This is a genomic window from Paraburkholderia fungorum, from assembly GCF_046026025.1.
In the GTDB taxonomy this organism is placed as follows: domain Bacteria; phylum Pseudomonadota; class Gammaproteobacteria; order Burkholderiales; family Burkholderiaceae; genus Paraburkholderia; species Paraburkholderia fungorum_E.
In genome coordinates this window covers 1-49011 of record NZ_JAQQFL010000052.1, presented here as the reverse complement: position 1 = coordinate 49011, position 49011 = coordinate 1, and the positions used below count along the sequence as shown (strand labels likewise).

General features: G+C 61.8%; 51 protein-coding genes and 2 pseudogenes. 22 read left to right on the top strand and 31 right to left on the bottom strand.

Annotated features, from left to right (window positions below; all coding sequences use genetic code 11):
• Positions 1-527: 527 nt before the first annotated feature.
• Genes PQR67_RS36020 through sctC form a run of 16 tightly spaced genes read right to left on the bottom strand, consistent with a single transcriptional unit; the run spans position 528 to position 14147 of the window.
• Positions 528-1832 carry a FliI/YscN family ATPase gene (locus PQR67_RS36020; RefSeq protein WP_408467557.1) on the bottom strand — a complete coding sequence of 435 codons (1305 nt, stop codon included), beginning with the start codon at positions 1830-1832 and terminating at the stop codon, positions 528-530.
• A gap of 32 nt (positions 1833-1864) precedes the next feature.
• Positions 1865-3943, bottom strand: a complete 2079-nt coding sequence (locus tag PQR67_RS36015; RefSeq protein WP_408467556.1) for a flagellar biosynthesis protein FlhA — start codon at positions 3941-3943, stop codon at positions 1865-1867.
• 1 nt (position 3944) lies between these two features.
• The gene (locus tag PQR67_RS36010; protein ID WP_408467555.1) at positions 3945-4685 is read right to left on the bottom strand and encodes an EscU/YscU/HrcU family type III secretion system export apparatus switch protein; all 741 of its coding nucleotides are present in this window, start codon (positions 4683-4685) and stop codon (positions 3945-3947) included.
• Entirely contained in the window at positions 4682-5404 is a 723-nt protein-coding gene (locus PQR67_RS36005) for an EscT/YscT/HrcT family type III secretion system export apparatus protein (protein ID WP_408467554.1), read from the bottom strand. Before PQR67_RS36005 ends, PQR67_RS36010 begins: the two co-directional genes overlap by 4 nt.
• A gap of 2 nt (positions 5405-5406) precedes the next feature.
• Entirely contained in the window at positions 5407-5682 is a 276-nt protein-coding gene (gene sctS / locus PQR67_RS36000) for a type III secretion system export apparatus subunit SctS (protein ID WP_408467553.1), read from the bottom strand.
• Positions 5679-6323: a type III secretion system export apparatus subunit SctR gene (sctR, locus tag PQR67_RS35995; RefSeq protein ID WP_408467552.1), complete on the bottom strand. Its 645-nt coding sequence runs from the start codon at positions 6321-6323 to the stop codon at positions 5679-5681. Before sctR ends, sctS begins: the two co-directional genes overlap by 4 nt.
• The gene (locus PQR67_RS35990) at positions 6320-7291 is read right to left on the bottom strand and encodes a FliM/FliN family flagellar motor switch protein (RefSeq protein ID WP_408467551.1); all 972 of its coding nucleotides are present in this window, start codon (positions 7289-7291) and stop codon (positions 6320-6322) included. The genes sctR and PQR67_RS35990 overlap by 4 nt, the downstream gene beginning before the upstream one ends.
• The gene (locus PQR67_RS35985; protein ID WP_408467550.1) at positions 7288-8061 is read right to left on the bottom strand and encodes a flagellar biosynthesis protein; all 774 of its coding nucleotides are present in this window, start codon (positions 8059-8061) and stop codon (positions 7288-7290) included. The genes PQR67_RS35990 and PQR67_RS35985 overlap by 4 nt, the downstream gene beginning before the upstream one ends.
• Positions 8055-8630, bottom strand: coding sequence for a hypothetical protein (locus PQR67_RS35980; RefSeq protein WP_408467549.1), 576 nt, complete (start codon positions 8628-8630; stop codon positions 8055-8057). Before PQR67_RS35980 ends, PQR67_RS35985 begins: the two co-directional genes overlap by 7 nt.
• Positions 8627-9556 (bottom strand): type III secretion system inner membrane ring lipoprotein SctJ, encoded by a 930-nt coding sequence (gene sctJ / locus PQR67_RS35975; protein WP_408467547.1) that lies wholly within the window; start codon positions 9554-9556, stop codon positions 8627-8629. Before sctJ ends, PQR67_RS35980 begins: the two co-directional genes overlap by 4 nt.
• Complete coding sequence (locus tag PQR67_RS35970) at positions 9556-9879, bottom strand: acyl carrier protein (protein ID WP_408467546.1); 324 nt, start codon at positions 9877-9879, stop codon at positions 9556-9558. The genes sctJ and PQR67_RS35970 overlap by 1 nt, the downstream gene beginning before the upstream one ends.
• A 1-nt stretch (position 9880) precedes the next feature.
• On the bottom strand, positions 9881-10339 hold the full coding sequence (locus PQR67_RS35965; RefSeq protein WP_408467545.1) for a tetratricopeptide repeat protein: 459 nt from the start codon (positions 10337-10339) through the stop codon (positions 9881-9883).
• Between the two features lie 56 nt (positions 10340-10395).
• Positions 10396-10704 carry a hypothetical protein gene (locus PQR67_RS35960; protein WP_408467544.1) on the bottom strand — a complete coding sequence of 103 codons (309 nt, stop codon included), beginning with the start codon at positions 10702-10704 and terminating at the stop codon, positions 10396-10398.
• 36 nt (positions 10705-10740) lie between these two features.
• Complete coding sequence (locus PQR67_RS35955) at positions 10741-10998, bottom strand: hypothetical protein (protein WP_408467543.1); 258 nt, start codon at positions 10996-10998, stop codon at positions 10741-10743.
• Complete coding sequence (locus tag PQR67_RS35950) at positions 10976-12073, bottom strand: FHA domain-containing protein (RefSeq protein WP_408467542.1); 1098 nt, start codon at positions 12071-12073, stop codon at positions 10976-10978. Before PQR67_RS35950 ends, PQR67_RS35955 begins: the two co-directional genes overlap by 23 nt.
• Positions 12063-14147 (bottom strand): type III secretion system outer membrane ring subunit SctC, encoded by a 2085-nt coding sequence (sctC, locus tag PQR67_RS35945; RefSeq protein WP_408467541.1) that lies wholly within the window; start codon positions 14145-14147, stop codon positions 12063-12065. Before sctC ends, PQR67_RS35950 begins: the two co-directional genes overlap by 11 nt.
• 421 nt (positions 14148-14568) lie before the next feature.
• Between sctC and PQR67_RS35940 the strand changes: the two genes are divergently transcribed.
• The 12 genes and pseudogenes from PQR67_RS35940 (at position 14569) to PQR67_RS35885 (ending at position 23209) form a co-directional block, all read left to right on the top strand.
• Positions 14569-14889, top strand: a complete 321-nt coding sequence (locus tag PQR67_RS35940) for a ribbon-helix-helix domain-containing protein (protein WP_408467539.1) — start codon at positions 14569-14571, stop codon at positions 14887-14889.
• A 138-nt stretch (positions 14890-15027) separates the two neighbouring features.
• Positions 15028-15477, top strand: a complete 450-nt coding sequence (locus PQR67_RS35935; RefSeq protein ID WP_408467538.1) for a hypothetical protein — start codon at positions 15028-15030, stop codon at positions 15475-15477.
• Positions 15478-15578: 101 nt separating this feature from the next.
• Positions 15579-16190, top strand: a complete 612-nt coding sequence (locus PQR67_RS35930) for a hypothetical protein (protein ID WP_408467537.1) — start codon at positions 15579-15581, stop codon at positions 16188-16190.
• Between the two features lie 62 nt (positions 16191-16252).
• A pseudogene (locus tag PQR67_RS35925) lies at positions 16253-16402 on the top strand (DMT family transporter); the annotation flags it as partial.
• 280 nt (positions 16403-16682) lie between these two features.
• Positions 16683-17249, top strand: a complete 567-nt coding sequence (locus PQR67_RS35920; RefSeq protein ID WP_408467536.1) for a TIGR00645 family protein — start codon at positions 16683-16685, stop codon at positions 17247-17249.
• Between the two features lie 57 nt (positions 17250-17306).
• The gene (locus tag PQR67_RS35915; RefSeq protein WP_408467535.1) at positions 17307-18830 is read left to right on the top strand and encodes a fumarate hydratase; all 1524 of its coding nucleotides are present in this window, start codon (positions 17307-17309) and stop codon (positions 18828-18830) included.
• Positions 18831-19025: 195 nt separating this feature from the next.
• Positions 19026-19505 (top strand): bacterioferritin, encoded by a 480-nt coding sequence (gene bfr, locus PQR67_RS35910; protein ID WP_090685707.1) that lies wholly within the window; start codon positions 19026-19028, stop codon positions 19503-19505.
• Positions 19506-19685: 180 nt separating this feature from the next.
• On the top strand, positions 19686-20573 hold the full coding sequence (gene murI, locus PQR67_RS35905; RefSeq protein WP_408467534.1) for a glutamate racemase: 888 nt from the start codon (positions 19686-19688) through the stop codon (positions 20571-20573).
• 215 nt (positions 20574-20788) lie between these two features.
• Positions 20789-21025, top strand: coding sequence for a (2Fe-2S)-binding protein (locus PQR67_RS35900; protein ID WP_120346993.1), 237 nt, complete (start codon positions 20789-20791; stop codon positions 21023-21025).
• 246 nt (positions 21026-21271) lie between these two features.
• Positions 21272-22012, top strand: a complete 741-nt coding sequence (locus PQR67_RS35895) for an energy transducer TonB (RefSeq protein WP_408467533.1) — start codon at positions 21272-21274, stop codon at positions 22010-22012.
• Positions 22013-22041: 29 nt separating this feature from the next.
• A complete protein-coding gene (locus PQR67_RS35890) occupies positions 22042-22773 on the top strand; it encodes a MotA/TolQ/ExbB proton channel family protein (protein WP_408467532.1) in 732 nt (243 codons plus the stop codon).
• Positions 22774-22789: 16 nt separating this feature from the next.
• On the top strand, positions 22790-23209 hold the full coding sequence (locus tag PQR67_RS35885) for an ExbD/TolR family protein (RefSeq protein ID WP_408467531.1): 420 nt from the start codon (positions 22790-22792) through the stop codon (positions 23207-23209).
• Between the two features lie 403 nt (positions 23210-23612).
• Here PQR67_RS35885 and PQR67_RS35880 read toward each other — a convergent pair whose 3' ends face one another.
• Positions 23613-24599: a LysR family transcriptional regulator gene (locus PQR67_RS35880; RefSeq protein WP_408467530.1), complete on the bottom strand. Its 987-nt coding sequence runs from the start codon at positions 24597-24599 to the stop codon at positions 23613-23615.
• A gap of 122 nt (positions 24600-24721) precedes the next feature.
• Here PQR67_RS35880 and PQR67_RS35875 point away from each other — a divergent pair, with 122 nt between their 5' ends.
• The 4 genes from PQR67_RS35875 (at position 24722) to hemP (ending at position 27200) form a co-directional block, all read left to right on the top strand.
• On the top strand, positions 24722-25600 hold the full coding sequence (locus PQR67_RS35875; RefSeq protein WP_408467528.1) for a pirin family protein: 879 nt from the start codon (positions 24722-24724) through the stop codon (positions 25598-25600).
• Positions 25601-25784: 184 nt separating this feature from the next.
• Entirely contained in the window at positions 25785-26186 is a 402-nt protein-coding gene (locus PQR67_RS35870; protein WP_408467526.1) for an OsmC family protein, read from the top strand.
• Between the two features lie 69 nt (positions 26187-26255).
• Entirely contained in the window at positions 26256-26738 is a 483-nt protein-coding gene (locus PQR67_RS35865) for an SRPBCC family protein (protein ID WP_408467525.1), read from the top strand.
• Between the two features lie 201 nt (positions 26739-26939).
• Positions 26940-27200 carry a hemin uptake protein HemP gene (hemP, locus tag PQR67_RS35860; protein WP_408467558.1) on the top strand — a complete coding sequence of 87 codons (261 nt, stop codon included), beginning with the start codon at positions 26940-26942 and terminating at the stop codon, positions 27198-27200.
• Positions 27201-27533: 333 nt separating this feature from the next.
• Here hemP and PQR67_RS35855 read toward each other — a convergent pair whose 3' ends face one another.
• The 5 genes from PQR67_RS35855 to uvrB form a co-directional block, all read right to left on the bottom strand.
• Positions 27534-28940 (bottom strand): 4Fe-4S binding protein, encoded by a 1407-nt coding sequence (locus tag PQR67_RS35855; protein WP_408467524.1) that lies wholly within the window; start codon positions 28938-28940, stop codon positions 27534-27536.
• Complete coding sequence (locus PQR67_RS35850; protein ID WP_408467523.1) at positions 28937-29782, bottom strand: FTR1 family iron permease; 846 nt, start codon at positions 29780-29782, stop codon at positions 28937-28939. The genes PQR67_RS35855 and PQR67_RS35850 overlap by 4 nt, the downstream gene beginning before the upstream one ends.
• 84 nt (positions 29783-29866) lie before the next feature.
• Complete coding sequence (locus PQR67_RS35845; protein WP_120347003.1) at positions 29867-30199, bottom strand: cupredoxin domain-containing protein; 333 nt, start codon at positions 30197-30199, stop codon at positions 29867-29869.
• 155 nt (positions 30200-30354) lie between these two features.
• A complete protein-coding gene (locus tag PQR67_RS35840; protein ID WP_120347004.1) occupies positions 30355-30903 on the bottom strand; it encodes an iron transporter in 549 nt (182 codons plus the stop codon).
• Between the two features lie 326 nt (positions 30904-31229).
• Positions 31230-33323, bottom strand: a complete 2094-nt coding sequence (uvrB, locus tag PQR67_RS35835; protein ID WP_408467522.1) for an excinuclease ABC subunit UvrB — start codon at positions 33321-33323, stop codon at positions 31230-31232.
• A 308-nt stretch (positions 33324-33631) separates the two neighbouring features.
• Here uvrB and PQR67_RS35830 point away from each other — a divergent pair, with 308 nt between their 5' ends.
• The gene (locus tag PQR67_RS35830) at positions 33632-34831 is read left to right on the top strand and encodes an amino acid aminotransferase (RefSeq protein WP_408467521.1); all 1200 of its coding nucleotides are present in this window, start codon (positions 33632-33634) and stop codon (positions 34829-34831) included.
• 183 nt (positions 34832-35014) lie between these two features.
• Here the strand turns inward: PQR67_RS35830 and PQR67_RS35825 are convergent, their stop codons facing one another.
• Together PQR67_RS35825 and PQR67_RS35820 are read right to left on the bottom strand one after the other, a co-directional pair.
• Positions 35015-36253: a DUF3734 domain-containing protein gene (locus tag PQR67_RS35825; RefSeq protein WP_408467520.1), complete on the bottom strand. Its 1239-nt coding sequence runs from the start codon at positions 36251-36253 to the stop codon at positions 35015-35017.
• Between the two features lie 10 nt (positions 36254-36263).
• On the bottom strand, positions 36264-37061 hold the full coding sequence (locus PQR67_RS35820) for a 3-hydroxybutyrate dehydrogenase (protein WP_408467518.1): 798 nt from the start codon (positions 37059-37061) through the stop codon (positions 36264-36266).
• A gap of 222 nt (positions 37062-37283) precedes the next feature.
• On the opposite strand from PQR67_RS35820, the gene PQR67_RS35815 reads away from it, so the two are divergent.
• Positions 37284-38255 (top strand): potassium channel beta subunit family protein, encoded by a 972-nt coding sequence (locus tag PQR67_RS35815; protein ID WP_408467517.1) that lies wholly within the window; start codon positions 37284-37286, stop codon positions 38253-38255.
• 114 nt (positions 38256-38369) lie between these two features.
• On the opposite strand, the gene PQR67_RS35810 is transcribed toward PQR67_RS35815, so the two are convergent.
• Positions 38370-38504 carry a hypothetical protein gene (locus PQR67_RS35810; RefSeq protein WP_408467559.1) on the bottom strand — a complete coding sequence of 45 codons (135 nt, stop codon included), beginning with the start codon at positions 38502-38504 and terminating at the stop codon, positions 38370-38372.
• On the opposite strand from PQR67_RS35810, the gene PQR67_RS35805 reads away from it, so the two are divergent.
• Positions 38448-39293 carry a 23S rRNA (adenine(2030)-N(6))-methyltransferase RlmJ gene (locus PQR67_RS35805; protein WP_028200351.1) on the top strand — a complete coding sequence of 282 codons (846 nt, stop codon included), beginning with the start codon at positions 38448-38450 and terminating at the stop codon, positions 39291-39293. The two genes, PQR67_RS35810 and PQR67_RS35805, sit on opposite strands and share 57 nt — an antisense overlap.
• Positions 39294-39554: 261 nt before the next feature.
• Here the strand turns inward: PQR67_RS35805 and PQR67_RS35800 are convergent, their stop codons facing one another.
• From PQR67_RS35800 to cueR, 3 genes are all read right to left on the bottom strand, one after another.
• Positions 39555-39791, bottom strand: coding sequence for a hypothetical protein (locus PQR67_RS35800; RefSeq protein ID WP_408467516.1), 237 nt, complete (start codon positions 39789-39791; stop codon positions 39555-39557).
• Positions 39792-40136: 345 nt separating this feature from the next.
• A complete protein-coding gene (locus PQR67_RS35795; RefSeq protein WP_074284875.1) occupies positions 40137-40283 on the bottom strand; it encodes a DUF3563 family protein in 147 nt (48 codons plus the stop codon).
• Positions 40284-40577: 294 nt separating this feature from the next.
• Positions 40578-41000, bottom strand: a complete 423-nt coding sequence (gene cueR / locus PQR67_RS35790) for a Cu(I)-responsive transcriptional regulator (RefSeq protein WP_408467515.1) — start codon at positions 40998-41000, stop codon at positions 40578-40580.
• Positions 41001-41123: 123 nt separating this feature from the next.
• Here cueR and PQR67_RS35785 point away from each other — a divergent pair, with 123 nt between their 5' ends.
• Together PQR67_RS35785 and PQR67_RS35780 are read left to right on the top strand one after the other, a co-directional pair.
• Entirely contained in the window at positions 41124-41351 is a 228-nt protein-coding gene (locus PQR67_RS35785) for a heavy-metal-associated domain-containing protein (RefSeq protein ID WP_408467514.1), read from the top strand.
• 13 nt (positions 41352-41364) lie between these two features.
• Positions 41365-42285 carry a dTDP-4-dehydrorhamnose reductase family protein gene (locus tag PQR67_RS35780; protein WP_408467513.1) on the top strand — a complete coding sequence of 307 codons (921 nt, stop codon included), beginning with the start codon at positions 41365-41367 and terminating at the stop codon, positions 42283-42285.
• A 178-nt stretch (positions 42286-42463) separates the two neighbouring features.
• On the opposite strand, the gene PQR67_RS35775 is transcribed toward PQR67_RS35780, so the two are convergent.
• The 3 genes from PQR67_RS35775 to imuA are packed head-to-tail and all read right to left on the bottom strand — an operon-like array spanning position 42464 to position 48619.
• Positions 42464-46078: an error-prone DNA polymerase gene (locus PQR67_RS35775; RefSeq protein WP_408467512.1), complete on the bottom strand. Its 3615-nt coding sequence runs from the start codon at positions 46076-46078 to the stop codon at positions 42464-42466.
• Positions 46079-46083: 5 nt separating this feature from the next.
• Positions 46084-47880: a Y-family DNA polymerase gene (locus PQR67_RS35770; RefSeq protein WP_408467511.1), complete on the bottom strand. Its 1797-nt coding sequence runs from the start codon at positions 47878-47880 to the stop codon at positions 46084-46086.
• A complete protein-coding gene (gene imuA / locus PQR67_RS35765; protein WP_408467510.1) occupies positions 47780-48619 on the bottom strand; it encodes a translesion DNA synthesis-associated protein ImuA in 840 nt (279 codons plus the stop codon). Before imuA ends, PQR67_RS35770 begins: the two co-directional genes overlap by 101 nt.
• Before the next feature lie 195 nt (positions 48620-48814).
• On the opposite strand from imuA, the pseudogene PQR67_RS35760 reads away from it, so the two are divergent.
• A pseudogene (locus tag PQR67_RS35760) lies at positions 48815-49011 on the top strand (lipocalin-like domain-containing protein); the annotation flags it as partial.

Genomic DNA, 49011 nt, shown 5'->3' with positions numbered 1-49011 from the left:
GTGGGGGGGGGGGGGGGGGGGGGGGGGGGGGGGGGCCCCCCCCCCCCCCCCCCCCCCCCCCCACCCCCCCTACGCCGCACCCTGCTCAGCGCGACGGCGCTAGCCGTGCTCGCGACCCTCGCGCGCTACGCGTGCGAGAGCCGCCCGCCAACGCTCTCTGGCATCGTCATGCCGGACCCGCTCGACGTTCCAGTCCCGCAGTGCTTCCCCCGCATGGTGGCGTGCCAGCGCATGCGCATGCTGCGCGTCGCTGAGTTGCCGCTGCAGCAAGGGCGTCTGTATATCGTGCGCACGGAGCGTCGCATGCCACTGCCCTCCCGCCCTCTGATCGCGTCGGCAGAATGCGAGCACCTGCTGCCGCCCGGCTGCGTGCCGTTCCAGCGCGGCGACCTGCTCCGCCACCGCAGTTGCTGCCGCCCGTTCACGTCGGCGAGCCTCTGCCAGCGCGCGCAGCCTGCGGCGCACCCGCAAACCGCGCACCCTCGCGAGCAGCCGCCAAAGATCCGACTCCTGCGCCGCACTGCGCATCACACCGCGGGCGCGCCCGCGCACAACGCATGCAACAGCGTGCGCGTTTCGGCCCACGAACTGCAGCGGTCGTACGGCTGACACAGAAAGCGCTGGATGTCCGGGCGCTGGTCGATCGCCAGATCCGTCCCGGCGTCGTTACCCCGCTCGTATTCGCCGATCTGCAGCAACATCTCGACCTCCTCATACCGCGCCAGCCAGTCGCGCACACGGTTGGCGTCGGCGCGCTGCGCGGCATCCGCGACGCGATTCATCAAGCGGCTGCGGCTGCGCAGAATGTCGATCGCCGGGTAGTGCCCGGCCGCACCCAGTTTCGACGACAGCTGGATGTGCCCGTCGAGCAGCGAACGCGCCTCTTCCGCAACCGGATCGGACAGATCGGCCTCGTCGGCGAGCACGGTATAGAAGGCCGTGATGCTGCCGCGTCCCGTTACGCCGGCCGATTCGATCAGTCGCGGCAACTGCGCGAACACGCTCGGCGGGAAGCCGCCGCGCAGAGGCGGCTCCCCGACCGCCAGGCCGAGCTCGCGCAACGCCCGCGCATAGCGAGTGAGCGAATCGAACAGCAGAAGCACATTGCGACCCGTCGCTCGCAAGTCCGCCGCGACTTTGGCCGCGAGTTCAGCCGCTTTGATGCGCTCCGCAGCGGGACGGTCGGATGTCGAAGCAATCACGATCGTCGAGGCACGCCGGTGTGCAAGATGGTCGTGAATGAATTCGGCCACCTCGCGGCCCCGCTCGCCGATCAGCGCCACCACGACCGCATCGGTCGATGCGCCGTTGGCGATCATGCCCATGATCGTGCTCTTGCCCCCGCCTGCCGGCGCGAAAATGCCCGTGCGCTGGCCGACGCCGCAGGTGAGCAGGCCGTCGATCGCGCGCACGCCGGTAGCAAACGGCGTGGCGATCACCGGCCGTTCGAGCGGATTGAGCGTCGCCCCGGCATCGACGTGCCCGGCCGCGCCAGGTGCGAGCGGCTGTGGCGCAGGACCACCGTCGAGCGGGTTGCCAAGGCCGTCGACCACCCGTCCAAGCAGCCCCGCTGCATCGAACGTGCCCCATGCCGAGCCGCAGCCTTGCACCTCGGTGATGTCGGAGAGGCCCGTCAAACCGGCGAGCGGCATGACCAGTGCGCCATCGTGCGCAAAGCCGACCACTTCGCCGTATTGCGCCTCGAACGTATCCGGGCGCACCAGCCGCACCTTCTCGCCGATCCGCAATGACACCCCCACCACGCGCGCAACCACGCCGCGCGCTTCCACCACCCGGCCGCGCAGCGCCGGCGCCGAGGTCAACACCGGCACACTATTTCCGGCAGACCGCAAGATGTTCCCGGTCATGCCGCACCCAGCGTCGCGACCGCCTGGACACGGTAGACATCGAGTGGAATCTCTTCGATCGCCAGCACCGGCACACGCCAGCCGAAGTCGCCGAACACACGCGCAAGGTGCGGACGCAGTACGGCGTTCGTGACAACCAGACGGATCCCGGACAGGTCCGCCGCAAGGATCTGCTGCACGTGGGTGAGTTGTTCGGCGGACAGCACGCACTGCGGCTCGCCGTCGACGCCGCTCCTGATCTGCGCTTCGAGACCGGCCTCCCATGCCGGGTCCAGCACGGCCGCCGAGATTGTCCATGTCTCAAGATCCGCATAACCACGCGTCATTTGCCGTCCAAGCTGGATGCGCGCTTCCCGCACCATCCGGTCGATCGTGCGCTCGCCCGCCGGCACGCGCACGACCGCTTCGAGAATCGCACGCAGGTCGCGAATCGGCACGCGCTGCTGCAGCAGTTGCCGCAGCACGCTCGCAATCTGCACCGTGTTCGCGGCCTGCGCCGCCTGCGCGACCAGCTCGCGAAATTCGATCGCCAGTTGATCGAGCAGGAAGCGCGTCTCCTGCGTGCCGAGAAAGTCGGCCGCGGAACGTTCGCAGATTTCGACGAGGTGATCGCACAATGCTTCGTCGACGCTCGCCTTTTGAATTCCCGGGTCACTGATTGACGCCGCCGTCGCGGTCGGCACCCAGACCGATTTCGCCATGCGCGGCCGGTAGCCTTCGACTCCCTCGAACACAATCAGGCTCTCAGCGCCGCTTACCAGGGTGTGGGCGGCAACCAGCGTGCTGCTCGCAAACGGTACGTCCTCGATATCGACGATGTAGCGCTCTGGCTCGAGCCGTGCGTCGCGCAGCAATGCGAGACCGGGAAACGGCACACCCAGCTCGACCATCAGGCGGCGGCGTAACTGGCCGAGCTGCCGGTTCAGCGCCTCGGGTCGCAACGCATCGAAGGCCTTCAGGCCGAGCCGTAGCCGCAATGTGGCGCTGGTGCCCAGCTCGACATCGTCGAGGATGCGCGGCACGTAGTTGCCGCCGTCACGCGTCATCTCGGGCATCAGCGCGCGCTGCGAGTTCGTCGCGAGCGCGGCGTTGCGTATCAGCGTAATCGCCAGCGCAAGCAGTAGTCCGCCGGCAACCAGAAATTGAATGTGCGGAAAGCCAGGAATCGCCGCCAGCAGGAGACAGGCGACGCCGGCCATCGCCAGCGCTTTCGGATGCTGCGCCAGTTGCCGGTAAATGTCCGCGCCCAGATGCGTATCCGCGCTATCGGTCGACGCCACACGGGTCACGAGAATGCCTGCCGCCACCGACACGATCAGCGACGGAATCTGCGACACCAGACCGTCACCGACCGTGAGAATCGTATAGGTGTGCAGCGCGTCGCCGAACGGCATGCCGCGCTGCACGATGCCAACCGCCAGCCCGCCCACGATATTCACCAGTGCGACGACGAGCCCCGCCACCGCATCGCCCTTGACGAATTTCATCGCGCCGTCGAGCGAGCCGTAGAAATACGTCTCACGTTCGAGCGCCGCGCGCATCCGGCTCGCCTGGGCGGCCGTGAGCACGCCGTTGCGCATGTCGGCGTCGATGCTCATCTGGCGGCCCGGAATGCCATCCAGCGTGAAGCGCGCGGCCACTTCGGCCACCCGGTCGGCCCCCTTCGCGACCACGATGAACTGGATCGCCGCGAGCACGACGAATACCACCAGTCCGACCGCAACGTTGCCACCCACCACCAATTCGCCGAATGCGGTGATGATCTGGCCGGCGTGCGCATGCAACAGGATCATCTTGGTCGACGCGATCGCCAGCGCAAGGCGCAGCAACGTGGTGATCAGCAACAGCGACGGAAAACTCGCGAGTTCCGCGGCCTTCGAGACGTACAGCGTGGCGCTCAACATCGTCAGGCTGGCGGCAAAACTCGCGCAAATGAACAGATCGAGCACGAACGGCGGCACGGGCACGATCAGCAGCGCCAACACCGCCAGGATGCCGATGCCGACGGCGAGGTCGGCGTGACGCGCGAAAAAGGCCGAGAGATCGTAACGGCTGAGAATAGAACGGTTCGACATTTTATTGACCAAGCTCCCGATGAAGCGCGCGGCGACGGTTTTTTACGTAGGGGTCGCCTTCGTCGTCGCGGAACTCCCGTTTGATTTCGCTCTTGTCCATGCGCATTTGGCGCAGCCACAGAAAGCGCTGGATGAAATAGTCGGCGGCGGCGGGCACGATCTGCGATGCGGTCATCCAGCCCAGCAGATGCGAGTGCGAGATCGACGTATGGCCAAGGTGAACCGGCAACGAGAAGGCCCAGATGGGCGCGAGCTGCCGCAGCCATGCGGCGAGCGCCTGCGCGAAAAGAAATAGCAGGATCGCGAACTGCAGTAGCGTGAGTACCGTGTCCCACAGCAGGCGCAGGCTGAACATCTGCTTGAGCCCGTTGATGGGATTCAGACGCTTCACGTCGGGCGTTACGCGCTTCCACGCGAGCAGTCCGCGCGTCTGCACCAGTTCCGGCACCAGAACGGCAAGCACGCCGACGCCGAGCGTGGTCAGTACGACCGGCATGAACGCGCTCAGCACGGCGAGCGTCGACACAAACCGGTCGCCGAACACAAGGTTGGCGTCGAGCGTCGTCATATGCAGCATCAGCCTCGTGCACAACGCATACAGCCGCGGGGCCTCGATGAACAGATACAGCCACCAGCACAGACCACTGAACGCAACCGTCAGGTGCGTGCTCTTCGCGATGTCACCGTCCTGGCGCGCGCGGCGGATCCGCTTGGGGGTCGGAGCTTCGGTCTTGTTACTCATCGCAGATGGATCACATGATCGAAGGCGATACGCAACTGGGTGAACAGCATCGGCACGCTGAGCATCGCGGCAAACGGCAGGATCATTGCCTTGACGGCGCGCGCAGTCGTAAACGGATTAAGGCGCCTCGCGTGCCGCGACATCAACCCGAAGGCGAGATCGATCAGCAGCGCGAGACCGAGCAACGGACTGGCGAGCCGTACGCCTTCGGTCAGCGAGCCCGGCAGGTCGCGCAACGCGAGATTTCGGAACACGTCGCTCAGATCGGGGTGCAGACGGCCCGGTGGCCAGAGCACCCACGCGTCCGTGAAATAGCCGAACAGCAGCGGCAGGCCTGGCCCTGTGAAGAGCGTCAGGGCGGCAAACTGCGAAAACATCGTTTCGAATATCGCCGCTTCGTGCTGGAAGTGCGGATCATAGATCGCCGCGCTGGCGTAGCCACCCTGCTGGTCGAGTATCGCGCCCGCCGCAGCCGCCGCATGAAAAATCGTGCCGATCAGCAGGCCGAGCGCAGCACCGGTCGCCGCTTCGACGCAGATCGCCGGCAGCAGCGGCGCCGGCCAGCCGATCTGTTGAGGCAGCATGGCCAGCGCAAGCAGCATCGGTAGCCGTAGCAGGATGCCAAGCGAACCGCTCTGACCAAACGGCATCAGGAACAGCGCCACTGCGGGCCTGATCGCACAGAACGCAAAACCCTCGAGATAGCCGGTGTAGTTCATGGTCAGTGCAGGCGCCCCGCAGCGATATAGGTGAACACATGACTGAGAAAGCGCATGAGTTCGCGGCTCCCCCAGGGAGCGACAACGATCAGCACTGCACCGACACAGATAATCTTTGCTCCGTAAGGCAGGCTCTGATCCTGTATCTGCGTGACCGATTGCAACAACCCGATCAGCAAACCAATGACAGTCGCCACGGCGAGAGCGGGCAGCGACAACCAGAACACCAGCATGAGCGCATCGCTGGACAACGTGGCAAGGGACGGGACACTGTTCATTTGGCATAGCCGACGATAAGGCCGTGCATCAGCTTTGAGATACCTGACACCGACACGAAGATGAAAAGCTTCAATGGGATCGAAACCGTGCTTGGCGACAACATCATCATGCCCATGGCGGTCAGCACGTTGGCGACGACCAGATCCACCACCAGAAAGGCGATATAGAGTAGAAAACCCGCCTCGAACCCGCTCGATATTTCGCTGATCAGAAACGCGGGAATCAGCAGTTGGAAATCGGTCTCGCGGGCCTCGTGCTCGGGATCGATGCGCTTCGCGGCGCCAACGAGAAACGTCCGCTCGTCGGGCCGCGAATGCTTCAGCATGAATTCGCCGAGCGGTCCGCGCACCGCCTGCCACAGTTCGGTGGGACGCGGCATCACAACTTCGCCGTTGTCTCCGGCCGGCAGCGCGGCTTCAATCTTCACGATGGTCGGCGACATCACGAGCAGCGTCGCCGCGAGGGCGACCCCCGAAATCACCAGATTGCTCGGCGCCTGCTGCACGCCGAGCGCCGAGCGCAGCAGTGTCAGCACGATGCTGAACTTCGTGAACGAAGTCGTCATGATGACCGCGAGCGGTAGCAGACCGAGCATGAAAAACATGCTGACGGTCTGCAGCTGATCGAGTTGCGCGATCATGCCGGCAGATCCTCCTGGGTTAGCCGGGTCACGCGTACACCTAACGACCCCTCGATATCGATCAGCTCACCACGCGCAAACGGAATGCCCTGGCACAGCAGCGTGACCGTTCGCTCGCTCGCGGGCAGCCGGAATGCAACGATCGATCCCTGCCGCAGATGGGCCAGTTCAGCGACCGATAACGACAGCGTGCCGAGCATCGCGTCGAACGCAAACGTCAGGGCGTCGATAGGCAACAGCTCACTGGTCACTTCAACGGGCGGGGTTTCATCATTCAGGACATGGTCTATCAAGGTGTGCTCCTCAGTGAACTTCAACAAAATCCGGCACGCGCCCAATCGCAATGGCACGCGCAGATAACACGAATGACGGTCGAACAGCAGGGCGTCGCCCACCGCGATCTTGCGCAAACGCGGCAGCGACATTGACGGGCCAGGCATACAGATCGGCATCCGCACGTACAGGCGGCGCAGCAGCGCCTCGCTGGACAGCGGCGCCGGCATGCGCCGTTGCAGCCAGGCATCGACTGCGGGGCTGCAAAACGAGAAATGCGCAGTACGGCCGCTCGCCGCATGCGTGACGGCGATGCCGTACGCACCCGGCTGCGTGACTGCATCGAAAACGACGGTGGTGACGTCGATCGTGAAGCCGAACAGCCCTTCCAGCGCGCACAGCCAGTCGCTCAGCGCGTCAACGACGTGCATCACGGCTGTGTCACCGCGCGCGGCGATCACTGACGGCGTCAGCTCCGGCAGCAGCGCGCCGGCATCGCATGCGGCACTAAACGGCGCTTGCGCCGCCGTGCCGGACACCAGCAATGGATAGCGCGCGCGGCACGGCTCGAACTCCAGCGTGAAGCGGCGCGTGCCGACGCGTATTGCCTGTGGCCGGCCGAAGTGCCGGATCGCCAGGTTGTGGCGCTCGGCGTCGGACCTCGCGAGGGTTTCCAGATCCGGCCAGAGACTCATGCGGCCTCCCGCACGAACTGGCGTTGAACGACGCGACCCGGAATCGGTGAAATGGGCGGCGGGGGCGCCTGTGGCGTGGCCAGCACGGCCAGCGTCAGCCGCACACCACGCTCGATATGGTCGAGCGCCGTACGCCCCGACCCGTCGGCCAGGTCGTAGGTACGCAACACTTGCGCCACACCGTCCCTGATGCCGCGCTCCAACGCCCGCAGTTGCACCTTCAGGCCGCCATCGATCACGCCAGCTTCGGTTTCGATGACGCACGAATGCGCAGGCAATCCCGCATCGGCCAGAACCGTGCAAAGCGGGGTGCCGAGTTCCTGCTCGATGGTTTCGATCAGTTGCGCGGCTTCCTTGAACACCGGCCTGGCAACGCGTACAGATACAAGTCGCTGCGACTGCGACACGGCAACCGCGCGGCGCAACTGATTGGTCAACGTAGCCGACGGCGGCAGCCCGCCGACAATGTCGCTCACCGCGCTCAGCACGATCTGCGTCAACCGGTCCTGTAAGCGATTCGCCGCAAAAGCCGCCGCAGCCGCACGGCCGACGTGTTCACGCAACGCCGCGGCCTTGCCCGCTGAGTGACCGCGACGCCACGCGCGGCGTTTGAGTTCGCGCACCTGCATGGCGAGGCGAGCGCGTTCTTGTGCCGCTTCGGCGATACGCTCGGCTTCGACTGTACGAAGGCCTTTGAGCGACGCCAGCTCGAGTGCGCTCAAATGACCGTCCGATTCGATTCGCCACACGCCCATTCGACAGATCAGCATGAGTGCGCCTCCATCAAACGCCGCGCGTCCGCAACCAGTTCCCGCGCGTCTTGCACCGAGAATTCATGCACGCGATAACACGTCGCGGCCTCCGATATCAAGCGCGGCAGGCGCAGGCTCCACCAGAACGCATAGCGGGAGTCCGCCGCAGCCTGCATCACCAACGCCAGTCCGAGCGCCGTCATGTCGCGCCGGTTGGATAGCCTCGGTGGCGGCTCGACTTTCAGGTCGGCCGCGTCGGCACGCGGGTGCCGTTGAATCGCAGCGAGCAGGCGCGGCGCGACGCTGACCGCCAGCGCAAAACGAGCCCGGGCAGCGACTACGCGGCGCAACGAACGGGCGAATGCGAACGCGGCGACGATCCGGCACAAGCGCGCGCACGCCGGCCGCGGCCAGAGCGGCAGGAATGCCGGCACGTCGGCAAGCGCCACCTGAACGAGTTGCGGGTAACGGCCAAACAGAAAGGCATGGGCTGCACGCGCGGCACGCTCGTGACGAACCGGCTGCCCGGTTTCGAGCCAGCTGTGATGCGCCCAGTGGGCAGGTGCGCAGGTATAGGCGTGCTTCATGCGTCGTCTCCGGTGCGGGTCGTGGATTTCGACGGACGGATGCCGGTGTCCGCAATGTCTCCGGTGTTCGTGTCAGAGGCGTCGCGTTGTGCTTGTCGCGCAGACAGCCCGGCGTCCGCGGGCGGTAGTCCGGCATTGCGCGCGGGCGTCTTCCGTTTGAACCAGGTACGCGTTTCCGAGTGCCACAACCACATGAAGCCGGCCACCATCAGCACGAGCACGGCCAACATGGACAGCATCGCCGTGGTACGCATCGACGCTTTACCGCTGTCCTGCGCGCAGGTCGTTGCCTCGACCGCGCCCGCGCCACTGGCGACGTCGGCACCGTCTGTGCAGTTGCCCGGAAAGGTCAGCACCGGTGTCACCGGCAGCAACGTCAGCGACACGCGGGTGGGTGTCAGGCCTTCCACACTGCCCGCCACCAGTGCGCGAATCTTGTCGCGCATCAGCTCGATGTTGTAGTCGCTGCGATAGCGCATCATCACGGACGCCGAGGGCGGCATGTCTTGCGCCGGGTCCATCGGATCCTTTTGGGGCAACACGATGTGCACGCGGGCGAGCAGTACGCCGTCCATCTTCTCGAGCGTTTCGGACAGTTCCTGTGACAGGCCATACACGTAGCGGACGCGATCCTCTTCAGGGCTCGAGATCAAGCCCTGCCTGCTAAACAGGTCGCCGAGATTCGCGTGACCGCCGCGCGGCAGTGCGTACGCGCTGGCCAGCTCGGTGGCGACCACCGCGTCGGCGTCGTCGACCGAGATGTTCCAGGTCCGGTCCGCGTTGCGCTCCTTGTAGCCGTTGACTCCGTGATGGCTCAGCGCAGCAACGATGCGATTCGCCTGGTCCTCGTCCAGGCCTTCAAAAAGCGAGGTTCTGCAGCCGGCGAGGAAAAGCAGGACCGGCAGCAGGATCAGGGTGCGGCGCATCAGCTTCGTTGCGTCAGTGTCTGGATTGCGCGGCCGATCTCGTCGGCCACACGCACCGTCATCTGCACCTTCACCGCGAAGGCGCCCATGTCGGCCTGCAGACGCAGCATGTCGGACGTCGAGACACGGCCCGAGTCGAGTTGATCGAGGTGCTGCGACAGTTGCTGCGACGACTTGTCCTGCATGCCCTCTGCATGCGCCATCAGACGCTCGAATAGCGAAGCGCCGTCGCCCGAATCGTTAGCGGACAGGCCCGTGACCGGAGCCACAGGGGACAATGGACCGGCTTGCGTCGGCATGGTGGTGACGGGGGATTGCAACATATCAATGCTCGCCTAGAAGAGTCAGTCGTTCTATGGTTGAAAGAAAAGCCGCAGCGGGCGCAGCCTGCGCGGCGCGAGCAGCGCGCGCGTAAGGTGCGCATTCGGGCAGATTCAGAAATGCCGCCGCCATCGAACTCGCAGCAGGTTCGTCGGTATCCGTCACTGTCATCAGCGTGCGCGCGCCGAGCGCGTAGTGACCTTCGAAAATCTGGCACACACCGAACCAGGCGCGTGCCAGCGCGCTGTCCGGCACAACCGCGAGCGCCCGGCCGAACAGCAGCGACGCGCCGCGGTAATTCGCACGGTCGAGTTCGACAAGCCCCTGCCCGAGGTGCGGAAAAACCCGCTGCGGATACAGCAAGGCCAGCCGGCCGAACAGGTAGTGCGCCTCGTCGAAGCGGCGATGGACACGAGCGTAGTGACCGATCGAAATCAGCAGTTCCAGTGTGTCGTCCTGCATCTGCAATGGCTCCCGAAGACGCCGCGAGGGCGTCTTTCGTCCTGGTTAAAAAAACGTTACTTGGAAGAGCGCGCCGTTTCCTTCTGCGCGTCGGTCAAACCCTGGATGCACGACGTTGCCGCACTCTGGGTTGTATTGACCGAGCCCATCGCCTGCTGGACCTTCAGCATTGCGACGTTCTGCTGCTTGTCGTCGGCGACTTCGGCCTGCTTCAATTTGTTGTCGAAGTCCTTGTTCTGCTTTTCGAGAATCTTCGCCAGCACTTCGACAACCTTCTGGGCCGACACGCCCCCTGTGTCGCCGACCACCGAACTGCCGCCGCTACCGCCGCCGGAGACACTGCTGCCCCCCGAATTCGGAGACATAGTCGTATTAACCTGACTCATTTTCGATTCCTAAATTTAATCCCGAGCGTTTGTGAAGCTCGCGCTTCGTTCCACCACCTGTCGAGCCGCTCGCAAACACTCGACAAGCAGAACCAGTTCATTTTTCACGGTCGGCGCCGCTGTCACGAGCGCATCGCTAATGCGGCCGATCTCAGCAGTCAGCCGCGCCGCGATCATCTCGCGACCGGCTCCGCCGCCTTCGGCCAGTTGAGCCTCTAGCGGCAAATCGGCGCACGCGCCAAGCGCGCTCCTACTGACATTTTTTTGGGGCATGGGCAGCATCCATAAAAAATTCGTAGGTCGAACCGTCGTCGTCGCGCAAGACGTACGCCGAACAGGTCGAGAGTTGCGTAATCCGACCGATTGGCAGTCGTGCGCCTGGGAAGTAGCGCACACCCTGCGCATCCGTGAGCCAGACTGCATGACGGCCGGCGAGCAGGTTCAGGCCAAGCGCTTCGAGCGGCACACGCACGCGCTCGCCTTGCTGCACGTGGCCGGGAAAAGTGAGACCACGCAGTCCGCTGAGCTCGGCACTCGCCAGGCGGACAACGCGGGCGTAGTCCCACGAATCGGGCGATAGGAAGCCCTGGGCTGCCGGCAGCGTCGCCGTGAACGTACCGGGCTCCGCGGGGCGCACCTCGGCGCCGCGGTAGTAGCGCGCGAGAAACTCGCCGAGCTGTTCCTGCAACTGCGCTAGCACGATCACGTGCATCACCAGCGCGCGTTTCTGCGGCCACGCACTGGCGGTCAGTGCAGCCAGATCGGCGGGCGACTGCACATAGCCCTCGTAGACGAGTGCGCCGGTCTTCGGGTCGATATGCTTCGTCACCAGCCGGAATGCGTCGTTGGGACGCGTCGCGCGCGGTACGCCGGACCACTGGCCAGACGAGATCCAGGCCAGCAGCACAAAGGCAAACGGCATCCCGAAGACCACTGCTTTCGTTGCAGGCGACGCATCCGACCAGCGTTTGCCGAGATACACATGCGGCGCATGGCGCAGCAGATAGGCACGTTCGGCGTCACGCGCCAGCGCCGCGCCCGGCGAGTCGCGGCCGCAGAACTGGAAGGTGACGACACCCGCCGAAAACCGCGCGCCGCGCTCCACCGTCACGCGCCGCCCCGGCGCCAAGGGCTGGCCGAACACCGTCACCTTTGCGTGGTGGGCAACCAGCGCGAGCACCGTGCCGTGCAACTCGACGGTGACGTGCAGGGGTTCGACGCCTTCGTCTATCACCATCAGGTCGGCATCCCCGCCGCTGCCTATCCGCAGCGGCCGGTCGGCCGGCAGCACCACGCTCGCGCCGGTGTGCACGCCTTCCGTCACGACAATCCGCGCATCAGCGTTCATCGCGGCGCTCCCACGGCATCTTGCTCACCAGCGGCAAATCGGACGCGGACCAATGCGATGGCGATGGTGGCGGCGCCTGCGGCGCGGCGCTCGCAGCCGCTTGCGTCAGCGTCCGCGATACAGCGTCGGCGTTTCGCGCAACCGCGGCCGTCGCCCCGAGAGGTTTCGCGGGCTGTGTCGCAGCACCGCCCGATAGAGCGGCCGGAGCGGACAAGGCAGCCACTACGTCGGACCGCTGCGCCAGGGTCGCATCGGGACCCGGGCGAGCGGCGCCCACCGGCATCCCCGCGGCGGCCTGCGCCATGTCCGGCTCTACGTCACCCGCCAGACGTTTGAGCCGCGGCGTAATCAGGATCAGCCGTTCGAGGCGCTCATGCGAAGTCTGGGTATTGCGGAACAGCGCGCCGAGGTACGGCACGTCGCCGAGCACCGGCACCTTCGACGTCGTGCTCTCGCTACGCTCATATTGATAGCCGCCTATCAGCAGACTGTCGCCGTCGCGCACGATTGCCTGGGTGACGACCGAATGGTTGTCGACCTTCGGAATACCGTCCACCGTCACCAGCGTGTTGAAGGTGCCGTCTTCGATCTGGATGTTCAGCCGGATATTGCGGCGCGGCTCACCGCCCGATTCAACGCTCGGCGTCACCTTCAGGGTCATCCCCGTGTCGATGTTGAAGAGATCGACGGCCTGATTACCCGCCACGCGCACATAGACCGAGCTGCGCGAAGTCAGGGCCGCTTCCGTGTTGTTCAGCGTGAGCACCTGCGGGCGCGACAGCACACGCGCCTGACCGGCGTCCTCCAATGCATGGATCTGTGCAAACAGGTATTGCGCCGAGTTGCCGACCAGCGTCGCGAGATTCAGTCCGGTCAATGCGCTGGCCGGCGTCGCCAGCTTCGGAGCGCCGAACGCCAGCGGCGCGCTCGCGGTCCCGGAGGCGCCGTTGATACGCTCATTTGCGCCGCCCCATTGCACGCCGAGCGAACGTGCGGCATTCGACGATACGTCGATCACCACCGCGTCGATTTCCACCAGTTCCTGAGGCTGGTCGAGCATCGCGATGGCGCGCTCGTAATTCGGCATCATCGACACGAGGTCGCTGATGATCACCGCGTTGGTGCGCTGGTCGGCGACGATGTTGCGCCGCGCGGGGGTCACGGAGGGCTGCGCGGTGTCAGCGTCGGGCAGCGGCGGCCGCTCAACGTTGCCTGCTGACGATGCGCCGCCGAGGCCGAGGCCGAGCAGGCTTGGCAGCGGCGGCGGACCGCCGCGCGCGCTACGGTCATCGGCGCGCTGATCGGCGCGCGCATCGGTGCGTGCACGCGTTGTGCGCGGCGCGCTCGCCTGCCAGGTGTCCGTCATCAACTGGCGCAGCAGCGAAGCGACGCCAGGCACGAGCTGCTCCTGCGCCCCCACGCTGTAATGGACGTCCTGCGCCTGCGCGTAGCGCAACGGGAAAACGCGGATTGCGGTCTCGTCGAACGACGGCTCGACGGTAGTCTGCCGCTGCGCCTTGTCGATCGCCTCCGCCACCGCATCGACGAATTTCGACGGACCCGCAACCTTGACCGTGGTCGCCGAGTATCTGATCGGCAGGCGGGCGTCGTCGAGATCGAGGTTGCGAAGCAACGACGCAACCGCTTCGCGGGTCATCGGCGCAAACGGTATAACCCGGCTGCGCACGTCCGAAGCCGTCGCGACATGCATCGCCTTGCCGTCGAAGTACCAGACGAGGCCATACGCCTCTACCAGTTGGCTGAAGACGTTGCCCGGCGTGTCGTCGAAGCGGCCGTTGACCGCGCCTTTTACGTCGCGACCGATGTCGGCGCTCAAGCCCTCGACGGCGAGCACGTCACGCAACACGTCGGGCAGTGGCGCGCCGTTCACCGCATAGTGAATCGGTGCGCCGCGCCAAACGGGTGTCGCGGCGTCGGCCGTGGACATCAGCAGCGCCGGACAGGCCACGCCGAGCAACCCCGCAATGTGGAGTACGACGGCCCGGATTGCGCACGGCGGCAAGGACGGAACTCCGCCGCCCTTCTTGATGATCGAATCATTGCGACACATCATTAGCATTAAAAATCCCTGGCTGCGTTTATTGACTACGTTAGCGAGAAATTTAATGGTGTTTCAACACGCCCTGGTCGTACACATATACGACATCCCCGGAAAGCCAAACGCGCCGCCCCCTTACCGAACCGACTTTCAGGATCAGAAGTTCATCCTCTTCTCGAATTAATCAGAATGAATTTTTTTATCCCGAAAATAGGCTGGAGATACACATTGTCGCAAGTCGTATATCTGTATGACCTTCTGCGTTAGCAGAGGAAGAGGATTGACGAACCGCCAATTCGATTAATTCGATCATGACAGATAAATCATTCAACCCAAGCCGTAACTCTTCGACTTTCCCGATCTTGTTCAGGACGTTGATGGGCTTCGAGATCTTCACTGAGGCTCCGCACCTACCGATTCCTACAGACGCCTCGACATGCGGATGACACGGTATTGCAACTTCACTCCTCAGCTTGCAAAACCAAGACTGCGCTCCGTCAGAATCAACGGTTTTGCAACATGCTTGCGACTCGAGGAAATTTATTGGCGAATCATCGAAGAAATTGCGCGTCAGGAATCTCTGACAGTGGGCAAGCTGATTTCAAAATGGGCTATCGATATTGATATGACGCAAGAAACCGTCTTCAATTTCACTGGACTTATCAGAATAATTTGCGTCACTCAAATAATCGAACAAAAGCATCTGATCGATATGAAGACACTCGATCCGGACGCGCCAGCCAACGCAATTCAATAGCCTGCAAGGAGGTTCATCGGAATAGACACATCCATTTCCTTATATGTCGCGACGCGACAATCACTGAACACGACGCGCAATTACTCACGCGAAAAAAACACCTGATCAGTTTAATTTTTTAATCACAAGGATTTGATCATGACGAATGCGATCAACAACATGGGCAACAGCACGCAGCTCAACATGAGCAACATGTCCGCACCGGCGCAAAGCGGCATGCAGACCGAGACGCACTGCGCCTCGGTGCGCACGTTTTCCACCGGCGACACCGGGGATGCCGGCAATACGTCGTCCGCGGGAGCGTCACAGGATGCCCACGCCAGCCACGCTCACCACGCGGGCGCTAGCGGTGACAGCCAGGCAGCACAGGGCGCCGACTCATCGGCACAGGGGAGCGGGAGCGGCGGTGGCGACATGATGGGCGCGATGAGCCAGATCATGGACCTCATCAAAACAGCCATTTCCGCCGCGGCGCAAGTGGCTTCACCACTTATCAGCATGTTCACGTCGATGATGGGCCAAGCAGGTTCGTCGGGTTCATCGGGTTCATCGGGCTCGTCGGGCTCGTCGGGTTCGGGCGCCGCTTGACCCCACCCTGAACAGCCCGGCCGGCGCGCGGCCTCGGTCGGCCTCGGGGCGGCATCCCGTATACCGCCCCGCTTCAAATCCCGCCTTTCTTTCAGGACGCAATGATTAATTTCCTCGGGTCGGGTCCCGTCGATCGCAGGCGAATCGACGCCCTCGTACGACGCTCCAATGCAGGGTTGCACACAGCCATTATCGATTTTGTCGACGGCGGCCATCGCCATATCAGCGAGACGCTGCGCAGCGCCGTGCCGCCAGACGCAGTCGTGCAGCGTTTCCTCGACGAGTTGCAGTTAATGCAGGATTACGTGGGCACCTCGTACCGGGTGTCGCAGATCTCTCGCGACGGACTCGCCGTGCTACAACGCAGCCGGGGCTGGCATTTTTTCGACCTCGGAGCACAGTGCGCCTTTGTCCTGCCGTCCAACGCGGCCGCATGGGCAACAAACGCAGTGCAAACACAACCGCGTGACGGTGCTCGCACGCTGTTCTCGATCTTTGACGAATCGGTCCCACAGAAGAATCTGTCGACAGCCCTGCTTGCCGATCATGTCATCGTGCCACCTGGAACCCTGCTGCGCCTGACGGGTCTGCGCATCATTCGGGGGCAAGGTGCGACGGGTGCCGGCCGCCCTCGTATCATCGCGCATTTCACCCGGGCCGACTGCGCATGCGGCGCACCCTATGACCTCTACAACGGTGCCCGAGGCGCCTGACACAAGTAGCCGGTGTGTGCGACTGACCGACCGCTCCGGTAAACCAGCGGGCTGATGCGCGCTCTTTGCTACCGGTGGCCGCTGCCATCTGCGGCATCGTCTTTCTCGACGAGCGGCCCACACTCGCGCATGGCATCGCGCTCGCCTGCGTCGTCGCCGGGATTGGTCTGGCGAGCCTGAAGGTCAAGCGGATACCGCCAGTGACGTCGTGAGGCCTCAGACCGATTGCACTGGCGGCGCCACTCTCCCCGTACTGCCCGCCGCGCCGCAGCAAATCCATCTGACGCTGTACAATAGCGCGCCTGACGCGAGCTTCTCCGGCCTTCCTGGCCGCGTACCGCGCCGTCTGCGCCCTGGTTTGCGTGCCCGATCGCGCGTTTGATTCGCGCTTCGGGTCAGCGCATTTAGTCCGTGTTCCGTCACCTGCGTTTCATCTGACTCCTGCCCATGTCCGCACCGCGCCCCAACTCCGCTGGTAACACGCGCCGCCCGATGCGTCCGCTGCCCGTCATCATCTTCATGAGCCGCTGGCTGCAAGTGCCGCTTTACCTGGGCCTGATCGTCGCCCAGGCGGTCTACGTCGTCCTGTTCCTGAAAGAGGTCTGGCATCTGGTCAGCGCGTCCATGACGCTCGACGAAACCAACATCATGCTGGTGGTGCTTGGCCTGATCGACGTGGTGATGATCTCGAACCTGCTGATCATGGTGATCATCGGCGGATATGAAACCTTCGTGTCGCGCCTGGGCGTGGAGGGTCATCCGGACGAGCCGGAATGGCTCGACCATGTCAACGCCGGCGTGCTGAAAGTCAAACTGTCGATGGCGCTGATCAGCATCTCATCGATCCACCTGCTGAAGACCTTCATCAGCCCCGACCAGAATTCGACGCACACGATCATGTGGCAGGTCATCATCCATGTCGCGTTCCTTCTCTCGGCGGTCGTGATGGCGCTGGTCGACCGCCTCACCACGCATACGCATCCGAAACATTTTCAGGAGCCCGCGGGACTGCATCCGCTGGGCTCGAACGGTTCCACTCCCCTGAAGGCGCACGACTGACCGCACTGCCCTGCGTGTCTGATAACAAGCGCCATTGTCCCCACTGAGCTAGCCATCATGACCGTCATCAAACAGGAAGATCTGATTCAGAGCATTGCTGATTCGCTTCAGCACATCAGCTATTACCACCCGCTCGATTACATCCAGGCCTTGGGCCGCGCTTACGAGCTCGAAGAGAGCCCGGCCGCGAAGGATGCGATCGCGCAGATTCTCACCAACAGCCGCATGTGCGCCGAAGGTAAGCGCCCGATCTGCCAGGACACCGGCATCGTCACGGTGTTCGTGAAGGTCGGCATGGACGTGCGTTGGGATGGTGCGACGATGGGCGTCACCGAGATGATCAACGAAGGCGTTCGCCGCGGTTATCTGAACCCGGACAACGTGCTGCGCGCGTCGATCGTGAGCCCGCCGGAAGGCGCGCGCAAGAACACGAAAGACAATACGCCGGCCGTGATCCACTACGAGATCGTGCCGGGCGACAAGGTCGACGTGCAGGTTGCGGCAAAGGGCGGCGGCTCGGAAAACAAGTCGAAGTTCGCGATGCTGAACCCGTCGGACTCGATCGTCGACTGGATTCTGAAGACCGTGCCGACCATGGGCGCAGGCTGGTGCCCGCCGGGCATGCTCGGCATCGGCATCGGCGGCACCGCTGAGAAAGCGATGGTGATGGCGAAAGAATCGCTGATGGATCCGATCGACATTCAGGACGTGATCGCACGCGGCCCGCAGGACTGGATCGAAGAACTGCGCGTAGAACTGCATGAGAAGGTCAACGCGCTCGGCATCGGCGCACAAGGTCTTGGCGGTCTCGCTACCGTGCTCGACGTGAAGATCATGGCAGCACCGACGCACGCGGCGAGCAAGCCGATCGCGATCATCCCGAACTGCGCGGCAACGCGTCATGCGCACTTCACGCTGGATGGCTCGGGCGTGGCGAAGCTCGAAGCGCCGTCGCTCGACGCATGGCCGAAAGTGCAGTGGGAACCGGACACGGAAAAGAGCCAGCGCGTCGACCTGAACACGCTGACGCCGGAGCAGGTTGCAGCCTGGACGCCGGGCCAGACGTTGTTGCTGTCGGGCAAGATGCTGACGGGCCGCGACGCGGCGCACAAGCGCATCGCAGATATGCTCGCGAAGGGCGAAAAGCTGCCGGTCGACTTCACGAATCGCGTGATCTATTACGTCGGCCCGGTCGATCCGGTGCGCGACGAGGCCGTCGGCCCCGCAGGCCCGACCACCGCCACGCGCATGGACAAGTTCACCGAGACCATGCTGTCGCAAACCGGCCTCATCTCGATGATCGGCAAGGCCGAGCGCGGCCCGGTCGCAATCGAGTCGATCAAGAAGCACAAGGCGGCCTATTTGATGGCCGTAGGCGGTGCGGCTTACCTCGTGTCGAAGGCGATTCGCAGCGCCAAGGTTCTCGCGTTCGAAGACCTCGGCATGGAAGCGATTTACGAATTCGACGTGCAGGACATGCCCGTGACGGTTGCCGTCGATTCGAACGGCACCTCGGTGCACCAGACCGGCCCGAAGGAATGGCAAGCGAAGATCGGCAAGATTCCGGTCGCGACGGTTTGATCGCTATTGACTGACGTCCGCTGAATAACTTGAAGCCGGGGCCTGAAACCCCGGCTTTTTTTATGATGAAATGAGAACGGTACGCATCACGCGAAAAACCCTCTGAAATCAAGCGAAAATCTGCTTTTTGCCTTGGCTTTTTGCGTTTCGCCGTTTATTGTTCTGGGAAATTCAAATCCCCTACAAGGACACATCATGCAAGGCGACAAGAAGGTCATCGAATATCTCAACTCACAGTTGAAAAACGAACTGACCGCGATCAACCAGTACTTCCTGCACGCGCGGATGTACAAGCACTGGGGTCTCGAGAAACTCGGCAAGCATGAATACGACGAATCGATCGGCGAAATGAAGCACGCCGACTGGCTGATCGAACGCATTTTCATGCTCGACGGCCTGCCGAACCTGCAAGACCTGCACAAGCTGCTGATCGGCGAGGAAACCAAAGAAATCCTCGAATGCGATCTGAAACTCGAACAGATTTCACAAAGCACCTGCAAAGAAGCGATCGTCTATTGCGAATCCGTTCGCGACTTCATCTCGCGCGAAATCTTCGTGAAGATTCTCGACGACACGGAAGAACATATCGACTGGCTTGAAACGCAACTGGACCTGATCGACAAGGTCGGCATCCAGAACTACCAGCAAACTGCGATGGGCTCGATCGAGTCCTGATCGAACCCGCCTGGAAAAACCCGCGCGCCGGCTCATGGCGCTGCTCACACGCCATCTGGCCTGGTTGTTTATCAGCCGGCTCAGTGATCAGGGTGGGCGCCGCGCGGGAGATATACTTGCGCACCTCTCCGTTTTCGTGAGTTTCCCGTGACCGCTGTGCCGCGCGTCCCCTTCTCGCCCATGCCCACAGAATCGCCATCTTCGAGTGCCCCGATTGCCGCCTCAGGCGGCGGTCTGCAGGCGCCGGTCGGCATTTTCGATTCGGGTCTGGGCGGTTTGTCGGTGTTGCGGGCGGTCCGGGCACAACTGCCCGGCGAGGCGCTCATTTACGTCGCCGACTCGCTTTACGCGCCCTACGGCGAACGTGACGACGACTTCATCGCCGATCGCACCCTCGCAATCGGCGAATGGCTCGCGAAGCAAGGCGCGAAGGCGCTGGTGGTTGCATGCAACACGGCGACCGCGCAGTCGATCGCGCTGGTCCGCGAAAAACTGGCGATTCCGCTGGTGGGCGTCGAGCCGGGCGTCAAACCGGCCGCGCTGCAGTCGAAAACGCGCGTTGCCGGCGTGCTCGCCACCCAGGTGACTTTGCGCAGCGCCCGCTTTCAGGGCCTGCTGGAACGCTATGCCACGGATTGCCGTTTTCTTTGCCAACCGGGCCACGGACTCGTGCAGGCAGTGGAACGCTGCGACGTAGGGTCCGCAGAACTGCGCGCTCTGCTGCGAAGTTACCTCGAACCCATGCTCGACGCGGGCGCCGACATTTTGGTGCTCGGCTGCACCCACTATCCGTTTCTCGATGCGGCGATCCGCGATATCGTCGGCGACCGGCTGATGCTGATCGATACGAGCGTAGCCATCGCGCGCCAGTTGGAGCGGGTGCTCGATCAGCACGGGCTGCGCGCCCTCCCGGAAAGCACCGGCGCTGTTCCGCCCCGCTTTTATTCGACCGGCGACGGCACGCATCAGCAGCAACTTGCCGCGACCCTGCTGCATATCGACGCAACGGTCGACCAGGTTGTGATCCCTTCGCGCCGCACCGCGGCGCCGGATTCCCAAGCCGCATAAACCCCTCGCCCGCCGCGTTTTAGGCCTCTGCACGGCCTTTACGCGTGCTTTTCGGGCGCTTCTGTCCCCTTCCCGCCTCTCGCGCCGCGCCCCCACCCGTAGACGAAACCCTTCTAAGAGTCTGGTTTTGTTACAAAAAATCATGCAGGACGCTTGCCAAACGAGCCAATCAAAATGATAATAGTTCGCATTAACGTTAGCTATGACGCCCTGCCATGATTGTCTGTGTCTGCAAGTCTGTTTCTGACCGAAAGATCCGTGCCTCGATCGCGGAAGGCGTCGATTCGTTCGACGAACTCCAGTTCGAGCTCGGCGTCGCTATCTGTTGTGGCAAGTGCGCGGATTCCGTGCGTGGCGTCATGATGGAAAGCGGCGTGTGTGCGAGCCGTTGCGGCTTCGATCATCACTCGCAGGTCATGCCGCTGACGTTCTACGAACGCAAGGCCGCCTGAGACCGCTTTCAGGGCGCGGCCCATGCCGCGCCTCGGGGCTTACCGCCTCACTGCTTCACGCGTTATCCCACTGCCGTCAGCAAGCCAGTATCCGTACCAGCCAGCTACCCGCTCACCCGTTAAAAGGAGTTCGAGATGGAATTGCTGATAGGTTTCGTGACCACTTTGTTCATTTCGCTGCTGATCTTCCGAACATGACGATGTCCTGTCTGACGTGCCGCATCGACGGCACGCCTCCCCGCTAACATGCAGGCCTCGCATACCGTTTTAGCCAGCACCACGCCGGCTTCGTCCCTCCGAATGAATTCCCGAGCCTTGAGCGCGACTGCCGCGGTCGCGGCGATTCACATCGCTTTGCTTGCAGTGATCATGACGCTGCGTCATGAGCCCGTGCAGCCGGTAATCGAATCGCGTGTCATGACCGCACAGTTGTTGCCGCCGGCGCCCGTGGCCGCGCCCGTCGCGCTGCAATCAATCGCGCCGCCACCGCCCAAGCCGACGCCGCCGGTCCATACCAAGGTCAAAATCCAGTCTAAGCCGACACCGACACCGACACCGACGCCCAAGCCAACGCCTACGCCGTTGCCCGTGGCCGCCGCACCGTCCGCCACCCCCGTCGCGGCGGCTGATCCAACGCCGCCCGCGCCGGCGGCACCGCCTGCTCAGGCAGCGCCGGCAGTCGGCCGTCCGACGATGGAAATCACCGCGCCGAAAAACGTTTCGCACATCGACTGCAGCATGGTCACGCCGGAATACCCATCGCTGTCGAAGCGTCGCGGTGAAACCGGCACCGCCTACGTGAAGTTCGTGGTCGGACTGACGGGCAAGCTCGAGAACATCGAACTGAAAAAGAGTAGCGGCTTCAACCGTCTGGATGATGCCGCGGTTGCCGCCGCGCACGCGAGTGCCTGCAAACCCTATCTAGAGAACGGCCAGCCAATTCGGGCCGCGTACACCCAGCCTTACAACTTCAATCTGAACGATTGAGGCAGATTTTAAAAAAAGAAGGAATTGCAATGCAAAACTACGGACTGGCGCACGTGTGGGCGCAAGGGAATTTCGTGACGCGCGGTATCGCGCTCGCGCTGTTGATCATGTCGGTGATGTCGTGGAGCGTGATCATCATCAAGGGCTGGAATGTGATGCGCCTCAACCGTCTCACGAAGAATGCCGAACAGCAGTTCTGGCATTCGGACGATCTCGCCGACGGCGTGAAGAAACTCGGCGCCGGTTCGTCGACGCCGCAGGACAATCCGTTCCTCGCGCTTGCGCTGTCGGGCCAGGAAGCCGCCGATCACCATCATCAAACCCAGCCGCATCTGCACGACCGCATGGACGTGTCGGACTGGGTGACGCGCTGCCTGAAGGACACGATGGATGAAAGCGTCGCGCGCATGCAAAGCGGTCTGGCGATTCTCGCTTCGATCGGCAGCACGGCGCCGTTCGTCGGCCTGTTCGGCACGGTGTGGGGCATCTATCACGCACTGCTGGCAATCGGCGCGAGCGGCCAGTCGTCGATCGACCAGGTCGCGGGCCCGGTCGGCGAAGCGTTGATCATGACCGCGTTCGGCCTGTTCGTCGCGATTCCGGCCGTGCTCGGCTACAACGCACTGACGCGTGCCAACAAGGCGGTCGTCGCCAAGCTGAGCCGCTTCGCGCACGGTCTGCATGCCTTCTTCGTGACGGGCGCCCGTCTGTCGTCGTCCAAGCGCGGTGACGGTCTGCGTCTCGCCGCGCGCGCCAACTGATCGACGAGGCATTCCGATGGCAATGAGCCCTTTCGCCGGCGACGATGACGACGGTCTGATGAATGAAATCAACATGACGCCGCTCGTCGACGTGATGTTGGTTCTCCTGATTGTCTTCATGGTGACAATCCCGGTCATTCGTCACGCGGTCAAAATCGATCTGCCGCATGCAAGCAGTCAGAAGGAAGATACCAAGCCCGCGCAGGTAACGGTCGCGATCGACGCGGACGGCAACGTATTGTGGGACGACAAGAAGGTCGACGACGCCGCGCTGAGCGCGAAGATTGCAGAGGCCGCACAAGCGAATCCGCAGCCGGAATTGCATCTGGATGCGGACCGTAAAGTCGCGTACGAGAAAGTCGCGGAAGTGATGTCGGCGGCGCAGGCCGGCGGCCTCACGAAAATCGGCTTTGTCACGCAGCCCAAAGCAAAATAAGGGCAAGCAATCCGCCTGTCGCATCGCGCCGCTGTTAAGCAGCGCCTGCCGAAAAACCGGAATAGCCCTTGAAACAAGGGCTAAAAGTAAAAGGCCTTCATCGTCAGATGAAGGCCTTTTTTTGTGCGCACTCGGCGCTTTCGGGCGGCGGGATCACTTACCGTCAGAAGATGACTGATAGCTCGAATCACCGCATGCGACAGCCGTGGTCGACACGGACAGCGCGCTCAGCCCTATCAGGCCCACTATCATAGAGGCCATGAGTTTTCGCATAAGAGACTCCTTAGCGAAGGGGTTTCACTATAGGCCCGCAAACGCGCGCATTCAAGCAAACTGTCATTGAAAGTACTCATGACAAACGGCGCTTAAATGCTAAAAGCGATGTCGCCGCATAAAATAAGTGCTATGACGCGATCGCGAAAACGGGCTGCACCGCGCCTTGCTCTGCACGCGTCGGGCACTCGCCCGTGATGTGCTTACCTTCGTCCGGATCGAGCATTTCAACCAGATAATCGACGAACGCACGCACGGCCGGCACCATCCCCTGGCGCGACACGAATACCGCGTACAACTGCGGCGTCGGGAGGGTCCAGCCCGGCATCACCGGCGACAACTGCCCCGCGCGTAGCGCGCTGCCGTACATCATTTCAGGCAACGCGGCGATGCCCACGCCTGACAACACCGCTTCACGAATCGTCATCAGATCGGCTGTAACGAGGCGCGGCTCATGTTCGTGCGCATGGTGCGTGCCGTCGGGAGCGATCAGATTGAAGACGTGGCGACCGTCGCCGGTCGGCACGTCGAGCGTTTCGAAACGGCTCAGATCGGCCGGCAACAGCGGCGGCGCATTCTGCTGCAACAGGCTCGGTGCGCCGACCAGCATCTGCTGCGTGCGCCACAGCGGACGCACGACGATGTTGGCGTTTTCTGGTGGATCGGAGCGCACGCGCAGCGCGATGTCGATCGAATCCTCGAACAGATCGACCACGCGGTTCGTCACACGCATGACCACGCGCACTTCCGGGTAGCGATGCATGAATTCCGGCAGGATCTGCGACAGAATCGTCTGCGAAATCGTCACCGGCACGCTGACGCGCACCGTCCCACGCGGCGACGAGCGCAATTGCTGCACCACGTTGACGGCCGCTTGCGCCTCGCTCAGCATCGCCTGGCAATGTTGGTAGAAGAGCTGACCGGCTTCAGTGAGCGCCAGCTTGCGGGTGGAGCGCTGCAGCAGGCGCACGCCCAGCGACGCCTCCAGTTCGGTCAGCCGGCGCGACAGGCGCGACTTGGAAATACCCAGCACGCGTTCGGCGGCGGAAAAACCGCCATGTTCGACGACCTGCGAAAAGTACATCAGGTCATTCAGATTGTGTGAATCGATCTTCATCTCATCGTTCCAGTAATAGAACAATCCATTGCATGACAGCGGCTGGCGCCTAGGAAAACGGTCCCTATAATAGCTCTATGTTTCAAAAATAATGCTATTCCCCATTTTTTGAGGTGACTTTGATGAGCACGACGCGCACGATCGAACGCACGTTTCCCGCCGTTCGCACGACCGAAGGTGGTGGCTTTATCGTCCACCGCCCGTTTCCGACCCGCCTGCTGATGGATTTCGATCCGTTCCTGCTGCTCGACGAAATGGGGCCGATCGACTATGCGCCGGGCGAGGCCAAAGGCGCGCCGGATCATCCGCATCGCGGCTTCGAAACGGTCACGTACGTGCTCGAGGGCCAGTTCGGCCACAAGGATTCGGGCGGCCATTCGGGCACGCTGCGAGCCGGCGACGTGCAATGGATGACTGCGGGCGCGGGCGTTGTGCACAGTGAGATGCCGGACCCGTCGTTCGTGCGCACCGGTGGACGCGTGCATGGCTTGCAACTATGGGTGAACCTGCCGCGCCGCGACAAGATGATCGAGCCGCGTTATCAGGAGATTCCGTCGGCCAGCATTCCGGTCGCAACGTCCGCGGACGGCAAGGTGCGCGTCAAGGTCATCGCGGGAGAAGCGCTCGGCGTGAAGGCTGCCATTGAAACGCGCACGCCGATCCTCTACCAGCATTTCTCGCTGCAACCGGGCGCAACGGTCCGGCAACCCGTGCCGGCCGATTATCGGGTGTTCGCTTACGGCCTGTCGGGCAAAGGCTTTTACGGCGCAGGCGACGCGCGCCAGGAAATCGACGCGCGGACGATGGTGGTGTTTCAGAACGACGGCGAGTCGGTCACGCTGACGGCAGGCGAGGAACCGCTCGAAGTGCTGCTCCTCGGCGGCGTGCCGCTGAAAGAACCGGTGGTGCGCTACGGCCCGTTCGTGATGAACACCGAAGACGAGATCCGCCAGGCAGTGACTGACTATCAGGCCGGACGCATGGGCGCGATCACGCACTGATTGACCATGCCCGCGCAAACGTTGCCGCTTACGATCACGGTGGCGCGACGCTCACCGCGCCGCCGCACATAGGGCACGAAGGCCGGTAAATTCGTTCACAATAGCAACTCATGCCGCGCGCCACGCCGTCTGACCATGACGGACCGTGGCGCGCGGCGATTTCCGTCCCTGTTCAGGAGCGCGCATGGCAAAGTCCACCGTCACTGCCCACATCGGCTCGACGAATTTCCGGGTTCTTTTAGACGACGGCAAGCATACGTGGCTCGCTGACGAACCCGAGTCGGCAGGCGGCGGCGATCGCGGACCTTCGCCTGTCACGATGCTGCTGTCGAGTCTCGGCGCCTGCACATCGATCACGCTGAAGATGTACGCTCAGCGCAAGGGCTGGCCGCTTGCCGACGTGCGCGTGGCGCTGGAGCTGGAAACCGGCGACGCGGGCTCGACGATCGACCGCAAGATCATGCTGGAAGGCGACCTGTCCGACGAGCAGCGGGAACGGCTCTTGCAGATTGCCAATGCGTGCCCGGTTCACAAGATCCTCACGCATTCGATCACGATCCGTTCGGGTCTTGCTGCTGTCGCCTGAAGCAGGAAGGGTGCGGCACCGGCTAGCAAGGCCGCACCTATTGCAACGCTTTCATAGGAAGCCGTCGTTTTGAATTTCGAACACCTTATCCAGATCAACGACCCGTTGAATCCGTTTGTCGACTCGATGACCCGCGAGCAGTTGTGGGAGGGTCTGGTGCTGCGCGCCGAGCAGCCACAATTGTTCGTGATCGGGCTCGACAGCTGCACCATTCTTTCGCGCGAAGGCGACACGCTCGAACGGGAACTGCACTACGGCCAGGCCACCGTGCGCGACCGTGTCACGTTGCAGGATCGCCAGAGCGTGCGCTACGACATCCTGCCGACGGCGGATTATGTCGGCGGCTCGCTGACAATGACGATCGAGCAGCCTGACGAACTGCAGTTGTTCCTGCGTTTCGAATACACGACCACCCTGCCGGTGTCCGACGACCAGGACGCCGTGCAAACGCAGGAAATCGTGAAATCGGCGTACCGCGAAAACGATATCGATACGGTGCGGCTGATCCGCCAGTACGTGCAGGCGAGGCAAGAACCCGGTTCGTTGCACTGATGTTGATGTAGGCGCGGGCGCCCTGCCCGCGTCGTTGTACCGTGCGAGGCCGCCATGCCAAAGGCGGCCCGCCCTCTCCCGTCGCTCTACGACCCCACCATCAGGCTATCGAAAGTCAAAACCGATGAATTTCTCTTTCTTGTAAATGGGAATAGTTATCATTTAGAATTAATCCATCGAATCGACCAACAGCAAAAACGAATGACCGATCTCACGCGCTCCTCAACACTCAGCCTGCGCCGCCCAGCGGCCGCGCTGACCAGCCGTCCGAAAACATCGACGGCGACGGCAACCGCCGCGAAGCCAGCGGTGGAGCGCGCTAGCGGTACGAGCGAGAAGCCGGATCGGGTCGTGCGTAGCGACGCACTGCTGCAAGGACACAGTCACGTCAGCATCGTGCATAACGGCGAAACGTATCAGCTACGAGCAACGCGCTTGGGCAAGCTGATTCTGACGAAGTAACAGGCAACACCGAATAGCAGTCAGTACCGGGTATTGTGGGGACCACCTCCTCGAGAGGTGTTGGGCATTAGCCAGCCACGACGGCTTGCACGTGAGAACTAGACCCCTTCGTGCAGACACCAAGCCAGCCGTCGCAGCCAGCCAGGCCGCTTTTTTGGTTCTCACTCAATGCGGATAGACGAAAGACATCGTGTATCGCAAACAGGAAAAGCAAAGCCGTGGGATGGCACCATCTCCACGGCTTTTTGTTTTGGCCGGCGCCGGTCAGGTTTGACAGCACCGCGAGGCGTTGGAACCCCGGTTAGAACCCCGGTTAGAACCTCGTTATGACCTCTACTTCGAAGCCCAGCCCCAGAACATCAGCCACCATGCACTATCGACCACCGCCAGCGCCGCGGCGAACCACACCATCGCGAGGCCGCGTTGAACGAAGCGCTCGCTATAACGGCGCGTGACGAGCCAGGCAAGCCATGCGCTCCACAGATTGGCAATCGCCAGAATCGCGATACGCATATCCGACGCCCACCACAACGACACATGTTCTGCGCGCAGCAGCGACAGTGTGGTCGCCGACAAGCCGAGGAACACACCTGCGCCTGCGATCGGAATCAGGCCTTGCGTCAAATGATGCAGGCGCACGGCGTTGAAACGCCCCAGCATGCGCGTCGCGCCCATCAGCAGCACCAGCAACGCTGTGCCGTACACCAACGCTGTAGCGAGGATGTAGCCGATCACCATCGTGCCGTCGAGCCACGAAAATACGTCGTTCTGCTCAGGATAATGCGTGAACAGAAACCAGGGCGCGTTGGTGTCCAGCGGCCAGGTGATGTCGTGATCGACCAGCCAGGTGGCGAAGAACATCTTCAGGTCGATGAACCAGCGCGAAGCGGTCCAGTGGAACGCGCCGATCGCAATGCCGAGCAGGCCGTACAGAATCAGTGCGGTGTCCCAAGGGTTCGCCTGCTTGTCGCCGAGCTGCACGACTTCCGTCGACGGCGCGCGCCACGTCAACGCGATCGCGTCGCGATGTCCGCTGCAACGGCCGCACATATGGCAGTCCGACGCGCCCTTCATATTGCGCAGCGGCACCAGCGGCGCGCAATTGATCGGGATCACACGATGCCCGTGTTCGCCGTTTTTGTACGAACGGCGCCACGCTTCTTCATCGACTTTGTAGTGAAACGGTGCGAGACGCGCGAGTAGCGAAAAAACCCCGTTGACGGGGCATAGATACTTGCACCAGACGCGCTTCTCGCGTCCGTACAGCAAACCGATGATCATCGCCGCAAAGGTCGAACCGCCGAGCACCAGCAGCACCGCTTTCGGATACTGGTAGACACTGACCATCTGACCGTAGATGGTGGTGATGCCGAACGCGACAAACGGCCAGCCACCCCAGCGCATCCAGCGCGGAATCGCCCAGCCGCGGCCATACTTGCTGGCGAATTCCGCGAGCGCGCCCTCCGGGCACAACACGCCGCACCAGACCCGGCCGAGCATCACCATCGACAACAGCACGAACGGCCACCAGATGCCCCAGAACACGAACTGCGCGGCAAGCGTCAGGTTGGTCCATAGATGCGCGGTGTCGTCCGGCAGCGGCATCACCGCCGGCACCAGAATCAGGAACGCGTACACGGCCACCACGACCCACTGGATGCCGCGGATCAAGCCGCCGTGACGCTGCATCCACTTGCCGGCCGCCGCGAGGCGGCCCGGGCGAGTCATCACGGCACTCATGCTGCGCGCCCGGCGGCCTGCTGCGCCGGCTTGCGATTCGCACGACGCACCAGCAGATAGACGACCAGCCAGTACACAGCGTAGGCGATCAGATTCATCAGCGCCGGATGGGCGCGATAACCGGTGAGCGTCGCAACCAGCGAACCGAAGGTGCTCGAGTCGTCGAGAATGGCCGACGAGTTCCACATCTGACCGATGATCGTCGGCAGAATTTCCTTATCGATCAGCTTATCGACACCGGTCTGGAACAGGCCTGCGCCGAGGAACAGCAACATGATCTCGGTGATGCGAAAGAAGAGCCGCCACGAGAAAATCTTGCCGCCCAACTGCAGCACATAAAAGGTCAGAAAGGCGAGGCCGAGTCCGATCACCACGGCTAGCATCTGGCTGCCGTCCACGTGACCCGATTGGCCAAAGCCGAGACCGTACAGGAAAATCACCGTTTCACTGCCTTCGCGCGCGATCGCCAATGCGACCAGCAAGGCGACGCCCCACCAGTTCGAATCGTGCTTGCTCTTTTGCAGCGACTGTTCCATGTCGCGCTTAAGCGACCGGCCGTGCTGCTTCATCCACAGCACCATCTGCACGATCAGCACACACGCGACCAGCACCATGGCGGTCTGGAAATAATCCTGCGCGTCACCGGAGAGCACTTCGGTGAAACCGACCAGCGCCGCGCCGAGGGCGACCGCCGCGATCAGACCGGCCGCGACGCCGCCCCACAGGTACGGCAAACCGCGACGCGCATCGTCGTCGCCATTTTTCAGCCACGCGTACAGGATGCCGACGACCAGCAAGGCCTCAACACTTTCGCGCCACACGATGAATAGAATCTGACCCATCCAAGCTCTCCCCTCTACCCTGCTACTGCTGTGGCGAACGCGTCACCCGTGTGTGCTCAAGGCATGCGCTCGCACCCCAAGCCGCTATTTCGCGACGATCACGCCCTGCGCCTGCTGATGAAAATCGTCGAAGAACTTGTACTCGCCCGGCTCCAAAGGAGCGATCACGACGAACGAATCGCCGCCCGGCGCCAACACCTTTTCCTTGCGCAACTGCACGCTTTCGAACTCGGCCGCGCCCTTGCCGGTGTTGCGTATCGCAATCTTGATTCGCTGCCCTGCCGGCACTTCGATACGCGCCGGATTAAGCTTGCCGTCGTTCATTTCAAGCTTGAAGGTGGGCAGATCCGCTGCGTGCGCGGCCCCCACGGCCAAAGCCGTCATGGCAAGGATCGCGATCTTTCGATTAATTCTCATTAGCCTTCCCGGAAAACGCGGCGCGGCGGGATTCATCGTCCGCGCGCCAACTGCTGCATGCATTCACTCGCTCATTCGCTCATTCGCTCACTCAAGCCCGGCCACGCAGCAATGCGCGACGGGCCGCGATGATCCGCGTCCGCAGTGATCGACGATCAGTAACCGCCCTTCTTGCCGATACCCGCGAACGTGAAGTCGTATTCGAGCGTGATCGGCTTGAACCACGGACCCACGCCGGTTTCCTTGTCGACGTGACGGCCGAAAGCCATGTGACCGGTTTGCATCGGTGCTTCGACGATCAGCTTCAGGTGGTACTTGCCCGGGCCTTGCAGCTTGACGTTGTCGCCGTAATGCGGACCGTCGTTGGCGACCATCGCCATCATGTCGCCCTTCTGCGTCTGATTCGAACCGGCTTTCGTCAACTCATAACGAACTTGCAGATACGGCATCCAGTCGCCTTCGGCAAAACCCGTCGGATTGTTCTTGACCGCGTGGATGTCGGCTTCCAGGTGGACGTCCGAATCCGACGCCTTGCGCATCATGCCTTCGGGTTCCATCGTGATCGGCTGCAGATAGACCGCGCCGATTTCCATGCCGCCCTGAATCTGGTGCTTGCCGATCGGGTATTCCGCAGCCGTTGCTGAAAGCGCCGCTACTGCGGCCACCGCTGCTGCGCCACCACGCACAAATGAAGAAATCCGCATTGAAACTCCTTGTTTTTATCAGACTGGAATCGAACCCATTGGAACAGTGCGCGGTGCTTGCCTCGATGCAGCCATGTCAGCGGCCCCTGTTGGCAAACATGCGGTGCCGTAAATTGCATTACGAACGTTAATGCGAACCATTCTCAATATTGAGCAAGTTTATCATTGATCCGCAGGGAGAACAAACGCGAACGTACGCGAAGCCTTATGGGAGTAAGGCCTTAAGGCGGTCTTAAGGAAGGCGCTGAGCGAGGGGGTCAGCGGGTTGCAAGGCGGGGGAAAGGCAAGGCGCGGCACATCGCCGCGCCTCATCAGGCAGGAAGGTGCTATTCGACGCCGGGCACGTGGTCGCCCACATTCGCACCGAACACGCGCTGGCGCAGCAGCGCCAACTGGTCGCGGGTTTGTGCGGCTTTTTCGAACTCGAGATTCTTGGCGTGCTCCATCATCTGCTTTTCGAGACGCTTGAGCTCCTTGGCGAGCTGCTTCTCGGACATGTCCTCGAATTTCGCTCGAGTCTGCTGTTCCTTCAACTCGGCGCGGGCGTCGTCGACGTTGTACACCCCGTCGATGATGTCGCGGATCCGCTTGACCACGCCGCGCGGCGTAATGCCGTGCTCCAGGTTGTAGGCGACCTGCTTGGCGCGCCGCCGCTCGGTTTCGTCGATGGCGCGGCGCATCGAGTCGGTCACCCTGTCCGCATAGAGAATCGCCTTGCCGTTCACGTTCCGCGCGGCCCGTCCGATGGTCTGGATCAGCGAGCGCTCGGCGCGCAGGAAACCTTCCTTGTCCGCGTCGAGAATCGCCACCAGCGAGACTTCCGGAATATCCAGCCCTTCACGCAGCAGGTTGATCCCGACCAGCACGTCGAACGTGCCCAGTCGCAGATCGCGGATGATTTCCACCCGCTCCACCGTATCGATGTCGCTGTGCAGGTAGCGGACCTTGACGCCGTGATCGGCCAGAAACTCGGTCAGCTGCTCGGCCATCCGCTTGGTCAGCACCGTGACCAGCACGCGGTCGCCCACCTTGACGCGCTCGTTGATCTCGCCGAGTACATCGTCGACCTGGGTACGTGCCGGGCGCACCTCGATTTCCGGATCGACGAGACCGGTCGGGCGCACGAGCTGCTCAGCCACCTGCCCTGCCGTCTTTTTCTCGTAATCCGCCGGCGTGGCCGACACGAACACCACCTGACGCATCTTGCGCTCGAACTCATTGAACTTGAGCGGGCGATTGTCGAGCGCCGACGGCAAGCGAAAACCGTAGTCGACCAGATTCTCCTTACGCGCCCGGTCGCCGTTGTACATGCCGTTCAGCTGGCCGATCAGCACGTGCGATTCGTCGAGCAGCATCAGCGCGTCGGGCGGCAGGTAGTCGACCAGCGTCGGCGGCGGTTCGCCGGGCGCGGCGCCCGAGAAGTGCCGCGAGTAGTTCTCGATGCCCTTGCAGAAGCCCAATTCCTGCAGCATTTCCAGATCGAAACGGGTACGCTGCTCAAGCCGCTGCGCTTCGACGAGCTTGCCGTTGCTGTAGAAGAACTCGAGCCGGTCGCGCAATTCGGTCTTGATCGTTTCGACCGCACGCACCACGGTGTCACGCGGCGTCACATAGTGCGACGACGGGTACACGGTGAAGCGGGTAATCTTCTGCCGCACGCGGCCGGTGAGTGGATCGAACAGTTGCAGCGTCTCCACTTCGTCGTCGAACAGCTCGATGCGCACCGCCATTTCGGCGTGCTCGGCCGGGAAAATATCGATCGTGTCGCCGCGCACGCGGAACGAACCGCGCTGGAAGTCGGCTTCGTTGCGGTTGTACTGCATCGCGATCAGCCGGGCGATGATGTCGCGCTGGCCGAGCTTGTCGCCGGTACGCAGCGTCAGAATCATCTTGTGATATTCCGACGGGTTACCGATACCGTAAATCGCCGACACCGTGCCGACGATGATCACGTCGCGCCGCTCCATCAGGCTCTTGGTGGCCGACAGCCGCATCTGCTCGATGTGCTCGTTGATCGACGAATCTTTCTCGATGAAGAGGTCGCGCTGCGGCACGTACGCTTCCGGCTGGTAGTAGTCGTAGTACGAGACGAAGTACTCGACCGCATTGCGCGGAAAGAACTCGCGAAACTCCGAATAAAGCTGCGCGGCGAGCGTCTTGTTCGGCGCGAACACGATCGCCGGCCGGCCGAGCCGCGCGATGGTGTTGGCCATCGTGAAGGTTTTGCCTGAGCCGGTTACGCCGAGCAAGGTCTGGAACGACAAACCGTCCTCAATGCCTTCGACGAGCGTCTCGATCGCCGTCGGCTGGTCACCGGCGGGCGGATACGGCTGGTAAAGCTGGAACGGCGAGCCTTCGAACGTGACGAATTTGGATTCGTCGAGCGCCTCGTCGAGTTCGGTCAGATGATGTTCGGACATGGGGAGCGGCACCGGGCCTTGGGCAAAGGACTATTCTAACGGGTTGCGGGAACCCGGGCCGAACGGGTCCGCGTAGGGATTGAGCGGGTTCGGGACAAAAGGCACATGACGCCCTTGTGCCTGTTTTTCAAGCAAAAAAGTCAGTTCAACGGGCTTGGATGTCCGAAAAATGGCCGCAGATTCGCTACAATGGCAAGTTGCGCTCGCTCGCCGATGCCCGCCCTCCGTCCGAATCGTCCGTCAGACGCCTTTGGCCGGGCTGCCCGCGCTCGTAGCCGCCCTCTTTTCACTACTGCTGCCCATCCATCATGTCTCTGTTCTCCGCCGTCGAACTTGCTCCCCGCGACCCGATTCTGGGCCTGAACGAAGCCTTCAACGCCGATGCGCGCACCACCAAGGTCAATCTTGGCGTTGGCGTGTACTTCAATGAAGAAGGCAAGATTCCGCTGCTGCGCGCCGTGCGCGACGCGGAAAAGGCACGCGTCGAAGCCGCGCTGCCGCGTGGTTATCTGCCGATCGAAGGCATCGCCGCCTACGACGCCGCCGTGCAAACGCTGCTGCTCGGCAACGATTCGCCGCTGATCGCCGCGGGCCGCGTCGTGACGGCACAAGCACTGGGTGGCACGGGCGCACTGAAAATCGGCGCTGATTTCCTGAAGCGTCTGAACCCTTCGACCAAGGTCGCGATCAGCGATCCGAGCTGGGAAAACCACCGCGCGCTGTTCGAAGGCGCAGGCTTCGAAGTCGTGAATTATCCGTACTACGACGCGCACACGCAGGGCGTGAACTTCGACGGCATGCTGAGCGCGCTGAATAGCTACGCGGCAGGCACGGTCGTCGTGCTGCATGCTTGCTGCCACAACCCGACCGGCGTCGACCTGACGGTCGACCAATGGAAGCAGATCGTCGAAGTGGTCAAGGCACGCAATCTGGTGCCGTTCCTCGACATCGCCTACCAGGGTTTCGGCGACAACATCGAGTCCGACGCCGCAGCGGTCCGTCTGTTCGCAGCATCGGAACTGAACGTGTTCGTGTCGTCGTCGTTCTCGAAGTCGTTCTCGCTGTACGGCGAGCGTATCGGCGCACTGTCGATCATCACGGCAAGCAAGGAAGAATCGGCTCGCGTGCTGTCGCAACTGAAGCGCGTGATCCGCACGAACTACTCGAACCCGCCGACGCACGGTGGTTCGGTGGTCGCGGCGGTGCTCGCTTCGCCCGAATTGCGCGCCACGTGGGAAACGGAACTCGCCGAAATGCGCGACCGCATCCGCGCCATGCGCAATGGCCTGGTCGAACGTCTGAAGGCAAGCGGCGCGGATCGCGATTTCAGCTTCGTGAACGCACAACGCGGCATGTTCTCGTACTCCGGGCTAACGGCGCCGCAAGTCGACCGTCTGCGTGAAGAGTTCGGCATCTACGCCGTGAGCACGGGCCGTATCTGCGTGGCCGCGCTGAATACGCGCAACCTCGACGTCGTGGCTAACGCGATTGCTCACGTGTTGAAGTAAGGCATTTCAGGGCGCGGGCGTTCATCGCACGCGCTTTTGTCTGGCCGATGCTGCTTGAAGAAACGGCGCCCAATTCGGGCGCCGTTTTCATTGGCCGGCTGCTGGACGTATGACTCTCACCTGCCGATGCGGCTTGCTGCCGTTGGTTGCTGATATGGCCTGCTGCTGCCATTCACGGCGATTTCAGCGCGCATCCCGATGGATATCGTGCGTCACAAAACCTGCGTCGTTGTCAGGCATGTCGAGCCAATCAGGTTGGGCAAGCGATTCGCGGATATCTTCAAGGCCACTATTCCAATGTTCACGCATTGTAGAGAGGCCAAACTGGAAATCTTTGAAGTGCCCTTCGTATTCCTTCTGCCGATAGATGAGGTGGATCACGTTGTAGCGCTTCGAACACGATAGATCCTCCGCAAGCTTGCACCACGGATCCTCGCGCTGATCAGACGGCACGCGATCGAGCACCTCGCGCAGCACATGCCGGAAACGCTGCGAACGTTGCAGCATATCGGTCACGAGACGCGTGCGGCTCGAATACTGGATGTCCTTCATGCGCCCTTGAACATCGGTGATGTTGTCCGGCACCGGTCCGATCGCGCTCCAAAGATCAACCTGGAATGCAAGCGTATCGCGACGCGGCGTGGTCTGAATCACCTCATAGAGCGGCGTGTTCGACATCAAACCACCGTCCCAGTAATACTGGCCGTCGATCTCAACCGCTGCAAAACCCGGCGGCAACGCACCTGACGCCATGAAATGCTCGGGCCTCAGTTTCGTATGCCTGTTATCGAAGTAGGCGAAATTGCCTGTGCCGCAATTCACCGCACCGACCGACACGCGCATCTCGCCGGAATTAATGCGATCGAAGTCGCAGAGCGCTTCCAGCGTGGCCTTGAGCGGGCTGGTGTCGTAATAGCTCGCCAGTTGCGGCGGCCCGGAGACAGTGGGCAGCGGCGGCGGGAAACGCGGCACGAAAAAGCCCTTTTGCCCCTCCACAATCGCGCCCATCGCCTGCGTCGCCGTGAAGGCCTTGCGCACGGCTTCACTGGAATTGAACAAGGCGTGCTCGATAAAAGCCGGCAACGGCGGTCCGAACGCCGGTTGACAGATCGTTTCCCAGAATTGCCGCAGCCGCTCGACGCGCTTTTCCGGCGAATTGCCGGCAATGATGGCTGTATTCAACGCACCGATCGAAATACCGGCGAGCCAGTTCGGCTCGATACCGGCTTCGTAAAGTCCCTGAAAGACGCCGGCCTGATAGGCGCCCAACGCACCACCGCCTTGCAACATCAACGCGACGGTTTCGTAGTTGGGCAAATGGGAATGCCGGCCGGGATGCGCGGCGGGCGCCGGACCGGCGCCCTCGCTTTCCCCGCCGCCGGGCGCGCCGACGCGCGCCCGTTTGAGATTGCGTTGCGCCATGGGCGCCTCCTTATTGCATATACCAGCCGTGGCTCACAATAAAGGACTGGCCGGTCAGCGCCGCAGTCGGGAAAGTGGACAGGAACAGCACCGTCTGCGCGACGTCTTCCACCGTGGTGAAGATGCCGTCGACCGTGCCGCCCAGCATCACACGCTTGATCACGTCTTCTTCGCTGATACCCAGCTCTTTGGCCTGCTCGGGAATCTGCTTGTCGACCAGCGGCGTGCGCACGAAACCCGGACACACCACATGCGAGCGCACGTTGTGTTTCGCGCCCTCTTTGGCCAGCACGCGCGAGAGCCCCAGCAGCGCATGTTTGGCCGTGACATAGGCGGACTTCAGCGGCGAGGCCTCGTGCGAATGGACCGAACCCATGTAGATCACAATGCCGCCACGATCGTCTTTATACATGTGTTTGAGCGCGGCCTTGGTAGTGAGGAAGGCGCCGTCCACGTGGATTGCCTGCATCTTCTTCCAGTCGGAAAACGAGTAGTTTTCGATTGGATTAACGATCTGAATGCCCGCGTTGGAAATCAGAATGTCGATCGAGCCGAACTCGGCCGCGACTTTGTCGATGCCCTGGTTGACAGCGTCTTCGTTCGTGACGTCCATTGCCACGCCGATTGCCTTTCCACCAGCCTGTTTGATTTCCTCAGCGACGGCGTTCGCCCCATCCTGATTCAGGTCGGCGATCGCGATCGCCGCGCCTGCTGCGGAAAGCGTAAGCGCGATCTGCTTGCCGATACCGCTCGCAGCGCCGGTAACCACCGCGACCTTGCCATTCAGATTCGTGTTCAGTGACGACATCCAGAACCTCCATGCAGTTGATGAGCAATGAGACCACGGGCCGCAGGCGGCGTGAAGTCAGCCAAACGGCATAGGCCGTTTGGCCGAATGCTGCACTGCGGCCAAGGTTGCTATTGTGCATGAACCGTGTGAACTACATCCGTAAACCGCACATCGAACCTTATCTCTTTAAACTAGACGTTTCAGCGGGATTCCGGCGGCATCACTACCAAGGAGGAATGCATGAATTATCGACGTCTGGGCCGTTCCGGCCTGCAAGTTAGCGAACTGTCCATCGGCTCATGGGTCACCTACGGCAATCAGGTGGATCACCGTGCGGCGCGCGAGTCGCTCGCGGCCGCGCGCGATGCGGGAGTCAACTTCTTCGACAACGCGGAGGTGTACGCCGCCGGCCAATCCGAAGAAATCATGGGTCAGGCACTCAAGGAACTGGCGTGGCCGCGCGTGAGCTACGTGGTATCCACGAAATTTTTCTGGGGGCTCAATGAAGCGCCGAACCAGTACCACACGCTGAACCGCAAATATTTGCTGAACGCGATCGACACTTCGCTCAAACGCCTGCAGCTCGATTATGTCGATCTGGTGTTCTGTCACCGTCCTGACCCGAACACGCCGGTCGAGGAAACCGTCTGGGCCATGAGCGACATGATCACGCGTGGCAAGGCACTGTACTGGGGCACTTCCGAATGGAGCGCCGATGAAATTCGCGCCGCTTACGAGATCGCTGAACGGCATCATCTGCACAAACCGGTCATGGAGCAGCCGCAGTACAACCTGTTCCACCGCAAACGCGTCGAGCAGGAATACAAGCGGCTTTACGAGGATATCGGCCTTGGGCTGACTACCTGGAGCCCGCTCGCGTCCGGCCTGCTCACCGGCAAGTACCGCGATGGCGTGCCTGCCGATAGCCGCGCGCAACTGCAAGGCTACGACTGGTTGCGCAAGCAGGTCACCGATGCCGGCAAGAACAACGTAGTCGGCAAGCTGGGCGAAGTGGCTGACGAACTGGACTGCACGGTCGGCCAGTTGGCGATTGGGTGGATTCTGAAGAATCCGAATGTGAGCACCGTGATCACGGGTGCCTCGCGCGTCGAACAGATCGGTGAAAACATGAAGTCCGCCGATGTAGCCGAGCGAATCACCCCGGAGATCAAGCAGCGGATCGAGGAAATCATCGGCGACGCCTACGACTGACCGGCCGCGCACCAGACCGCGGAACAGGGTCCGCGCGCCATCCGGACCCTGTTCCGCGCAACGCACTACAGGACGCAACGCGGCGTCGCGTACAATACGCGACCGCGCTGCACTTCAGTTGTGCTGCCGCATTGCATTCGCATCGCCGAATCCGCCCTGGACCGGCACGCCCTCTTTCAGCGTCTCCTCATCATGCTCAGCTACCGCCACGCCTTTCATGCAGGCAATCACGCCGACGTTCTGAAACACGCCGTCGTGTTGCAGCTACTGCGCTACCTCGGCCAGAAGGACAAAGCCTACTGGTATATCGACACGCACGCGGGCGCCGGCGTCTATTCGCTGAAGGAAGGCTACGCGACCAAAACCGGCGAGTTCCAGACCGGCATCGCCAAACTATGGGGACGTAACGACCTGCCGTCGGTCTTCGCAGATTACGTCGACGAAGTGAGCGCGCTGAATCCGGACGGCCAGTTGCGTTTCTACCCGGGGTCGCCATATATCGCGTGGCGGCAGATGCGTGAGCAGGACCGCATGCGCCTGTTCGAGTTGCACACTACAGAAATCGACGTGCTGCGCCATAACTTCCGCGACGCTGGCCGCCGCGCGATGCTTTATGCGGGCGACGGCTTCGACGGCATCCTCGCGTTGCTGCCGCCCGCACCGCGCCGCGCGCTGGTGCTGCTCGATCCGTCGTACGAAGACAAGCGCGACTACACGCGCACGCTGCGTTGCGTTGAAGAAAGCCTGAAGCGCTTTCCGACCGGCACCTATGCAGTCTGGTATCCACAGGTAAGACGCCTTGAATCGCAGCGCTTCCCCGATCAGTTGAAGAAACTGCAAGAGCGCAACTGGTTGCATGTGAGCCTGACCGTCAGCAATCCACCGACCGACGGCTTCGGCTTATTCGGCAGTGGCATGTTCATCCTGAATCCGCCGTATACGCTGGCAAAAACACTGAAAGATCAGATGCCCTGGCTAGTTCAGGCGCTCGGCGAGGACAAGGCCGCGCAGTTCAAGGTGGAGTATCGAGGCGATTGAGCCTCGTTGCAGGCTGCGCGCGACCGGGTAAATTGCCCTCTCTCCCCACGCCGCTTACTGGGGTTACGCAGCCTTGCGGACCGGGTCGTTGGTATATCCCATGCCGGCCGTCACCGTGCACCTGTCAGCCGGCGCGTCGATCGCACCGCTGCACGCCAGTTTAGTCATCATCGGATCGGCATTGGACGCGCTTCAAGCTGAGCGCCGCTCGAAGCGTCAACGGACGAAAAAGAAACTGCTGGGAATATCGCGCAGAGGGGCTTATTGCCCTCGAGGCACGGGACGCGGCTGCGGCCGCGGTTGTGGCGACGGCGTGCCGCCGCCGACAGGCACCGGGATGTAAGGCGCGACAACGAACGGTATCGACGAATTCGGCGCCAACTCCGTGGGCGCGGCGATGGGCTGCGCCCCTACAATCGGCTGCCGCGAGAACAGCGCGGTTTGCAGCACCGTACCGCTTTGGCCGTCGCTAATGCCGCTCTGCGAATCGAGTATCACGGGTTTGCGGACGTTATTACTCGTTGCGGCGAAGCTCGCCGGTACTGCGAAAACCGTTGTCAGTGAGGCTGTAACAGCCATGGCCAGGACGGATTTGAGCAAGCGGACAGGAAGCATGGGCGGACCGGTTGAGTTTGGGATGCCGGATAGCGCAGTAAACGCTTTACCTTACCGCGACGACGCCTGCCAGGCTAGTCGTTATTAGCCACAAGTCGCGTTGAAACGCCACTTGCCGCGAAATTTCCGCGGTCCAGATGTGACAAAGCCCCGTCTATACGGGGCTCAACACTTTACTGCGGTGGCTGCGCACAAGCGCTGCCGGGTCAAACTTGATGCAGTTGAAACTTACAGCGAATAGCCGTTGGTTTCGAGCGAGCGGATGCGCTGTTCAAGCTGAACGATATCCGACGACGACGCCAGATAGGCTTCACGACGGCTACGTTCTGCGGTTTCAAACCAGGTGCTCAGCTTTTCAAGTACGTATGCAAACATGATGTTCTCCAAGGATCAGATTGAATCCCCGGTGAGTTCTGCATCAGGGATTTCCCGTAAAAGGGTTAACCCGGATTATAGCCCTATGGTGCAACCTTGCTAGTGAAATGCCCGCATGACGTGCATTCCGTTTTGGAATGGTGCACGCTCGTGGTGCGCGTAAGTCCTTGATTTGTTTAAATTCAAGATGACCGTTTCGGGATGTCTGATGCTCCCCCAAATTATTAAGCACCATAATGGTGCTTTTTGATGGTCCATCGTGACAAATCCCACAACGAGTTGCACCCGACGCGTTCAAATCGGATGACACCCCTTCCCCGACACCAGATCGGTGTCGGCTAGCCGCTCGATAATTGGGCAATCCGGGCGATCGTCGCCGTGGCAATGATCCGCCAGATGCGCCAATGTGTCGCGCATATCGCTCAGTTCGGCAATGCGGCGATCGAGTTCCGCGACGTGCTCCAGCGCAATCGCCTTTACTTCGGCGCTGGCGCGCGACCGGTCGTGCCATAGCGCCAGAAGCCGGCGGATGTCTTCGACCAGAAAACCAAGACGGCGCGCCTGCCGGATGAAACGCAGCGAATGGACTTCTTGCGGCCCGTATACACGATAGCCGGCGCTCGTGCGGGCCTTTGCCGCCAGCAAATCTACGCTTTCGTAGTAGCGAATCATCTTCGCCGTGACGCCCGACGCGCGGGCCGCTTCACCGATATTCATGACTGTTTCCCCAATGTGTGCCCCGATCCTACACCTTCCCATAGTGGGAAGGTCAGGCACTCAATTACGCATCGGCAGGCATAATTCAACTATCGCAACATTCATTTTTTCGAGGCAATCCCGATGACGATCGAATTCCAGGTGGAAGGCATGAGCTGCCAGCATTGCGTGGCGGCGGTGACGAATGCAATCCGTGAACACGATGAAGCCGCGCAGGTCCAGGTTGATCTGGCTTCCGGTCGCGTGGCGGTCGAATCGGCGCAACCGGCTGACACGCTACAGGCCGCAATCGACGATGCCGGCTACACGGTGACCAGCGTGACTAGTGTGACCACCGGCCCGGCCCGCTAAGCGAGCAACCATCATGTTCAAGGTTGCCGTCATTGGTGCTTCCGGGCTGCTCGGCCGGGCTCTCGTCGACGAACTGACGCAGCAGGCCAGCTGGCAAGTTGTCGCCACGGCGTTCAGCCGACCGGGTCCAAACACCGTTGCGCTGGATATTCGCGATGCGCTGGCGGTCGAGCAATTTGTTGAGCGTGAAGCGCCGGACGCACTCGTGATCGCCGCCGCGGAACGTCGGCCGGATGTGTGCGAGCACGATCCGGCGCTCGCCCGGGCGTTGAACGTGGATGCGGTGCGCACTCTGGCTGCGGCGGCGCAGCGGCGCGGCGCATGGACGCTTTCAATCTCGACCGATTACGTGTTCAACGGCACCCACCCGCCCTATCAGCACGATTCCGCGCCCGCACCGCTCAATGCCTACGGGCGCAGCAAACTCGAAGGTGAACGCGCGCTGGCGGAATCCACCGATCTCGGCTGCGTGCTGCGTTTACCGCTGCTATATGGGCCGATCGTCGATTGGGCAGAATCGGCGGTGACGAGTCTCGTGCCGGCGATCGCCGCGTCGGCTTCACGCGCGGGCAAAGCCGCTGTCATGGATGCATGGGCGATTCGTTACCCGACCTTTACGCCGGACGTCGCGTTTGTGATCCGGCAGATGCTCGAACGGCATGCGCGTGGCGATGCGATCCGTGGCATCGTGCAATGGTCGGGGGACGAGCCGATGAACAAGTATGAAATCGCCGTGCGGCTGGCAGAAGCGCTGCAACTTGATGCGCAACTGACGCCACAGCACACGCCCACGGATGCGACGCCGCGTCCGCATAACTGTCACCTGGCTTCGGATCGGCTCGAGGCGCTCGGTATTGGCCGCCGCACACCGTTCGACGTTGCGATCAGTCAAGTGCTATGCGCGTTTCCATGGCGCGGCGAGACGCCGCTCTAACAGATAGTCGCGCCTGGCCACAACAAGTGCTGCCCGCGCTTTCACGGTCCGACGACTCGCCAGATTGGCGTCGGGCTTGCAAGCCTGGCCACGGCAGGCGCTGCCCGCGTTTCCACGGGTTGCCGGTACGACGGTATAACACCCCCGTGTATACGCGTTCAGCCACGGCAGGTCCGCATCAATGAAAATCGCGACTCGTCGTGGCCAGTTCGCCAAGCCATTCGCTGTGGTCTTCGAGCCGATGCGCGACGAGGTGGATCACCTCGCCCTTCTGCTTCCGTTTCGCCTTACCTGCTTGATTGGCGTCCGCCACGTTGCCGGTGCTGTCACCACCGGTAGAAACGCCGTCATCGCGCTGCAAGACGCCATACACCGCCAGCAAAGATGAACCCAGCAGCACCTTGCGCTGCTTTTCCACCAGCGATGGCCAGACGATCACGTTGATCGAGCCGGTTTCGTCTTCAATGGAAACGAACACGGTGCCGTTTGCCGTGCCCGGCCGCTGCCGCACGGTGACAATGCCGCAGGCGCGCGCCAGCGTGCCATGCCGACACACGGCGAGTTCGGCCGCCGTGCGAAAACGCTGCCGGGCAAGACGCTCTCGCAATAGGGCGAGCGGATGACGATTGAGCGTAAGACCGATGCTCGCGTAATCGTCGAAGATCTCGCGACTTTCGGTTGCCTGCGGCAATGCCAACGGCGTTTCGATGATCGGCGCATCACGTAGCAGCTTGGGCACCGTGTGCTGCGCGGTCACCGCCCACCATGCTTCGCGCCGATGGCCCGCGATGCTGACCAGCGCGTTCGCCGCGGCGAGCGCTTCGAGATCGCGCCGCGTCAATGCCGCACGACGCGTCATATCGTCGACGTCGGTAAACTGCGCGTCGTCACGAGCCGCCATGATGCGTTCGGCAGCCACCTGTGAAAGACCTTTGATCAGATGCATGCCGATGCGTACTGCCGGGCCTCGCGCCCCATAGGTTTTTGACGATTGAAATACGCGTGCGTTCAGCTGTTTTGCCGCGCGCCGGATCGTTCGGGCCACGCTCAAGCGCCGCAACGACAGATCGCGTAATTGCTGCGCGGATAATATGCCCTGCTGACGACGCAAACAGGTCTCGCCCGATGCAATCCGCTGCCCTTCATGGCCACGGATTTCGAAGGTCGACTCCCAATCGCTCAAGGTCACGTCCGGCGGCAATACCTGGACGCCATGACGCCGGGCATCCTGCACGAGTTGCGACGGCGAATAAAATCCCAACGGTTGACTGTTCAGCAACCCCGCCAGAAAAGCCGCCGGCTCGTAACGTTTCAGCCACGCGCTAAGGTAGACGAGCAAGGCAAAGCTCGCTGCATGGCTTTCAGGAAAACCATATTCGCCGAAGCCTTCGATCTGTTTGCAGATGCGCTCGATAAAGTCGGGTTCATAGCCTCGCTTGAGCATGCGGTCGGTCAGATCCTGCTGATACTTCGCCAGATTACCGGTGCGCCGCCACGCGGCCATCGCCCGTCGCAACTGGTCGGCCTGCTCACCCGTGTAGAGCGCAGCAACCATCGCAAGGTGCATTACCTGCTCCTGGAAAATCGGCACACCGAGCGTGCGCTCGAGCACGGGCCGCAACTCATCTTTCGCGTAGTCCACCGCCTCCAGGCCCTGCTTGCGGCGCAGATAGGGATGCACCATGCCGCCCTGAATCGGCCCAGGTCGTACGATCGCGACTTCGATCACGAGATCGTAGTACTTGTTCGGTTTCAGCCGCGGCAGCATGCTTTGCTGCGCACGCGATTCGATCTGGAATACGCCGATCGTATCGGCATGACCGCACATTTCGTAGACGGCCCGATCCTCGCGCGGAATATCCTGCATCCTGAATTTCGACAAACCGCGCCGCAATGCGACAAACTCCAACGCGCGCCGGATAGCCGACAACATGCCGAGCGCCAGCACGTCGACTTTCAACAGCCCGAGCGCATCGATATCGTCCTTGTCCCACTCGATGACGCTGCGCTCTTTCATCGTCGCGTTCTCGATCGGTACGAGTCGCGACAGCTTGTCTTTCGCAATCACGAAGCCGCCGACATGCTGCGACAGATGACGCGGAAAATTGCGCAACTCTTTGGTAAGGCGAATCAGATTCTGCGTGATGTGCGAGTTGGCAGCGAAGCCTGCTTCAGCCAGATATTTGGCGACCGCATCCGTGCCGTCCCACCATTGCTGCGATTTACTGATCCGCTCGATCAGCGACGCCTCGAGCCCCAACGCCTTGCCGACGTCCTTCAGCGCACTGCGCACGTGATACGTAATCAACGATGCAGTAAGCGCGGCGCGATGACGTCCATATTTGCCGTAGATATATTGAATCACCTCTTCCCGGCGCTGATGTTCGAAATCGACGTCGATATCAGGCGGTTCATTACGCGCACGCGAAATGAACCGTTCGATCAGCATGTTCATGTGTACCGGGTCGATTTCCGTCACATGCAGGCAGTAGCACACAATCGAGTTTGCCGCCGAACCACGGCCTTGGCACAGAATGTTTCTTGAGCGCGCAAAGCTCACGATATCGTGCACCGTCAGGAAGTACTTTTCGTATTTCAGATCGGCGATCAGTTGCAGCTCTTTTTCGATCTGATAGATCCGCTTGAGATCGATGCCGTCCGGCCAACGCTCAATTGCGCCGGCCATCACCAGCTTGCGCAGATAGCTCGACGGCGATTCGCTGGCCGGCACCAGTTCTTCCGGATACTCGTACTTCAGTTCGTCGAGCGAGAAACGGCATAGGGCGGCGATGCGCAGCGTTTCTTCGAGCGTGTCGCGCGGATACAGTTTGCCGAGTCGCACGCGCGTGCGCATATGCCGCTCGGCATTGGCCTCGAGCGCGTGGCCGCATGCCGATAGCGGAGTGACGAGACCGATCGCGGTCAGGGTGTCCTGCAATGGCTTGCGCGATCGTGCATGCATCAGAACACCACCTGCCGCCACCAGAGGTAAACCGCTTGCTTCTGAAATCATCCGCAATGCGTCAATCTGAAGATCGTCACTGCCGGTTTGCCAGAGCTCGAGTGCAACCCATGAGCGTTGCGGAGCCAATGAGGCGAGCCAATGCGCACAGCGCAGCGTGTGTGTGAACGTCGCCGTGCGTTGCGGCACGAGGATCAGGACACAATCGGGCAAGGTCCTGAGATGTTCGAGATGCGGCAACGCATCGGTGAAATCGGACGGCCCGAGGCGATAGCTGCCCTTGTCGGCACGCGAACGGGCGAGCGTGATCAGCTCGGAAAGATTGCCGTAGCCATTGCGGTTGGTTGCGAGCGCAACCAGTGTGCAGAATGGTTCGCCTGCATCGTCCGTCAGATTCAGCTCGCTGCCGATGATGAGATGAGGGATTGGTTTTAGCGCCTCTGGCTCTGTGGCTTCTTGTTGTGTGGCTTCTGACTCTGCGACTTTCTGTTGCGAGTCCGCTGGCTTTGTGGCCGTCGATTTTTCTGCATCTTCTAGGGGTGCTCCTTCTTGCGCGGTTTTCGCCTTGTCATCGCGCTCCTTCTGTTGGCGCTCCCGCTCCTGTTTGATTTCTCTCACCGCCGTGTGTGCGCGCACGACACCCGCCAGCGAGCATTCATCGGTGATCGCTAGCGCGCTATAGCCGCGCGACATCGCCTGCTTGACCAACTCATGCGGATGCGAAGCGCCGCGCAAAAACGAGAAATTAGTCAGGCAATGCAGTTCCGCGTAGGGCGGCAATTGGGCCGCAAGCGCCCGCTCCAATAAAACTGAGGTCCGGGAATTTGCCATGATGCTCAACCGAACAAACCCTGCAAATACCACTCGCCGTTTAAACGTTCGCGGAACACCCAGAACATATGACCACGATCGTCTGCCGCGACGTAGTAATCCCGCTCGACGCGGTCACCGTCCCACCACCCTGCTTCAATCCGTTCGGTACGCGTGAGCATTTTCAGCGGCCGACGATAGATCGGCCGCTGGTCGCGCATCATCAGGCGCAGCGGCTTGTCGAGCATCCAGACAGGGCGAGGCTGCGATGGCAATACACTGTCGGGCAGATCGAGTGAGGCTTGAGCATCGACTGGTTGCATGACGGATAGGCGGCTGCTTTTAGGATCACTTGTTTTGTCAGACTGTCGTGATAGGTGCGCCGGGTGTGCTGTGCGTTCTGCCTGTTCTGCCTGTATGGCCTCATCGCCGTCTGCGCGCGCACTCTCCGATGCAGCGTGCTGCAACTCATCGGTCAGCCAGGTTTTATCCGCTTTAATTTTCGTGCTGGTTTTCACAGACGAACGCTTCTTGCGCGACAACGCTTGCGCCTGGTAGGCCTCGACGCGCATTGCCCGCTCAGGCCGATGATCGTCATGCACCGACATCTGCAACACGTTCTCCGGCCCCAAACGCGCGCTCAAGCGTTCGAGCAGACGCGCAATCGAATCGCCATCTGATTCGGGCATTGGAAACAAGGTGTCCGATCGCCCTGCACTCTCGCTGATCTGATCCGCTATCAGCTTCAACTCGATCACGGGCGCCGCCAGAACCGTCTGATTCAACCTCTCACGCAGCAGCCAGATCAAATGCTCAGCATCGCGCGACGGTATGGCCCACGCGACCTTCAGACTCGACGTCTTCGGCGCATGGCGGGATGCCAATTCGTGTTCGAGCAACAACGTATAACCACTGAGCGCAGCATGATGCGCGCTCAACCATCCGGCCAGTTGCACAATCAGCCGACGCGCGGCGAACAGTAGTGCATCGGCGTTATCGACCCGTGACGGCAATTCCAACTGCGCATGAAACGATGCCGGCGCACGAAACGATTCGCGCGGATCCGGGCGCGTGCCGTAGGCTTGTGCCAGCAGATCCAGGATACCGCTACCAAACCGCCGTACGACACCCGACCTTGGCAACTGGCGCAAATCAGCCAGCGTCGTGCAGCCGACATGCGTAAACGCCTCGCGATGCGCCTGCGCAACCGGCAGCAACGACACAGATATGCGATCGAGGACCCGCGCAAGCGACGTTTCCTTCACCACATGCCAACGACGCCCCTGCCGATCGGCACGCGCCTGCGCCAACAGCCACGCGCCCCAGGCTGTCGGTGCGCACGCGATGCGCGCCGTATAGCCGAATTCAGCCACCGTCGCAGATACCCGGGACAACAACATGCGCAAGCCGCCAAACAACCGCAAACCGGAGCCGACTTCCAGCAACAAGGTGTGAGCTTGCGCGAGCGATACCTTTGGTGTGTACGTCAGCAAAGCGAGCGCCATCGCTTCGAACGCCTGGGTTTCACGGGCCGTGTCTGCGGCAAGCATCTTGAGACCAGGCGCCAGCGCTAATGCGGACGAACGCGAATGACCTGCATGCACCCCAGCACGCAATGCGTCGAAATCCGGCATCAGGATGTGCGCGTGATCGGCCAGCGCATAGCAGCGCGCCCCGGTGGCATCTTCGGCGCCTGGAGGTTGGCTTGCCTTGTCTCCGGATTCACACCGATTCGGCTTCGCGACTGAACCACCCTGGGGCGGCTCGAGAGGCTTCACCGCTTCCAGCGACAAGAGCGGCAATGTGACTGCGATCCACAACATGTTTGATCTCTCGTCCTTGATTGCTGCCGACTCCGCTTTCCGGCAACACGACGCTTTGTAACGGCAAAATGAGACGCAGAGGCTCCGTTAGCGGCGGCCCGCGGCGCTTGAAAATGTCGATCGAGATACCAATCTCCTGCAACCATTGACGACGATTGATCGTCTGCGCATTGGCCGGCAAGAGCGGCTCGCAGATCATTCGCAAAGGTGCCGGCGAAGATTGCGTGGCTGCCTCGACAGGCCTGATCAAAAATGCCAGCGATGCGGACTCCTGAGCCGCCACCTGCAGACGTCGAACCTTATCTGCGCGCGCATTCGGCAGCCATACCAGTACGGCGCCCATACCATCCTGCTTCAATGCCTGAGTAGCGGCCCACAAAGCGTGGTCTTCACTCGAACGCACCCATAGGACACGCTCGACCTCGATCCCCCAAGCCTTCAGAGCAGAAACACTGGGCTGGTAAGGGGGCGCCACGAGCATGACGTGCCGTTCGGTTTGTGCCGTGAGATGCTGAAGCGCACGCGCCAACAGACGCAGTTCGCCGACTCCTTCGTGTTCAATCAATAATTCCGTCAGGCCGCCAGCCGACCAGCCCTGCCCGGGCAACAGTTGATCTAGCGCGGCATAACCGCTGGAGATCACCTGCGAGTCTGCCTCGGCGAGCTCATTACCAGGCCACACCTGACGCCGCAATTGCGACGACAGCGCAGTCGTCGCCAGATGAATCGCTGCTGCCATAGACACGCTCGTTCCGTAGGGAATACTCCACCCGGCCCGGCATCGGGCAAGCATAGGGTGACGAGTTTTCACTGTATATTTATACAGTATTCTGAGGCAGATGTTAAGGAAACAAGCCGAAGCGATGAAGCGCCTGCAGAAGGGAAATCAAGTGGGATGGTGAAGCTGTTTTGCCACGGTTTTTCACCTGTGGAACATGCTATATGGGCACATGCCGCCCTCAGAAATCGCGACGGTCAGGTGACGACGTTCAGGCACGATCAGGTCGATTTCAGTCCGGCTCGCACGTGGCGTTCGCCACGCACGAACACGTCGTATCCCGTCTCGATGACGCTCAGAACCGGCACGTTGACGTGGCGCCTCGATCCGTTGATGGACGATCAGGAACTCGA

Coding starts and splice junctions, on each gene's coding strand:
- PQR67_RS36015 (WP_408467556.1), bottom strand. CDS start 3,943: ATGTCGAACCGTTCTATTCTCAGCCGTTACGATCTCTCGGCCTTTTTC.
- PQR67_RS36010 (WP_408467555.1), bottom strand. CDS start 4,685: ATGAGTAACAAGACCGAAGCTCCGACCCCCAAGCGGATCCGCCGCGCG.
- PQR67_RS36005 (WP_408467554.1), bottom strand. CDS start 5,404: ATGAACTACACCGGCTATCTCGAGGGTTTTGCGTTCTGTGCGATCAGG.
- sctS (WP_408467553.1), bottom strand. CDS start 5,682: ATGAACAGTGTCCCGTCCCTTGCCACGTTGTCCAGCGATGCGCTCATG.
- sctR (WP_408467552.1), bottom strand. CDS start 6,323: ATGATCGCGCAACTCGATCAGCTGCAGACCGTCAGCATGTTTTTCATG.
- PQR67_RS35990 (WP_408467551.1), bottom strand. CDS start 7,291: ATGAGTCTCTGGCCGGATCTGGAAACCCTCGCGAGGTCCGACGCCGAG.
- PQR67_RS35985 (WP_408467550.1), bottom strand. CDS start 8,061: ATGCTGATCTGTCGAATGGGCGTGTGGCGAATCGAATCGGACGGTCAT.
- PQR67_RS35980 (WP_408467549.1), bottom strand. CDS start 8,630: ATGAAGCACGCCTATACCTGCGCACCTGCCCACTGGGCGCATCACAGC.
- sctJ (WP_408467547.1), bottom strand. CDS start 9,556: ATGCGCCGCACCCTGATCCTGCTGCCGGTCCTGCTTTTCCTCGCCGGC.
- PQR67_RS35970 (WP_408467546.1), bottom strand. CDS start 9,879: ATGTTGCAATCCCCCGTCACCACCATGCCGACGCAAGCCGGTCCATTG.
- PQR67_RS35965 (WP_408467545.1), bottom strand. CDS start 10,339: ATGCAGGACGACACACTGGAACTGCTGATTTCGATCGGTCACTACGCT.
- PQR67_RS35960 (WP_408467544.1), bottom strand. CDS start 10,704: ATGTCTCCGAATTCGGGGGGCAGCAGTGTCTCCGGCGGCGGTAGCGGC.
- PQR67_RS35955 (WP_408467543.1), bottom strand. CDS start 10,998: ATGCCCCAAAAAAATGTCAGTAGGAGCGCGCTTGGCGCGTGCGCCGAT.
- PQR67_RS35950 (WP_408467542.1), bottom strand. CDS start 12,073: ATGAACGCTGATGCGCGGATTGTCGTGACGGAAGGCGTGCACACCGGC.
- sctC (WP_408467541.1), bottom strand. CDS start 14,147: ATGATGTGTCGCAATGATTCGATCATCAAGAAGGGCGGCGGAGTTCCG.
- PQR67_RS35940 (WP_408467539.1), top strand. CDS start 14,569: ATGCGGATGACACGGTATTGCAACTTCACTCCTCAGCTTGCAAAACCA.
- PQR67_RS35935 (WP_408467538.1), top strand. CDS start 15,028: ATGACGAATGCGATCAACAACATGGGCAACAGCACGCAGCTCAACATG.
- PQR67_RS35930 (WP_408467537.1), top strand. CDS start 15,579: ATGATTAATTTCCTCGGGTCGGGTCCCGTCGATCGCAGGCGAATCGAC.
- PQR67_RS35920 (WP_408467536.1), top strand. CDS start 16,683: ATGCGTCCGCTGCCCGTCATCATCTTCATGAGCCGCTGGCTGCAAGTG.
- PQR67_RS35915 (WP_408467535.1), top strand. CDS start 17,307: ATGACCGTCATCAAACAGGAAGATCTGATTCAGAGCATTGCTGATTCG.
- bfr (WP_090685707.1), top strand. CDS start 19,026: ATGCAAGGCGACAAGAAGGTCATCGAATATCTCAACTCACAGTTGAAA.
- murI (WP_408467534.1), top strand. CDS start 19,686: ATGCCCACAGAATCGCCATCTTCGAGTGCCCCGATTGCCGCCTCAGGC.
- PQR67_RS35900 (WP_120346993.1), top strand. CDS start 20,789: ATGATTGTCTGTGTCTGCAAGTCTGTTTCTGACCGAAAGATCCGTGCC.
- PQR67_RS35895 (WP_408467533.1), top strand. CDS start 21,272: ATGCAGGCCTCGCATACCGTTTTAGCCAGCACCACGCCGGCTTCGTCC.
- PQR67_RS35890 (WP_408467532.1), top strand. CDS start 22,042: ATGCAAAACTACGGACTGGCGCACGTGTGGGCGCAAGGGAATTTCGTG.
- PQR67_RS35885 (WP_408467531.1), top strand. CDS start 22,790: ATGGCAATGAGCCCTTTCGCCGGCGACGATGACGACGGTCTGATGAAT.
- PQR67_RS35880 (WP_408467530.1), bottom strand. CDS start 24,599: ATGAAGATCGATTCACACAATCTGAATGACCTGATGTACTTTTCGCAG.
- PQR67_RS35875 (WP_408467528.1), top strand. CDS start 24,722: ATGAGCACGACGCGCACGATCGAACGCACGTTTCCCGCCGTTCGCACG.
- PQR67_RS35870 (WP_408467526.1), top strand. CDS start 25,785: ATGGCAAAGTCCACCGTCACTGCCCACATCGGCTCGACGAATTTCCGG.
- hemP (WP_408467558.1), top strand. CDS start 26,940: ATGACCGATCTCACGCGCTCCTCAACACTCAGCCTGCGCCGCCCAGCG.
- PQR67_RS35855 (WP_408467524.1), bottom strand. CDS start 28,940: ATGAGTGCCGTGATGACTCGCCCGGGCCGCCTCGCGGCGGCCGGCAAG.
- PQR67_RS35850 (WP_408467523.1), bottom strand. CDS start 29,782: ATGGGTCAGATTCTATTCATCGTGTGGCGCGAAAGTGTTGAGGCCTTG.
- PQR67_RS35845 (WP_120347003.1), bottom strand. CDS start 30,199: ATGAGAATTAATCGAAAGATCGCGATCCTTGCCATGACGGCTTTGGCC.
- PQR67_RS35840 (WP_120347004.1), bottom strand. CDS start 30,903: ATGCGGATTTCTTCATTTGTGCGTGGTGGCGCAGCAGCGGTGGCCGCA.
- uvrB (WP_408467522.1), bottom strand. CDS start 33,323: ATGTCCGAACATCATCTGACCGAACTCGACGAGGCGCTCGACGAATCC.
- PQR67_RS35830 (WP_408467521.1), top strand. CDS start 33,632: ATGTCTCTGTTCTCCGCCGTCGAACTTGCTCCCCGCGACCCGATTCTG.
- PQR67_RS35825 (WP_408467520.1), bottom strand. CDS start 36,253: ATGGCGCAACGCAATCTCAAACGGGCGCGCGTCGGCGCGCCCGGCGGC.
- PQR67_RS35820 (WP_408467518.1), bottom strand. CDS start 37,061: ATGTCGTCACTGAACACGAATCTGAATGGCAAGGTCGCGGTGGTTACC.
- PQR67_RS35815 (WP_408467517.1), top strand. CDS start 37,284: ATGAATTATCGACGTCTGGGCCGTTCCGGCCTGCAAGTTAGCGAACTG.
- PQR67_RS35805 (WP_028200351.1), top strand. CDS start 38,448: ATGCTCAGCTACCGCCACGCCTTTCATGCAGGCAATCACGCCGACGTT.
- PQR67_RS35795 (WP_074284875.1), bottom strand. CDS start 40,283: ATGTTTGCATACGTACTTGAAAAGCTGAGCACCTGGTTTGAAACCGCA.
- cueR (WP_408467515.1), bottom strand. CDS start 41,000: ATGAATATCGGTGAAGCGGCCCGCGCGTCGGGCGTCACGGCGAAGATG.
- PQR67_RS35785 (WP_408467514.1), top strand. CDS start 41,124: ATGACGATCGAATTCCAGGTGGAAGGCATGAGCTGCCAGCATTGCGTG.
- PQR67_RS35780 (WP_408467513.1), top strand. CDS start 41,365: ATGTTCAAGGTTGCCGTCATTGGTGCTTCCGGGCTGCTCGGCCGGGCT.
- PQR67_RS35775 (WP_408467512.1), bottom strand. CDS start 46,078: ATGGCAAATTCCCGGACCTCAGTTTTATTGGAGCGGGCGCTTGCGGCC.
- PQR67_RS35770 (WP_408467511.1), bottom strand. CDS start 47,880: ATGTTGTGGATCGCAGTCACATTGCCGCTCTTGTCGCTGGAAGCGGTG.
- imuA (WP_408467510.1), bottom strand. CDS start 48,619: ATGGCAGCAGCGATTCATCTGGCGACGACTGCGCTGTCGTCGCAATTG.